Source organism: Desulfovibrio sp. (assembly GCF_019422935.1).
In the GTDB taxonomy this organism is placed as follows: Bacteria; Desulfobacterota; Desulfovibrionia; order Desulfovibrionales; family Desulfovibrionaceae; genus Desulfovibrio.
In genome coordinates, this window is record NZ_JAHZCJ010000002.1 from 170848 (window position 1) to 228518 (window position 57671).

The window sequence follows — 57671 nt, forward strand, 5'->3', positions numbered from 1 at the left end:
GACGCCACGGCCTTTGCCCTTGTGCGCGACAACAACGTGCCCATCATCGTGTGCCGTATGTTTGGCGGCGACATCTGCCGCGCCGTCACCGGCGAGTCCGTAGGCACCATCGTTCAGAACTGAGCCCCCCCAAGGAGAATACTGATGGATATAGACAGCATCCTTCTGGACGCCGAAGACCGTATGGAAAAGGCCATTGCAGCGCAGGAACGCGATTTTTCCAAGCTGCGCACGGGCCGCGCCTCCACCGCGCTGGTGGACGGCATCAAGGGCGACTACTACGGCACCCCAACGCCCATCAGCCAGATGGCCTCCGTTGCCGTGCCCGACAGCCGCACCGTGACTATCCAGCCATGGGACAAGGGCGGCATTTCGGTGATTGAAAAGGCCATTCTGAAGTCAGACCTGGGCCTTACGCCCATCAATGACGGCAAGGTCATCCGCATCATGATACCGCCGTTGACCGAAGACCGCCGCAAGGATCTGGTCAAGGTAGCCCGCAAATACACCGAAGACGCCAAGGTGGCGGTGCGCAACGTGCGCCGCGACGCCAATGACAGCCTGAAAAAGCTGGAAAAAGACAAGGCCATCAGCGAAGACGAACAGAAGAAGGCTTCTGAAGACGTGCAAAAGCTGACGGACAAGTTTGTGGCTGATGCCGACAAAAAGTGCGCGGCCAAAGAAAAGGAAATCATGGAAATCTAGCCCGTGGCGGATTTTTCGCCCGGGTTGCGCGCGCCCCGCAAGCACTTTGCGGGGCGCGGCTTTGCCGCCGCAGACAAGGCCGCAGACCATTCCGCAGACCCGCAGGACTTTTCACCACAGGCTTTTGCATGACGGACCATCCAGACAAACTGCCCACACACCTCGCCATCATCATGGACGGCAATGGCCGATGGGCTCAGGCGCGCGGGTTGCCCCGCGAAGCAGGCCACCGCGCTGGCGCGGAAACCGTGCGCAACATAGTGACCGAATGCCGGTCGATGGGCATACGCCACCTCACGCTCTACACCTTTTCCAGCGAAAACTGGAACCGCCCCAAGACAGAAATCAGCGCTCTTTTCAGCCTGCTGATGGAATTTCTGAGCCGCGAGGTGCCTCGCATGGTCGAACAGGGTATTTCCATGCGCGTTCTGGGCGACCTTGAATCCATGCCCCTTGCCCAGCGCACGGCCCTGCGCCACGCAATAAAACGCACCGAGGGCGGTAAGGACATGGTTCTGAACCTCGCCCTCAACTACGGCGGCAGGGGCGAGATTGTACGCGCCGTGCAAACCATGCTGCGCGAAGGTCTGCGCCCTGAAGACGTGACCGAACAGGCCGTTGCCGATCATCTTTACACTGTCGGGCAACCGGACCCTGACCTGCTCATCCGCACCAGCGGAGAGCAAAGACTGAGCAATTATCTGCTCTACCAATGCGCCTACAGCGAGCTGTATTTCACGCCCGTGCCATGGCCGGACTTCGACGCCGCGCAGCTCCGCATGGCACTTGACGCCTATGCCGCCCGTTCGCGCCGCTTCGGCAAAACACAGGAGCAAATTGATGCCCATTGATCCTTCAACGCAATCCATCGATATTCGCCGTATTTTCACAGGCCTTGCCCTTGCCGCGGTCTTGCTGCTGGCGCTCTGGTTCAGGGGCCTGCCTTTGCTGTTCGTTATTTTGCTGGTATGCGCCCTTGGCCTGTGGGAATTCTACTCCCTGTTCTGGGGTTCCAGCCGCGTACCCAGCCGCATCTGCGCTATCGTGCTTGGCTGGTGCATGATCTGCCTTACCTGGATGCACAGGCCGCAAGACGCTCTGGTCTGCCTTGGCGCAGGCTTTGTGCTGGCCTCCATGAGTTTTCTTTTCCGGTGGGATGTTGTTGAAGACGACAATGCCTTTGCCTCCAGCGGCATCTTTATGGCGGGGCTGGCCTATGTGCCCCTGCTGCTGCTCCCGGCGACCTATCTTTCCACCACCAAGCTCATCTTTGTTATTGCAGCGGTGGCTATTTCCGACACCACCGCCTACTTTGTGGGCACACGCTTTGGGCACCACAAGCTGTGGCCCCGCGTCAGCCCCAAGAAAAGCTCGGAAGGCGCGGTGGGCAGCCTTGTTGGTTGCGTGATCTTTTGCGCCATTTACGGCGAAATTTACGGCAAGACCGGCTGGTTCTCCTTTGCTCTGCTGGGCATTGCGATCAATGCCTTCGCCCAGCTGGGCGACCTCTTTGAATCCGCCCTCAAGCGCTCGGTAAACATCAAGGATTCCGGCAACCTGCTGCCAGGGCACGGCGGTATCCTCGACAGGGCCGACAGCCTGCTGTTTGCCATGCCCATGGTGGCCGTTGTTGACCAGTGGTTTTTCTTCTTTTAGGGCCTGTTGGCGCCATGGGAATTTTTGCCCCGGTCAGGGAACAAAACTTCCCATGGCGCTAACGACCCGTAGAGCACTTTTATTTTGAAATCCTCGGTTATCCCCACCGGGGAACTTGAATTTTTTTGCAGCAGTACCAATCTTATGCGCACACGCGCCGCGAACACCTGCGCGCGCCCATTAAAGGACAACGTCACCATGGCGCAACTCTGGCCCGGCCTGGGCGGCCCTTCCATCAATTACATTTCTGGCGCCCCCAGTGAAAGCTGGCAGCAAACGTGGCCGCGTAGTCTGGTACTGCTGGGTTCCACAGGCTCCATAGGCCGCAGCACGCTGGAAGTTGCCGCAGCGCAACCGCAGGCCTTCCGCATGGTGGGTTTTGCCTGCGCCCGCAATGTGCAGCGCCTTGCGGAACAGGCCCTCACATGGCGGCCGCCGCATCTGGCGGTGCTGGACGAGGAGTCCGCAGCCAAACTGCGCACACTGCTGCCTGCGGACTACCGCCCCCGCATTCTTGTGGGGAGCGAGGGCTACGCGGAGCTGGCCTCCCTGCCCGAGGCCACCACCGTGCTTTCCGCACAGGTGGGCGCTGCGGGCCTTGCCGGAACGCTGGCGGCGGCTCTGGCAGGCAAGGTCATCTGCCTTGCCAACAAGGAATCCCTGGTGCTGGCTGGCGACCTTGTGCGCCGCGTGTGCGCCCGTACAGGAGCCGTGGTGCTGCCTGTGGATTCCGAGCACAATGCCATTTTTCAGTGCCTGGCCGGGCGCGGGCAGGAAGTGGAACGGCTTATTCTCACAGCCTCCGGCGGGCCGTTTCGCGGCTGGACGCGCGAAGCCCTGAGCGCCGTCACGCCCGAGCAGGCGCTCAAGCATCCCAACTGGAGCATGGGAGCCAAAATCACCATTGATTCAGCCACGCTCATGAACAAGGGGCTGGAGGTCATTGAGGCTTTTCACCTCTACGGCGTACCCGTTGAGCGCATCAAGGTTCTGGTGCATCCGCAGTCCGTGGTGCACTCGCTTGTGGAATTTCACGATGGCAGCCAGCTTGCCCAGCTCGGCACGCCAGACATGCGCATGGCCATTGCGGCCTGCCTGCTCTGGCCGCGCTGCGTGCCGGTCAACGTACCGCCGCTTGACCTTACGGCAAAGCCGCTTACCTTTCATGAACCAGACGAAAGCGCTTTTCCCTGTCTTGGACTGGCCAAGCAGGTGCTGGAAAACCGTGGTGGACGTTGCGTAGTGCTCAACGCCGCCAACGAAGCCGCAGTGGATCTTTTCCTTACAGGCCGTTGCGCGTTTATGGACATCCCCCGGCTGATAGCCGCCGCACTGGAGGCGCACGGCGCTTCCAACCCCGGCAATCAGCCTTTATGCGCGCCTCTTGAAAGTGCCGCTTCTGCAACTGACTGCGAAGCCGCACTGACAATCGAGGCGCATACACTGGCGGAGCGCATGCAGCGTCTTGACTGCCAGAGCCGCGAGCTGGTCTACGGGCTGGCCCGTGACGGAGGTTCCTTGTGCTGACAACAATTATTGCAGTCGTGGTCGTTCTTGGCGGCCTGATCTTTTTCCACGAGCTGGGCCATTTTGCCGTGGCGCGTGGCCTTGGTATGGGCGTTTCCACGTTCTCTCTGGGGTTTGGCCCCAAGATTCTCAAATACCGCAGGGGCAAGACGGAATACGCCCTGTCGCTGGTACCGCTTGGCGGCTATGTGGCCCTGGTGGGCGAAAGCGACCCCAAGGACATTCCCGAAGGCTTTACTGAAAAAGAAAGCTTTGCCCTGCGCCCCGCATGGCAGCGTTTGCTTGTGGTTGCCGCCGGCCCTGCCGCCAACATCATTCTGGCGTGGCTGCTCTGCTGGACTCTGGCCCTTGGCTGGGGCACCCCCGTGCTGCTGCCGCAGGTCGGCGGCGTTGTGCAGAACGGCCCTGCGGACAAGGCGGGCATTCAGCCCGGCGATACCATCGTGAGCATCAACGGCGCTACCGTTGCCAACTGGCAGGCCATGGCCGATGCCATTACACAGAGCAACGGCAAAACCCTTGCCGTCACGCTTTCGCGCCCGGACATGGCCCCCCAGGCTGACGATCAAACACGCACTGATGAAGCCGCTCAGCCTGAGCAAGGCATGATCATCAGCGTGGAACTCACGCCTGAACGGTCCATCCGTAAGACCATCTTTGGCGAAGAAGAAAGCGCATGGCTTATCGGCATCCGCAATTCCGGCGCTGTGCGGCTTGTGCAGCACGGTTTTGCCGATGCGGCCATTGCCGGAGCGGGCCAGACCGCAGACATGGTTTCGCTCACGTGGCAGAGCTTTGTAAAACTGGCCGAGCGCGTGGTGCCTCTGGATCAGGTGGGCGGCCCCATCATGATCATGCAGATGGTTGGCAAGCAAGCCCACGAAGGCCTTGCCGGGCTGCTGGCGCTGGCGGCGCTCATCAGCATCAACCTTGGCATCCTGAACCTGCTGCCTATCCCCGTGCTGGATGGCGGGCAGATTGTATTTTGCCTGTGGGAAATAATTTTTCGCCGTCCGCTCAACGCCCGGTTGCAGGATTACGCCATGCGCGCGGGCATTGCCCTGCTGGTGGCCCTCATGCTGCTTGCCACCTATAACGACTTGTGGCGCATCCTCAAGAATACCGGCTGGTTCGGGAGCGGCTCATAATGCAGAACGGCACCGGGCTTGAGCTTGTCCTCAATGCCGCAGAAGGCGCGCTCCAGATCATTGTCACCGAAGACGAGCGGCTGATCTGCGTGCAGGAATGGCACAAGGCCGACAGAGCCACGGAAATTCTGGCTCCGGCCCTGGCAGAAATTTGCAGCAGCCTTGGCATCAAGCCCGCCGACTTTCGGCGCATTGCCTGCGTGCGCGGGCCGGGTTCCTTTACGGGCATACGGCTGGTGCTGACCACCGCCGCAGCCCTGCGCCGCGTGGGGCAGGCCCGTTTAGCGGGGTTGGACTACATGCAGGCTCTGGCCACCAGCGCCGTGCTCCAGCACAATCTGTTTTACGGCACCCCCGTATGGGTGCTCACCCACGCCCGCCGCAATCTTGTGCACTGCCAGCCCTTCATGTCGTATGGGCCGCAGATTCCGGCCCAGCCAACGCAGGCTGTTGACCTCTGCGCGCCGCAGGAGGCCCTGCGCCGTATTGAGACCGCACAGGGAGCGCCCCTGCCGGATGGCACCGACAAACACCGTCGCACGCACATCTGCGGCAGCGGCCTTGCCCGCAATGCAGATGTTTTTGCGGCTCTGGAAGGCATGCGCATGGTTCCCGTAGAAGAGGAAACCAACTCTCCATTCGCCATGCCCCGGCTGGTCTGCCCGGATACGGCCTCGCTGTGTTTGCTGGCCCGGCACGGCGATTATTTTGACGCAGATGTGGAGCCGCTTTATGTGCGGCCCTGCGATGCCGTTGAAAATCTCCCCCAACTGGCCCCGCGCATGGGCATGACTGGCGAATACGCGGTTGCCGCGTTGGACACCATGCTGGAGCGCTCCCCAACAAGCGAAATCTGAACATTCTTCTGCTAAAGCGTGCTTGACCGGGCACGTTTGCGAAACTGGAATCTTGCCAGTAATTCATAGCGAACCGCTACTGGTACAAACCCAACCACCACACGGAGAACCCCATGATCCGTACCGTCAGACACTCACTTTCCCTATTGCTTTCATTGGCGGCTCTTGCCCTTATCCCCACCGCGCCCACCACTGTGAACGCTGCGGACAGCACCGCCCGCATGGAGCTGCCCGCTCCCGATAAAACCGGCGGCATGCCCCTGATGCAGGCTCTGGCCCAGCGGCGCTCCGTCAAAACGGGCTTCAGCGGGGCGGCCCTTTCGCCCCAACGGTTGAGCGACCTCTTGTGGGCCACCTGGGGCGTCAACCGCGACGGCGGCCGCAGAACCGCCCCCACGGCCATGAACCGGCAGGATGTGCGTCTGTACGTGGCCCTTGAAAGCGGCGTGTGGCTCTATGAACCCGCCCACGCGCTCGTCAAGGTGCTGGATGGCGACTGGCGCGCCCAGATGGGCGGCGGCTCGCTCACCCTGCTCTACGCCATACCGCAGGGCAACGAATGGGGCGGGGCGCATGTGGGCTCCCTGTATCAGAATGCCGGGCTGTTCTGTGCCTCCGCAGGGCTGGGCAACTTCGTACATGTTTCAGGCCTGCACGCGCTGGACGGCAAGCTTCCCCTGCCTGAAGGCTGGAAGGTCTTTATCATCCAGACGGTGGGCCTGCTGAAGTAAGGCTTTATCATACGCAAAAGCGAATCCCCGTTCTTCAGTGAAGAACGGGGATTCTTTATATCTTGCGCACGTGGAGATGTGAGCAAAAGAAGGCCACTAGAGCTAGAACGGCAGTTCCCTGCTCTCCCGGCCCACGCAGATGCGGCAGCGCGTAAAACCAAAGGATGCGGCATAGGCCGCCAGTTCCTTAAAATGCGAGCCAGTATCTTCCACATTGTGCGCGTCAGAACCAAAGCTGATGCGCAGGCCCATATCCGCCGCCAAGCGCATGATGGCCGGGCCGGGGTAGGGTTCTTGGAAGGGCTTGCGCAAGCCAGCCGAAGAAACTTCCATGGCAGTATCAGTGGTGCGCATGGCCTCAAGCACGGCGGCTATGCGATCTGTGCTGTCCGGCAAAGCCAGCCATGCCTGAAAATCATCAAAGCAGCACACCTTGATGAAATCCGGGTGGGCCACCACATCCACCATGCCGCTGGCAGCCAGCCCCCGCATGGCCTCATAATAGGCATCGTAGCGCGCAAAACGCTCTTGGCGCTCCACTTCCGGCCCCCAACTGCGGGGAGAGCCTACAGGCACATCGTCCACAAAATGCAGCCCGCCGATGATGTAGTCAAAGGCATAGCGGCTGACCATATCGCACATCCAGGGGGTGTTGACCGGCAGCCAGTCAAGCTCCATGCCCAGCAGTACGCGCGGTTGGGCCTGCGCGCCAGATTTTTTACTGGATGTCTGCTCTCGCAAAGCCAGCACTTCGTCGGCATAGGCAGGGAAGGTCACGGCGAGGTCGCCCTTGTACAAGGGGCAGGAATAACCGGGCGGCAGGGGGGAATGCTCTGAAAAACCATACCAGACCAGCTTGCGCGCCTGTGCGGCAGCAAACATTTCGCCCACTGTGGCTAGGCCGTGCGAAGCAACGGTATGGTTATGAATGTCGGCGCAGATCATGGTTTCTCCAGCCGCCCCTGGCCCTCCTAAAAAGCAGCCTGTGCAAGCAGGGAGTGGGCGTCCTTCACATCCTGGGCAATGCGCTGTTTGAGCGCGTCCACCGAGGCAAAGCGTTCTTCACCACGCACACGGCCCACAAACTCCAGGCGCATCATCTGACCATAAAGATTTTTGCCGTCTTCCAGCAAAAAAGTTTCAACACCAAGCTCGTTGTCGCCAAAGGTGGGTTTGCGGCCCACACAGGTCACTGCGGGCCATGCGTGACCCTCCAGGGTGGCGCGGGTGGCGTACACGCCTTCCACAGGAAGCACCACTTCGGGCTTGCGCTGGTTGGCGGTGGGAAAGCCCAGGCCAGCCCCGCGCCCATCGCCGTGCACAACTTCGCCGCTGAAACCGTGGAATCGCCCAAGCAGACGCGCGGCCCTCGCCACATCCCCCTGGCCTATGAGCCCGCGCAGAGACGTGGAGCTGACAACCGTACCTTCTACCAGCACGGGTTCAAGCTGCTCCACGGTAAAGCCGGTCAGTGCGCCAAGCTCGCGCAGCACGGTGACCTGCCCACCACGGTTGCGGCCCAGCGTAAAATCGTAGCCCACCACAAGTCGGCGCAGATGCATGGGTTCAAGAATGGTCTGCACGAATGTTCCGGCATCCAGCGAGGCCAGTTCACGCGTAAAGGGCAGCTCAAGCACAAAGGGAACGCCCAGGGCTTCAAGCAGGGCGAACCTGTCTTCACGCGTGGTGAGGGGCATGTGCCCGCGCTCGGGAAAGAGCACCTGGCGGGGATGCGGCCAGAAGGTCATGACCACCGGGGTCAGGCCTTCCTGCGCAGCAACCTCAAGTGTGCGGCGGATAAGAGCCTGATGCCCAAGGTGGACGCCGTCGAAATTACCGATGGTGACGGCCGCACCCGCGAGGGTGCCCAGCGCGTCAACTGAATGGACGATTTTCATTAGATATGCCGATTCCCAAACAGATAGCGCACGCCCGGCGGCTAGATGAGCCGGTCGAAAACGAGTTTGTAGATCTTGCGGATATGCAGCACCAGTTTGAGGTTGATGCTCTTGGCCTGGCCGGGATCCAGCGTGGAAAAGGAGCACAGGTGCCGGGCAACTTCGCTGAAGTCGCCGTCGCCCCGTGGCTCAAGCATGGCCCAGTATTCATTGGCCCGCTGCACAATATGGCTGCTGTGCTTGTCCTTGTGCGCCCGCACGTATTCCTGCTGAAAAAGCTCAAACATGCGCTGAGCATCAACAGGAAAAGACCGCGCCAGTGCCAGTCGCCACAGGGCCATGTAAAGCCCCATGAGTTCCGACTGCATCTGGCGGCGACGCATGAACTGCATGCGCTTGATGCCCAGCAGTTCAAGCTCAAGGGTAAAGTCGGCATCGGCCAGCAATGCCTTGAAATTCTCCAAAGCCGCTCGCGCGGCTTCAGACGGGGCACCGTCTGTCGATGCCTCCTGCGTGGTGAGATCGTCACTGTTCTGCATGGCTGTCACACTTAACTGTTTGCTCGTAAAATCCCCAAATGCCTAGTCTCCGCCCTCGCGGGACGAACCCTGGCCCTGCCCGTCGGCAGATTGCCCTGCAGTACCCTCGGTTGCATTGCCGCCACGACGTCGCGAGGAACGGCGACGGCGTTTGCCGGAATGCGAAGAATTGCCCTCGCCAGCGCCGGAATCAGAACCGGAATCCGGGGCTGATCCGCCCTGCCCTTCAGAGGCAGCGGGGCTGGCTTCCTCTGCGTCCGCGCTGCGACCACCGGATGGCTTTGGCCGACCACCGCGTGAACGGCCCGGCTTTGCCTGACGCGACTGACGCTGCTGCCCCTCGGCGGCGCGAGGCCGCCCATCGGGAAAGCGTGTTTCGCGCAGGCTTTCCTGATGGCAGGCATCCAGCAGCATGGCCAGAAGCAGCACGTTGTCTTCTTCATCGCTCTGCGTGGCCAGATCGCGCGCAAGCTGGGCATAACGCCCAACGCGCATGCGTTCAAGCCCAGTCAGATTGCGGAACCGCCCTTCAAGAATGGCGGTCAGTCTGGCCCCGGCCACCCGCGCCACGTCTTCGTCAGAAGGCAGAGGCAGGGGCATTATGCCTATCTTGTAGTGCTTGGCGATACGGTCAAGCTCCATGCGCTGCATCACGTCCACCAGCGAAATGACCGTACCGGCGGCACCCGCACGGCCTGTGCGACCTGCGCGATGGATGTAGCTCTCGTGATCTTCCGGCGGTTCATAAAGAAAAACGTGCGAGAGCTGCGCAATGTCAATGCCCCGGGCCGCAACATCTGTAGCCACAAGATATTGCAGCTTGCCCTCGCGGATCTTTTCAAGCACGGCCTCGCGACGCGACTGTGAAAGATCCGCAGAAAGCTCGTCGGCGCTGTAGCCAAACCCCTGCAAAACGCCCGTCACATAATGAACGTTGGACTTGGTATTGCAAAAAATAATGGCGGAGGCGGGATTTTCCGTTTCCAGCAGGCGCACGAGCGCGCGGTCTTTATCCATGGGCTTCACCTCGCAAAAGAGGTGCTGCACTTCGGCCACGTGCACTTCTTTTTGCGAGAGGGAAAGCATGGCCGGTTCCGCCATGAATTCGCGCGCCAGCTTGAGCACATGGGGCGGATACGTGGCGGAGAACAGGCATGTATGGATGCGCTTTTGCGGCAGATAGCTCTGGATTTCCTTCATGTCGGGATAAAACCCGATGGAAAGCATGCGGTCGGCCTCGTCAAAAACCAGAACGCGCAGATCGCGCAGCTCCATGGTGCGGCGCAGCAAATGGTCAAGCACGCGACCGGGCGTGCCCACAATAACCTGCGCGCCATCGCGCAGGGCATCCATCTGCTTTTTATAGCCCACGCCGCCATAAACAGCGGCAGTGCGGATGCCTGTTTCTGCAAAAATTACAGCGGCCTCGCGCTCAACCTGAACGGCGAGCTCGCGCGTTGGGGCCAACACCAGTGCCTGCGGGGCCTTGAGGTCGGCAGAAATATGGGGAAGCATGGGCAAGAGGTAGCAGCCAGTCTTGCCGCTGCCAGTGCGGGACTGCACCATGATGTCGCGCCCGGCCAGCAGATAGGGCAGGGCCAGCGACTGCACGGGCATAAGGCTTTGCCAGCCGGCCCGGCGGCAGGCCGCACTCACGGTTTCGGGCAATTCGTCAAGAGTCACCCTGGGCAGGGCGTCATCGGGTTCGCTGACGGAAATGCCTTGCAGCGCGGCGTCAGAAGCGGAATCCGCACAATCATTCACAGTGGAATCGTAATCGGCCATGTATTTTCCCGGCGGCACACCCGCCATAACTAAGAGTTTTGCTAACGTGCCAGCATGCCACACCCGGCATAGATTCGCAAGTTGCGCCTTTTGCGGTGGACCATGCTGCCTCAGGAACGCCGCGCTTGCGTCCTGCGGCTCTTGCAGGTAGATTTAACTGTTTGCGCGGAACAAACCGCACTATTAGACACCGCATTTTGTCGGCACAACGCAAGCGCGCACAGCCCTGCCAACCGACACAACAAAGGAGGCCCCATGTCCGCTACCCCTGACGGCAGCGCGGCTCTGGAAGGCAACCCCGGGTTTCAGCCCGACTTCAGCAAGGGGCTTTTGCCCGCCATCGCCCAGGATTGCGACAGCGGCGAGGTGCTCATGCTGGCCTATATGAATGAAGACGCATGGCGCAAAACCCTTGAAACCGGCGAGGCCCATTACTGGAGCCGCAGCCGCAAGGAGCTTTGGCACAAGGGCGGCACCTCGGGCAATGTACAAAAAGTGCGTTCCCTGCGGCTTGATTGTGACAATGACACCATACTGCTGCTTATTGAGCAGATCGGCGGGGCCGCCTGTCATACAGGACGGCGCTCCTGCTTTTACAGGGAATTGAAGCAAGGTTCGGTGCGGGAATGCTCCCCGCAGATTTTTGACCCCAAAAAAGTCTACGGTCGATAGAAGGAAACTGTCATGAGCGCGGATACCATGCCCATCATCAAGCTTGGCGTGCCCAAGGGCTCGCTGGAAGAAGCCACCATCAACCTTTTTGAACGCGCGGGCTGGAAAATCCGCAAACATACGCGCAACTATTTTCCCGACATCAACGACCCGCAGATCACCGCATCGCTCTGCCGCGTGCAGGAAATCGGCGAATACATTGAAGCTGGCGTGCTGGACGTGGGCATCACCGGCCTCGACTGGCTGACCGAGCGCAACCACGAAGACAAAGTGGTACGCGTGTCCGACCTTGTATATTCCAAGACATCCAACCGCCCCTGCCGCTGGGTGCTGGCCGTGGCGGGCGATTCGCCCTACCAGAAGGCCGCCGACCTCGCGGGCAAGCGCATCGCCACCGAACTGCAAGGCCTGACGCAGCGCTATTTTGACCGCGAAGGCGTCAAGGTTGACGTATTCTACTCTTGGGGCGCCACCGAAGCCAAGGTAGTGGAAGGTCTGGCTGACGGCATTGTGGAAGTGACCGAAACCGGCACCACCATCCGCGCTCACGGCCTGCGCATTATTGACGAGGTCATGGTTTCCTACCCTGTGCTCATTGCCAATAAAAAAGCCTGGGAAGACCCCGCCAAGCGCGCCAAAATCGAACAGCTCGATCTACTGCTCCAGGGCGCGCTCAAGGCGGAAAATCTGGTGGCCCTCAAGATGAACGCCCCTGCTGATAATCTGGCCGCCATCCTTGAAATGCTGCCCTCGCTCAATTCGCCCACGGTTTCGCCCCTGCGCGACACCCACTGGCTCTCAGTGGAATCCGTGGTGCAGATTGATGTGGTGCGTGATCTGATTCCCCGCCTGCGCCTTGCTGGTGCGGAGGGCATCATTGAATACGCCCTGAACAAGGTCATTTAGCATTAGCCGTTCGCAAGGGCGGCAACACAAATAACGGCAAGGCGGCCTGCGCAAGCGGGCCGCTTTCTGCCCGCGCGGCGGGCATTAATTGTTTCCCCGCCCCGCGCCGCCGCGCCACGGGCACGCAACCAGGAGCGCCCATGTCCTCTGATGCCAGCCGTGAACTTCTCGACAGCCTGCCCGAACTGAAACCTGACGAAACATTCTGTTTTGACTGCAACCCCGATGTTCCCTGTTTCAACCGTTGCTGCGCTGAGCTGACCCTGCCCCTCACCCCGTATGACGTGCTGCGCCTGCGCCGCAATCTGGGCATTGGCAGCGAAGAATTTCTTGGCACCTTCACCACCATGCGTTCCTTTCCCGACACGGGCTTTCCCCTGCCCATGCTGCGCATGCTCGACGGGCCGGACGAACCGTGCCCCTTTGTGACCCCTGCGGGCTGCTCCGTGTACGAAGACAGGCCCGGGGCGTGCCGCTACTACCCCCTGGGGCGCGGCACAAAAATGGCGGCGGATGGCGTTTCAGAACGCTTTTTTGTGGTGCGCGAGCCGCACTGCCTTGGCTTTGACAAAGGCACCGTGCGCACCCCCCATCAGTGGCTGGAAAATGAAGAGCTGAAGCCCTTCAACACTTCCAACGACCGCTATATGCGCCTCATGGCCATGGTACGGGCAACGGGTCAACCACTTGAACCCCGACTGGTAACTATGATAGTGTTGTGTCTGTTTCAGATCGACAAGTTCCGTGAGCTTATCACAAATATGCGTATATTCTCGCATGTGGACATAAGCGACCAGCGCAAGGCCGCCATCATGGAAGACAGCCAGCAGGGCGATGAAGCCGCGCTTGATTTCGGGCTGGACTGGATGGAACTTGTCATCTTTGGCCAGAGCCAGGGCCTGACCAGAAAATAGATTGTTTTGAATTTCACAATCATGGCGAAAAAGCGCCCCCCACAGCAATGCGAGGGAGCGCTTTTTCATATCTTGCCGAGGTTATTGAGCATTCCAGCATAGCGAAAAACTGGCGAATACCGGGACTATTTCTAGGAAGATTGCAGACCGAGCAGCCTTGCTCGTGATAAATTTCTTTTACAAATTCCGGCTAATATGTCAGAGTGACTGGGTACAGGATATTTTGAGCTGGAGATTGATAAAAAACCAAAGAATTCAAGCATATCTACTGACAGAACCCAGCTGTGTGTGACGCGACGCACGGCATTGCCTTAGACGGTTTGTTTGTATTGGGGCCACGACCTCGGCCATTGGCCGGAACAATCGTATTGGAGGAGAGTATGAGTTTTGGCAGACAGGTGTATGAGTTTCTGCTGAGCAGCTCCCAGGCTTACGCCAAATGGGATTTGGAAGTCTCCACTTCCATTCTCAAAAGCAGGAAAAAGCTGCTCATCTTGTTGGCACTTGCAGTTCCCATTCTGGCGGGCTGCCTGGCCGAAGCCTATGAGTATCACGAAATGCTGGGCGGCAAAACCGCCTATGCCCCGGCTTTTTACACCAACACCATCTTTTTGGCTTCCATCGCCGTGGGCCTTGCAGCCGGTCTGATCACCGGGTGTATCGGTGCTGGCGGCGGCTTCATCATTACCCCCGCCCTTATGGCGGCGGGCGTGAAAGGTATTTTGGCGGTGGGCACTGACCTGTTCCACATTTTCGCCAAAGCCATCATGGGCACCACGGTGCACAAAAAACTGGGCAACGTTTCCACCAAGCTGGCCATCGCCTTTCTTGTAGGCTCCGGCGCGGGAACAGTCATTGGCGGCGCGATCAACAAAGGGTTGTACAACGCTGACCCGCTGCTTTCCGAACTGTTCATCAGCACCATTTACGCCGTGCTGCTGGGCTTTCTTGGTTTCTATGCCCTGTTTGACTTTTTGAAAAGCTCCCGCGGCGGCGCCGCGGCGAATCAGGACGCGCACGGCGGCAGCGCCGGTATGACAGGCGTGGCCCTGAAGCTTCAGGCTCTGGCCGTGCCGCCCATGATCACCTTTGACGAAGACCTCATTCCTGGCGGCCGCCGGATCTCCGGCTGGATCGTTGCCGCGGGCGGCGTTATCGTGGGCATGCTGGCCGCCATCATGGGCGTGGGCGGCGGTTTCGTCACCTTCCCCATGTTCGTGTACATCTTCGGCGTGTCGTCCATGACCACCGTTGGCACCGACATTCTGCAGATCATCTTTACCGCTGGTTTTGCCTCCATCGGCCAGTACGCCATTTACGGCTACGTGTTCTACACGCTGGCTGTGGGCATGCTGCTTGGTTCGCTGCTGGGCATCCAGGTGGGCGCTCTGACCACCAAGGTGGTCAAGGGCATCCACATTCGCGGTTTTTACGCCATCTCCATCATTGCCGGTTTCATCAACCGTGCGGCCACCCTGCCCAAGAAGCTCGTTGAGCTTGAAGTGCTGAACTGGTCGCCCAGCGTGGTTGGCATCATTGAAGATGTGGGCAACGTGGTTTTCTGGGTTGTTGTTGCCTTCTTCGGCATCTGGGTGTTCAGCAAGTTCTTCTTCAACCTCGGCAAGCTTAGAGGGGAGGCCTGATCATGCTTATTCATGCCAAAGCCCCTTTCTTCCGGGGCAGCTTGATGCTCATTTCGTTTCTGGTTCTGTTTGCCGCCCTGCTCATGCCCATCTTGCGTGACGAAAACGGCAAGCACGTTACCGGCCTTGAATACGCCGATAACGTTTTCAACGAGCTCTCCAAGGGTTCGTCCTACTTTATCCCCGGCGTTCGCGAAAACCTGAAAAAGGTTGACGGAAAGGTAGTGACCGTTACCGTCAAGCTCAAGAAGGCCGCCCTTGCCCCCGTTGCCGCCATGGCCCTGCAAACTGCAGGCGCCACGGACGTGAGCGCAACTGACGGCAAAGTTACCTTTACCGGCGACCTTGGCAAGATCCTCGCCTCCGCCACTGACGATTCCGATGCCCTGTATCACAACGATGCAGACAAGGTTTCGCAGAAATACGGTGGGGAGAATGCCCTTAAAGTGGCCTCCGCATGGTGGTATCTGCTTTCGCCCAGCATCAAGGAACTGCAGAAGCAGCGCCTGATTGCCGAGTCGCAGGTGGTGGATCATGTGCTGCGCCGTGCCATTGAACCGGGCAACAACTTCTACAGCGTGACCGCCGCCAAGGTGTCCGAGCACGTTATGTTGATGGTTGGCATGCTGGTTTTCTACGTGCTTTACACCCTGTGGTACGGCTTTGCCATCTTCGAACTGTTCGAAGGCATTGGCCTTGCCATGACCAAGTCAAAAGTCAAAAAAGAAGGCTAAGGCATAAATCCGGAGACGCACACATCCCCATAGCTCGCGTCTGCTAAAAAATGGGGATATGCCGGCTTTGCCTGGTTGGATATTGAAGAAGGCCGTCTTCCAATGGAAGACGGCCTTCTGAGCGTTGATAGCATCAACGCGACCAGCAATCTGGAGCAGGTCGCGGCTTGACCGCGCTCCCACCAAACACAACATATACAATCTGATACCTTTCACAAAAAGTCTGTTACAAGTAACAGCTTAGGCACAATCGGACTGTATATTATACAAGTAAATACCACTAACACATTGACATAATAACAATATTGATATATTTACACAGCTTTACCAACTCCTTCAAGGCTGTCCCATGAATTCAGACGCTTCATTCTGCCTCTGGAACTCAAGCTGCCATGAGGCACTGGCCGATGCACAAAACACCGGGGCCAATGTACACCTTGAATGCTGCCTTATCTGGTGCGGCGAAACTGCCTGCATATCTGTGGAGGGTTTAGTACGCGAGGTCAACGGCCGGGAGGCCCAGCTTGTTGTGCGTTCCATGACCATGCAGGCCCAGAACCACAAGGCGGTGGTAAACCAGGGCAAATTTTACTTCAGCGTCAAGCGGCATATTGCGCAGGATACAACGGCGCGTCTTGGCGTTTACGGTACCGCGCAAATTCTCGAAACAGCTGTCGGGCCCAGCGGCGAAATGCTGTATTTGAGCCTGCGCTTTTCACGCAATGTGACTGTACGGCAGTTGCGCAGCAGCAAACGGATACCCTGGCGCACTGAATACAGCCGCATGTCGAGCGTGCTGCTCGCGCCGGAGCGCCCCGATACCACCAACGACTTGCGCATCATGCTTGGGGCGTATAGCCAGGTGGCCCCGCCAGCCACCCGCATTCTGGATGTTTCAGAAGGCGGAGCATGCGTCTGCATGCCGGAAGAACTGGCGATGCCTTCCTTCACCTCCGACGCAACCTATCTGTTTTTTCTCCAGCCCAGCGTAATGCCTGTTACTGTGCCTCCCTACGTTTTTCTTGCCAAGCGGGCTGGTTTTGGCAAGGCCCCTGACGCACAGGGCGTTGCCGTGCGCCTGCGCTTTCAGGAAGAACTGGACTGGAGCGCCCACCGTGCCCGGCTGCGCTGGCTCAACGTCAAGGGCGGCTCCCCCCGTTTGCGTCAGTGCCTCACCCAATATGCCGATGCGTCAAAGGATCAGCAAGACTCCGCCTAGACGCAAGTACTCGTATCGTCCCTGCTTTTACCACGGCCCCCCCTGCGGTTCCTCCCAATCCTGGGTTTATGGCCCCAAAATTGCATCCTTTATGGCAGTAGTGCCTCCATGCGGAAAATTTGACCCATGCAGGTCATCAACATAAAGGATACCGCCATGAAAATTTCCGGACTCAACCCCACTCCGGCCTTTGCCTTCCCTGCCATGGAAAAAGATGAGAGCACCGCTGCCAGCATGCCTTCTCACGACGTTGTCAGCCTGAGCTCCACCAATTTGCTGGCGGATGACGAGGTGGACGGCGTGCTTGACGACACCATGAGCATGATCTCGCAAAACCCCATGGACGCGCTTTCCGTTCACAGCGGTCTGAGCGCCAGTCGCGTTGCCTCGCTGCTGAGCCTGTAGGCTGGCTGATTCTCTGCGGCATGGTTTGACACTATCGCCGCCTTGGGGGTATCACTTTCCGTCTACGTCGGCGCATATTCCTTTTTAGTCCGGCGTTTTTTACCGAAGCCAGCACAGAGGTAAGGGTGATGACGGATATTGACCGCCAAATGGCCACCATCAAGCGCGGCATGGCCGAGCTGATTGACGAAAATGAACTGCGCAAAAAGATTGCGCGCGGCAAGCCGCTGCGCATCAAGGTGGGCTTTGACCCCACCGCTCCTGACCTGCACCTCGGGCATACGGTCGTTATGCACAAGATGCGCCATTTTCAGGAACTGGGGCACCATGTCATCTTTCTTATTGGCGACTTTACGGGCCGTATAGGCGACCCTTCCGGTCGCTCGGAAACCCGCCCCCCCCTCACAGAGGAACAGGTTCTTGCCAACGCGGAAACCTACAAAAAACAGGTTTTCAAGATTCTCGATCCGCAGAAAACTGAAGTTGCCTTCAACTCGGCATGGCTTGGCAAGATGGACGCCACGGGCTTTATCAAGCTGGCTTCCAGCTACACCGTTGCCCGCATGATGGAACGCGATGATTTTGAAAAACGTTTCCGCGAGCAGCGCCCCATATCCATCCACGAATTTCTGTATCCGTTGTGTCAGGGTTATGACTCTGTCGCCCTCAAGAGCGATGTGGAAATGGGCGGCACTGATCAGAAGTTCAACCTGCTGGTAGGCCGCACCCTCCAGGCGCACTACGGCATAGAAAGCCAGTGCATCCTGACCCTGCCCCTGCTCGAAGGCACCGATGGCGTGCGCAAGATGTCAAAATCTTACGGTAACTACATTGGTATTGACGAAGCCCCTTCCCAGATTTTCGGCAAGGTCATGGCCATCTCTGATGAGCTTATGTGGCGTTACTATGAGCTGCTCTCGGCCAAAAGCCTTGAAGACATTGCAGCCCTCAAGGCTTCCGTGGCCAACGGCGAGCTGCACCCCAAGGCCGCCAAGGAAAATCTTGCCCACGAGATGGTGGCCCGCTACCACAGTGAAAAAGATGCCGATGAAGCAAAGCAGGGCTTTAATGCTGTTTTTGCTGGCGGCGGCGTGCCGGACGACATGCCCGAGCACCAGTGCGCCTGCGGCGAAGACAGCACGCCCCCCGTGTTTCTTGAGGCCTCGGGCCTTGTTAAGAGCCGGGGCGAAGCCAAACGCCTGATGAAAGAAGGCGCACTCTCCATTGACGGAGAACGCTGCGAAGACGCCATCACCCCGCTTGCAGCCGGGGAATATGTGGTCAAGCTCGGCAAAAAACGCTTTCTCAAGCTGAAGGTGCGCTAAGGCGCAATCAGCCTGAACACTTGAAGAAATGCCCTTGTGCAGCAGGTGCAGACCTGCCGCGCAAGGGCATTCTTTTTATACGCCAAAACCCTGCCCCTCAGAATTCTCCGCGCCGGGCGGCAACAAATTTTCCGCAAGGCATACGCGATTACGCCCGCCGTTCTTGGCCCGGTAGAGGGCAAGGTCTGCCCGCTTCATCATGTTTTCCAGGGGATTTTCCACGTTTGTCTGCAAATCCGCCAGACCAATGCTAACTGTAAAGCGGATTTCCTTTTCGCTGTGCCACACGACCATTTCTTCCACGCGCCTGCGCAAGCGCTCCGCAATGACTTCTGCCTGCGGGGGGACAACACTGGCCAGCAAGATGCCAAATTCCTCGCCGCCAAGGCGTCCCACATGGTCAGAGGTACGCATGGTGTCGTGCAGCAACGCGCCAAGCCCTTTCAGCACGGCATCGCCCGTGTCATGCCCGTACGTGTCGTTAATCTTTTTGAAATGGTCAATATCAAGCATAAAGAAGACCATGCTCAGGCCGTAGCGTTTGGCCCTTTCAATCTCGAACTGAATTTTTTCCAGCAGATTCCTGCGGTTGTTCAAGCCCGTAAGCGCGTCTGTGGTCGCCAGCGAATACAGGTCTTCAATGCGTTTTTCCAGGTTTTGCTGCGTCTGCTTGAGTTCTGTAATGTCAGAGGCAATAACAAAAAAGCCTCGCACCTCCCGCCCATCCATATCCGGTATGTAGCGGGACAGCACATAGCCTGTTGAGCCGTCGGCCCTGGCTCTTTCCTGCTCAAAATCCTGCGGTTCGCCGCGCAGGGTCGCATCAATGAGGGGGGCGCATCTGGCAAGCAGTTCCTCGCCCAGCAAGGATTGCACGTCAATGCCGATGATCTCCTCTTCACTTTTGCCAAACCATGCCCTGTACATCCTGTTGGCGTAATGGCACCGCCTCTCCGCATCCCAATAAGACACCATGATGGGCGCGTGGTCCATCAGGATACTGATGAACTTGTCCCGGGAGCGCATGGCGCTTTGCAGTTTTTCCGTGGAGAGTTCAGAAAGGCGGCGGCGGCCCGCTTCCACCAGCAGGAGAGAGGTAGAAAGCACTGCCGCCGCCAGCCATATCAGCACCTGTGTGAGCAGGTCGCTATGCCAGTGGGCATAACTGTTTTCGCTGCTGATGATTGTTCCCACCACCAGGGGGCCACCCACCAGAAAAGGCGCGGCCGCCTGCTGCAAGGTAAGCATGGCCCGCGCCCCATCAGCCCGTAGGGGCTGGGTGTGCAACGCTGCCGCATCGGGTGCCATGTTTGCAATACTCTCCGCCAAAAGAGCATTTTCAGCGTTGTCCAGGTTGGCAAAGGGCAGCAAAGGGCGGCCAGAGGCTGTATAGACGGCAACTTTAGCATCTGCGCGGTTGAACGCATACGCCAGTTTGTATCCCCAGAATTCTGGTTTCAAGGCAATGCTTACAGATACGGAAGGGATTCCATCCCTTGCGGTGGAACGGGAAAAAACGGCTGTGGACGCAGAAGGGATTGCGCCAGTGGAGGCACGGGGAACACCGTTGAGTTCAACAGCAAGGGCTGCGACAAAGGGATTATCCTGCATCAGACCTTGCAGCTGGTCGGCAAGCTGGTCATCGTTCCAGGTGGCAATGACCGTGCTTTCCACAGTGTCCAGAAGATGCGTGATGCCGCCTAGTTCCATTTTGACAATATTGACGGCAATGCTGCTTTCAGAGAGCAGCAAGCGCAGATCATTTTTCTGAAGTAAAAAATAATCGTCCACCACATTGGCGCAGAGCACGACAGCAAGCACGACCAGCCAGACACTGTGGATGGCCCAGTGTGGCCGGGAAGCCAGCGTTCTGAAAAAGGCCGTGATGCTCATGTCAAAACTCGGCAGGTAAATATGTTTATTGCATGATACTACCGCTATCGCGGGCAGGCAAGGAGCGACCCGCCCCATCCCGCAGAGTTCTTTTATTTTTTTCTCTTTTCTCCTACCATGCGGCAACGGAGGTCGTATGCAGAAACTTTATGTCGCCATGGTCGGTCTGCCCGCGAGGGGAAAATCCACTCTGGCAAAGCGCATCCGCGATGGGCTTGTGACCGAGGGCATTGCCGCAAAGCTGTTCAACAACGGCGACATGCGCCGCGCGCTCATTGGCGCGGAATCCACCGACCCCAACTTTTACGATCCCAACAACAAGCTGGGCCGCGATGCGCGCGAAATGATCTGCATGCGCAACATGGAGATTGCCCGCGAATGGCTTGCCAAGGACGGCGAGGTGGCCATCCTTGACGCCACCAATGTCAGCCGCGCGCGCAGGCACCTCATAGAAACCACACTCACCGACTACCCGGTGCTCTTTGTGGAATGCGTCAATGAAGACCAGCTGTTGCTCAATGCCTGCATACGCCGCAAGACCACTTTGCCGGAATACGCCTCGTATACTGAAGAAGAAGCTCTTGCCAGCTTTATGAAGCGCATCAGCTACTATGAAACCATTTACGAGCCATTGCAGGACGAAAAATACTGGCTGCGCGTTGATTCCACCGCCAACCGCATTCTGGACGAGCGCCCCTGCGAAAGTTCACCCTACTATCCCGCTATCCGCGAAATGGTTGTCAGCGTGTGGATTCAGTGCCTGTATCTGGCGCGCCACGGGCAGACGGAATTCAACCTGCGGGGGCGCATCGGCGGCGACCCGCCGCTCACAGCCACGGGCCGCGCCCAGGCGCTTGCCCTGGCCGCCCACCTGCGTAACAAGCCCATTGAGTGGGTGTTTACCTCCACGCGCATTCGCTCGCACGAGACGGCAACCCCGCTGCTGACCGAGCGCCCCGAGGCTCATGCCATGGCCTTTAAGGAATTTGACGAAATCTGGGCGGGCGACTGCGAAGGCATGCTCTACAGCGAAATCCGCGAACGCATGCCCGAGGTTACCCAAGGCCGCAACGCCAGCAAATACACTTACACCTACCCCAATGGCGAAAGCTACGCCCTGCTGCGTGAACGGGTGCAACGCGGTTTGCGGCGGGCGCTTTTTCTGGCCGGGGATGCCCCCCTGCTCATTGTGGGGCATCAGGCCATCAACCGGGTGCTGCTTTCGCTCTTTCTACGGCAGCGCAACGAAGACGTACCCTTTATCTATATTCCGCAAAACCAGTATTACCACATCAGCCTGACGCCGCGCCGCAAGGTCTTTGAACGCGTGCCCTATGACGGCGGGCCGGGGGCCAGCCTGCTGACTGAATAAAAAAAGGCTGCACTCCGACCTGCCCGCGCGTCCATCAAACGCAGGCAAACCGGGGCACAGCCCGTGGACAGACTGTTAAGCAGGGCGCGGTGTTACGTTGTTACGCACCGCGCCCTGTTTTTACTCAGCATTCAAGGCAACCGGCCAGGCGGTTGAAAACCGTCGGTTCCGCATGCCCCACCTGCACATCCAGCACATCGTGCAGCTTGCGCACCTGCTTGACTATCTGCTCCATGCGCCCGTCGTCCTTGACCACCAGCCACATGCGGCAGGTATCGCCGTCTGCTTCCGGCGTGACAAGCACGCCCTCAAGGTTGTAGGCGCGGCCAGCAAAGAGGCCGCACACGTGTGAAAGCACACCAGGATGATTGTTGACGCTCAAGTGCAAAGTTGTAAGCGCGCTCGTCACGGAACCGTTCATGCGTTAACCCCCTCTATCATCTGACTGTTGGCCGCTCCTGGCGGCACCATTGGAAAAACTTTTTCTTCTGCGCTCATGCGCACTTCAAGCAGGCATGGGCCGGGCGTACCCAGTGCCTTTTCCAGCACGGCCCGGGGGTCGCGCTCGTTGTTAAGACAGATGGCAGGCATGCCAAAGCCCTGGGCAATGCGCACAAAATCCGTGCCTGCCGTGAAGGTCGAGCCGAACAGCCGCCCTCCGAAGAACAGATCCTGCTGTTGCTGTACCAGCCCCAATCCACTGTTGTTGCACAGGATAATCTTGACGTTGGCCTGATTTTCAACAGCCGTGGCCATTTCCTGGATATTCATGAGCAGGCTGCCATCGCCGGAAAAACAGACCACGGTTTCCTCCGGTTTTGCCAGCGCAGCGCCAATGGCGGCAGGCAGACCAAAGCCCATTGTTCCCAACCCGCCGGAGGTGAGCCACTGCCGGGGCTGCATCATGGGGTAAGCCTGAGCCACGCGCATCTGGTGCTGGCCCACGTCTGTGCTCACGATGCCCTTGCCGTGCAGGGCGTCCGCCACGTGCCTGATGATGCCGTAGGGCGAGCAGACCTCATCCGTGCGGTCAAAACGCAGGCCGTGCTCCGCCTTGCATGCTGCCACGCGCTCAAGCCACGGCTCGTGGTCGGTCTTGCGCAACAGGGGCAGCAGGGCCGTGAGAGCCTCTGCCGCGTCCGCCGTAATGCCCACCTGCGGAACGCGCAGCTTGCCCACCTCGCAGGCATCAATATCAATGTGGATAAGGCCCGTCTTGGGGCAAAACCCATCCAGTCTGCCCGTGGCGCGGTCGCCAAGACGAGCGCCCACAACCATGAGCAGATCGCATTCGTCCACCAGCATATTGGAGGCGCGCGCTCCGTGCATGCCAAGCATGCCCACGGCCAGCTCGTGCCCGTGCGGCACGGTGCCCAGCCCGCGCAGGGACATGACGGCAGGGATACGCCGGGCCTCCATAAAGGAAACCACCGCCGTCGAAGCCTCGGGAGAAGACGTGCCGCCGCCCAGCAACAACAGGGGACGCTTAGCGGCGTTCATCATTTCCGCCGCGCGGGCAAGAGCCTGCGGGTCTGGCTGCGGCATGGGCGCGGGGGTTCCGGCGGCGGGCAGCTCCTGCAATTCAGCAACAGCCACCTGCACGTCGCGCGGGATATCCACCAGCACGGGGCCGGGGCGGTCGCCTGCGGCAATGGCAAAGGCCTCGGGAATCACGCGCAGCAGTTCGTCAATGGAGCGCACAATGAAGTTGTGCTTGGTGGCGGGAATGGACATGCCGTAGATGTCCACTTCCTGAAAGGCATCGGTGCCAATCATGCTCAGGGGCACCTGCCCAGTAATGCAGACAAGGGGCACGGAGTCCATGCGCGCATCGGCGAGCGCCGTAAGCGTATTTGTGGCGCCGGGGCCGGAAGTGGCAAAGATAACGCCGGGACGCCCCGTAACCCTCGCCATGCCCTGCGCTATGAAGCCTGCGCCCTGCTCGTGGCGAGCGAGGATATGCCGGATGGTTCCACTGCGCCCGAGGGCATCGTAGAGAGGAAGATTGAAACCGCCCGGAATGCCCGTAATGTGAGTGACACCCTGGTTTTCCAGCAGGCGGATGGTGAGTTCTGCTCCCGAAAGACGTAACATCGCCGCAAGACTCCTTTTCGATGGTGAGGCTTGTCGGCGGCGGTGCGGACTAAAAAAACCCCGCCGACTCGCGCCGGCGGGGTTTGCAATACTACCTTAGATCTTCCCTGCTCAGAACGCGCGCAAAGTGTGACACCGTACTACTACGGCGCACATAATGGATAGCAGCGCTACGTGGCGGAAAGAAGATTGTGTGTTCATGCTCATGTTTGAGACCCTACGCCCGCACCCGGCAAGATGTCAACATGTCAGACCAGTTCAGCCCGACAATTTATTTTTTACGTTTTTTGCCCTCGGTATGAGGCAGCAGCAACTTGACCGCGCGCACTTCGTCAATACGGCGGCGATCCATGCGGGTTATCTCCAGATCCCAGCCTTGATAGCGCAAGCGCGCGCCTTTTTCCGGTATGCGGCCAAGGCGCTCCATGATGAGCCCCCCGAGGGTGGCGCTGCACAGACGGCGCGGCAGGCTCACCCCAAGCCAGCTTGCAAATAGGTCAACAGCCAGACGCCCCGGCAGAACCCAACTGCCGTCAGGCCTGCGGCAAACCTCCGGCCCGGCGGGCATGTCGCCCATCTGGCCCGCAAGCACGCTCAACAGTTCCGCAGGGGTGATGATGCCCACAACACTGCCGTATTCATCCCGCACAAAGGCCAGGGGCGCGGGATTGGTACGAAAATCCTCCAGCAGGGTCGTCAGCGGCGTGTGCTCGAATATGGTGGGCGCGGGCCGCACGTAGGTTTTCAGATTCCACTCGCGGTTGCCTATACCCTGTTGCTCCTGTTGCAGGATTTCACCAGGGTGCACCACTCCCAGCACTTCGTCCGTATCGCGCCGCTGCACAGGCAGCCAGGCAAGGCGCGAGGCCGCCGCAAAACGCGTGACCGTGGCGCGGTCGGCATTGCTGTCCAGCCAGTCCACGCGCTGACGCGGGATCATGATAAAACGTGCAGTGCGCCCGCCAAGGCGGATCACGCGGGCTACCATGTCCCGCTCCATGGGAGCAAAGAGCTGCCCCCCGGCGTCACCGGCCAGCGCCGCTGCCTCCAGCTGCGCCTCGCCGCCGCCGGGCACGCCCCCGCCGAGCAGGTTCAGGATGACCCGTGCCGTGGATTCGCGCATATCGCGCATGCTGTAGCGCCTGCGGCGGCTACGCAAGGCCCACTGGTTGCAGGCCTCCACCAGTACAGAGAACCCAATGGCCGCGTACATATAGCCCTTGGGAATGTGGTAGCCGAGGCCATCGGCCAGCAGGCTCAGACCGATCATCAGCAGAAAACCCAGGCACAGCACAATGACCGTGGGGTGGCGCTCCACAAATTCCAGCAGGGGGGCTGCGGCAAGCACCATGATGACCATGGCCGCCAGCACCGCCAGCATCATAATGAACACGTGGTCCACCATGCCCACGGATGTAATGATGGAATCCAGCGAGAACACGGCATCCAGAATGATGATCTGAAAAATTACCTGCCAATAGCCTGCCTGCGGCCCGCTGGTATCGAACCTGCCCGCGTGGCCTTCAAGCCTGTCGTGCAGTTCCATTGTGCCCTTGAGCAGCAAGAACACGCCCCCAGCCATAAGGATAAGATCGCGGGCAGAATAGCCGTGCCCCCCCAGGGTAAACAGGGGGTCGGTAAGGGCAACCAGCCGCGCCATGAAGGCCAGCAGCACCATACGCATGAGCAGGGCAAGCCCAAGGCCGGTCATGAAGGCCTGACGCTTCTTTTCCTGCGGCAGCTTGTTCACAAGTATGGAAATAAAAACCAGGTTGTCTACGCCCAGCACCACTTCCAGCAGCACCAGCGTACCCAGGCCAGCCCAGGCTGCGGGGTCAGTTACCCATGCCAGATCCCACATATTTTCTCCGGCGGCCATGCCGCGTTTCCGTAATAAAAAAGGGGCCAGAGGCCCCAGCAGACAGCAATTCCCGCCTGGCGGGATTTGAAAACCATGCGCGCCCGACGACACCGCGAGGCGCTGTCAGTGCATGATTTCTGGTTGCGTTGACTTTGTCAAACGCAATGGGGGGCCAAAGGCCCCCCATAAAACCGTGCATGGCCAGAAGGCGTACACTTATGTGCCGTAATCCGGCGCAGTGCTGTGCCTATTCGGCAGCAAGCTGGATGCGCTCGAAACCGGTGACGGAGATTTCGTCGCCGATGGTCTTGCCCGTTTCGCGCACGATGTCGGAAATGGTCTTCTTGTCGTCGCGGATGTAGGGCTGTTCCATGAGGCAGACTTCCTTCTGGAACTTCTTCACCGCGCCGTCGGCAATCTTGTCCACGATCTGGGCGGGCTTGCCTTCTTCAATGGCCTTCTGGCGGTAAACTTCGCGTTCACGCTCCACAGCGGCCTGATCAAGGCTGGCGGCGTCAAGGGCCAGGGGGCTGGCGGCGGCAACCTGCATGGCGAGGTTTTTGGCCAGTTCCAGCACTTCGGGCTTGGCGGCGCTTTCGGCCTTGCCGCAGGTCAGGTACACAAGTACGCCGATCTTGCTGTTGGCGTGGACATACTGACCCACCACGTCGTTGGCGCTCTTTTTGCTGAAGCGGGCAAACTTGCCAAGCTGCATGTTTTCGCCCACGGAGGCGATGAGCTGGGTCACTTCTTCGCCCAGAAGGGCTTCAAGAGCGGCGGCGTCGGCAGGAGCCTTTTCAAGGATAACCTGGGTCACGCGGGTGGCCATGGTCTGGAACTGTTCGCCGCGAGCCACAAAGTCGGTTTCGCAAAGCAGCGAACCCATGGCGATGTGCATGTTGTCGGCAGTGGCGGCCACGGTCACGAGGCCTTCGCTGGTGGCGCGGCCAGACTTTTTGGCAGCCTTGGCCATGCCCTTCTGACGCAGCCAGTCAACGGCCTTTTCCAGGTCGCCTTCCACTTCCACCAGGGCTTTCTTGCAGTCCATCATGCCTGCGGCGGTCATGTCGCGCAGTTCTTTAACCAATTGTGCAGTGATAGCCATAGTATACTCCACACGCTGTCCGGCCCCAAGCCGGAGTTTTGTAAATGCCTGATCGGTTGCGCGGCCTCCGCGAAGCGCGGCGCGCAATCTTTCATCCAGACGGGGGCAGCGCAGCCTTTACAGGTTGCGCCGCCCCCAGGATACGGAATATGGAAAGGCCTGCTATTCGGCGGGAGCGGCTTCCGGAGCGGAGGCGACGGCTTCGGCCTTCTGCATGGCTTCTTCGGCGTTGACGACTTCGCCCTTGTGATCCTTGTTCATGGCTTCGCCTTCCATGCAGGCTTCGGCGAAAGCAGCCACAAACAGCTTGATGGCGCGGATGGCGTCGTCGTTGCCGGGGATGATGTAGTCAATGACATCGGGATCGCAGTTGGTGTCGGTCACGGCCACGATCGGGATACCGAGCTTGCGGCATTCCTTCACGGCGATGTCTTCACGGTGCGGGTCGATGATAAAGGCTAGCTGGGGAATGCGGTCCATGTTCTTGATACCGCCAAGGGTTTCCTCGAGCTTTTTCATTTCGCGTTCCAGAAGCAGAATTTCCTTCTTCTGGTAGCGATTGATGGTGCCGTCGCCAAACATGGCTTCCAGCTTCTTCAGACGGTCCACGCTCTTCTGGATGGTGACAAAGTTGGTGAGCGTGCCGCCCATCCAACGGTTGGTCACGTGGAACTGACCGGCGCGGCCAGCCTCAGCGGCCACGGCTTCCTGAGCCTGACGCTTGGTACCGATGAACAGCACCTTGCCGCCCTTGGCAACAGTGTCGACCACTTTGTCGTAGGCGACGCGGAACAGCTTGACGGTCTGCTGCAGGTCGATGATATGGATGCCGTTGCGGGCGCCAAAGATGTAAGGACGCATCTTGGGATTCCAGCGGCGGGTCTGGTGACCGAAATGCACGCCGGTTTCCAGCATTTGCTTCATGCTGACATAAGCCATTGGGATTCCTCCAAAGGGTTAACTTCTTCCACCCATGCCCTGACCCTGCAACCCGATGTCCACACCCAGGAGGGACAAGCCGTCCTTGGGCGCAAAAAATGGACGACGCCACACGCGCCGTCCCACCGGGCACCCCGGGCCGCTGCCTTTGGGTGTGCTTGATGGAAAGGGAGTCAATACACTATCACCTTGCGAATAGCAAGCATTGATGCGGAAATTTCCGCGCAAACCGCAGATCGGCCTAACGGTTCAGCCCCTGCACAAGCTCGGGCCGGGTTTCGCTCAGCCCCTTTCCTGCATAAATTACCAGAACATCACTATTTTTTACGCGAACAAGATCGGGATGCGCGTCAAAAAACGCTGCCGCCCGCTCAAATTCCTCACGCGACACCCCGCCCCCGCCGCCGGCAAGGTAGGCCGTGCCCGCATAGGGTGAAATCATCACCACGCTGTCGTCCAGCGGGCCGTCCATGTGCGATATGTCGGCGGTATAGCGCTGGTAGGGATAAAATACGTGCGGCCCAAGGCCTGACTGCGCCCACACACGCACAGTCGGGGGGAAATCCGGCAACTGCCCCAGAGCTTCGCGAAGGCGCGCATGGGCCTGAGCATCGGGGTGTTGCAGCAGCCGGGCCACTGTCACAGCCGGATTGTACCAACCCGTCTGCGTAGCCAGCATGATGACGGCCATCGCCGCCCCGGCGACGGGCAGAAACTTTTTCCACACGGCGGGGCGAAGTTTGCCCTGCACCCACATGCAGGCGTGGCAGATGGCCAGCATCAGGAACACACCGGGCAAATCCTCATACTGCCCGGCCATAGCCCACATCTGGCTGTAGCCGGAAACAGCCACCATGGCGAGATAGGGCAACGTGCACAGCAGGCAGAGCAAGGCCTTGCGCCCAAGCAGGGGCAAAAACCACGAGTACGCCAACAACTGGATATAGTATCGCAGTTTGAGATCCCACTGCCCGCGCACATCTACAAAATGGCTGAAGGCATAGCCCGTGCCCGCGCCCGCAAGCTGGCGCATGTAGGGCAGCCATACTTTTGTTGCGGTGACAAACCACAGGCCGGAACACAGGCATAAAACCGCGCCGACACGCCGCTGCCCCAACAGCAAAAAGGCATACATGCCCAGGCAGAAAATACTGGGCGCGGCGCGCTCCTGCGCCAGAAAGACCACAAGGCAGCATCCGGCCAGCGCCCACCAGCGGCGCTTGTGCAGCATGAGCACGGCCAGCATGAGCATGGGTGTGACGAGTGTTGTATAGTGAACCTGCCGCGACCACGGCGTGAGCACCGGACGGGAAAAAAAGAAAAGAAGCAGCGCAAAACCTGCCGTCCACACCCAGTTGCCGGAAGGCGTATCGCCTTCCGCTTCTTCATGCAGGGTACGCACCAGCCGGGGCAGAATGAAGGCCATTGACCCCACCGCCACGCCTTGCAGAACGCTGAGAGGGTACGGGCTCTTCCACGGCCCCACAAGGGGGGCCAGCAGGGCCGTCAGGGGGGTGCAATGGTGGGCGTAAAAGGGCTTGCCCTCATAGACGTTGGAAAAAGGAGCCTGCCAGTCCCAGCCGTTCCAGACCCGCCAGATCTGCGTAATAAAGTAGCCAAAATCCGCATCATTGATGACAAAGCTGCGCATCTGCAACACGCTGCCCCATATGAACAAGGCGGCAAAAGCCAGAGGAATGTACCAGAGCACCAGCTTTTCCGCCAGTGCAGACCCGCCTGTACAGGACTTGCAGTTCATGTTCATATCATCTCGCTCAATCAAAAATTTGCGGCCCCGCGCAAGGGCACGGGCTGATTTCAGTATCACGCCGGGAGCCGGGTCACAAGCCGGGCATGACGCGCCCGCTGGCAGCGCCCCTTTTCAAACGGTGCATCTATACTTATAGTTAGAGTTCACGCTGCGCCTCAAGCGGCGCTGCACATCAACACTTCAGGATTCATCATGAACAAGCACGGATTCACTCTTCTTACAGAACAGCATCTGCACGAAGTGGACGGCACCGCCCGTTTGTGGCGGCACGAGGCCACCGGCGCGCAACTGCTTTCCATTAATAACTCTGACGAAAACAAGTGCTTTGGTGTCAACTTTCGCACGCCGCCAGCCGACTCCACAGGCGTTGCCCACATTCTGGAGCACTCCGTTCTTTGCGGCTCGGACAAATATCCCGTCAAGGAACCCTTTGTGGAGCTGATGAAGGGATCGCTGCAAACCTTCCTTAACGCCTTCACCTTTCCCGACAAGACCTGCTACCCCATCGCAAGCTGCAATCTGCGCGATTTTTACAATCTCATTGACGTCTACATAGACGCAGTGTTTCACCCGCGCATCGATGAAGATATCTTCCGGCAGGAAGGCTGGCACGTGGAGGCCGAAACGCCCGATGGCCCGTGGTCATACAAGGGCGTGGTCTACAACGAGATGAAGGGGGTTTACTCCTCGCCCGATTCCGTCCTCGCGGAGCAGAGCCAGCAGGCGCTCTTCCCCGATACGCTCTACAGCCTTGATTCCGGCGGCAATCCGGAAAACATCCCCGACCTCACCTACGAGGCCTTTTACGATTTTCACAGCCGCTACTACCACCCCAGCAACGCCCGCTTTTTCTTCTGGGGCGACGACCCGGAAGACGAGCGCCTGCGCCTGACGGCAGCAGCGCTTGAGGGCTACACGGCCCGACCGGTCAATTCCGACGTGCCTTTGCAGCCGCGTCTGGAAACCCCACGGCAGATCGAAGTAGCCTATGCCGCCTCCAAGGGCGAAAAGCGCGCGCTGTTCACGGTCAACTGGCTTTTGGGCGAGCGTGGGGACGTGCATCAGGCCCTGCTGATGGAAATGCTCGAGCATATCCTTGAAGGCCTGCCCGGCTCCCCCCTGCGCAAGGCGCTCATCGCCTCCGGCCTTGGTGAAGACACCACCGGCTGCGGGTTGGAGACTGACCTGCGCCAGATGTACTACTCTACCGGTCTCAAGGGCGTGGCCCCGCGCGATGTGCAGCAGGCCGAACTGCTTATTTTTGACACCCTGGCCCAACTGGCGGAAGAAGGCATCCCCCGCTCGGCAGTGGAAGCCGCCGTCAACAGCGTGGAATTCGCCTACCGTGAAAACAATTCCGGGCGCTTCCCCCGTGGGCTTTCGGCCATGGTGCAGTCGCTGACCACATGGCTGTATGATGGAGACCCCCTGGCCCCTCTGGCCTGGGAGGCTCCGCTCAACGCCCTCAAGGCCCGCATTGAGGCTGGCGAACCCGTATTTGAACAGGCCATCAAGGACTGGTTCCTTAACAACGAGCACCGTGCCACCGTGGTGCTGCTGCCCGACACCAAGCTGGGCAAAACCCGCGAAGAGGCGGAAAAGGCCCGCGTGGACGCCGTGCAGGCCGCCGCCGATGCCGAGGCCCGCGCCAAAATGGTGGAAGAAACCGCCCGCCTCATGGAAGCCCAGAGCGCGCCCGACAGCCCGGATGCCCTTGCGACCATCCCGGCCCTGGGGATTGAAGACCTGCCGCGTGAAAACGCCTTGCTCCCCCGCGCCGTGGCGGAACTGCCCGAAACATTCCTGACGCACGAATTGCCAACACAGGGTATTGCCTACGCAACCCTGCTGCTGCCCCTTGCCAATGTGCCGGACAGACTCGTGCCCCTGCTGCCGCTCTTTGCCCGTTCCCTCACCGAAACGGGCACCGCAAAGCGCGACTTTACGGAGCTTGGCGCGCTCATGGCCGCCAAGACGGGCGGCCTTGGCGCTGAAACGCTGGTGGGCCTTGTGCGCGGCAGCCGCAAGACTTTTGGCTACCTGGGCGTGTCGGGCAAGGCCGTGTACGACAAGCTGCCCGACCTCTTTGCCCTGACCCGCGAGATTCTGCTGGAACCCCTGACGGACGCCGACGTGTTGCGCGAACGCCTGGGCCAGATGCTGCTGGAAGGCAAGGCCCGGCTGGAGCACGGTTTGCAGTCCGCCGGGCATGCGGCGGTCAGCGCCCGCCTGCGGGCGCGCTTCAACGGCGCAAGCGCCGTTGCCGAACGCACCTCGGGTCTGAGCTATCTTGAGAGCGTGCGCGCCCTGCTGGAACGCATGGACACCGAACCGCAGTCAGTTTTGAGCGATCTTGAAGAACTGCGCGCGCGCATCATTGCCCGCCCCGGCGCGATCGTGGACTGCACCGCAGAGGCGCAGGGTCTCGCCCTGGTAGAAACGGAAGCCCGCCAGTTGTTGCGCTCGCTTTCGCCCGCGCGGGCAGGGGCGTCAACGGACTTTGGCAGCGCCCCCCTGGAACTGCCCAAGGGCGAAGCCTTCATTGCCCCGGCCCAGATCAACTATGTGGGCAAGGCCGCCAACATCTATGATCAGGGCTATGTATACCACGGCTCGGCCAGCGTTATCCTGCGCAGCCTGCGCATGGGCTACCTGTGGGAGCGCGTGCGCGTGCGCGGCGGCGCGTACGGCGCGTTCTGCAATCTTGACCGCCTTGGCGGCACCCTTGTGTGCGCCTCATACCGCGACCCCAACGTTGACGACACGTTGGCGGCCTTTGACGGCATGGCCGAATACCTGCGCACCTTCAGCCCGGACAAGGCCCAGCTCACCCAGGCCATAGTGGGCGCGGTGGGCGATCTGGACAGCTACCTGTTGCCCGACGCCAAGGGTGCGCAGTCCCTCTCGCGCTGGCTTACGGACGACACCGATGCCGCCCGCGCACTCATGCGCGAAGAAATCCTTTCCACCACCGGAAAGCACTTCCGCGAATTTGCCGAGGTGCTGGCCGAGGTTGCGCGCAACGGATCCACCTGCGTTCTGGGCGGGCCCAAGACCGAAGCCGCAGCCAAGGAACACGGCTGGAGCAGCACCAAGCTGGTGTAGCATCCCGCAATTACAGAATGATAAAGGGGGAGATTTTCCAGAAATCTCCCCCTTTGTGCATGGTGGCTGCATGGCCGACGTCACATGCCGCGCACAAGGAACACCCCATGTCCCAAGATTCAGGCGACCAGACGCTCCAGCCAGACACAACGCATCTGCGGCCCGCACGCTTTGCAGGCCGCCTGGCCGCGCCCTCTTTTGTGTTGCCCGCCGGAGTGGCGGAAAACGCGCGCTTTCTGGCTGGCAAGGTGGACGAGGTGGGCCTGTGCTTTTTTGAAGCGCAGTCCTGTCTGGACTACGGCCCGCAGGATTTGCCGCCCGACCTGGCAACCCTGCCCCTGCGCTGGCATGTGCATCTGCCCGTTGACCTGCCCTGGCCCGCCAGCAAGAGCGCCGCGCATCCTGCCCGTAGGGCCGCGCAATTGGCAATGTCCGTACTTGGCAAGGCGGCCTTTCTTCAGCCGCGTTACGCCGTGCTGCACCCGCCCCAAGGTTCGCCCATGGTGCAACGCCGCCTGCTGGCAGGTTTTACGCACCACTGGAAAAACATCTGCAATGTCCCGCTGTTGCTGGAAAACGTTGCCCACAGTGATATTGCCTGTCTTGGAAATGGATTTCTTCAGGATCACGGACTGGGCCTGTGTCTGGACGTAGGGCACCTCCTGGGCTATGGTCAAAAAAACCTGTTGGTTTCGACCCTGCCAGAGCAGGCGACCATGACGCACTGGAGCGCCCCCGGCGACGGCGACCGGCATCTGTCCCTCACGGCTTTTACGCCTGGGCAGGCGCAGACCGCAGCCGCCCTCATGCAGCGTATCCCCGATTCAGCAGTGCATCTGGTCGAGATATTCAACTGGGATCGCCTGGTCGCATCCCTGCCGGTGCTGGAGGCGCTTGCGCAACCGCATTCCGGCGCATGAACACTGGTAAACGCACTTTCGCAAGCGGGCTTTCGCAGAAGAACTTTCAAGGAGAATCATGGCTGGCGCCACAGACCACATCGCCCTGCTGCAAAAATGGCGGGCAGGTCTCAGCAAGGACGACCGCTGGTGCATCCTCATCAATGCCGACCCCGATGCCCTGGCATCGGCGCTGGCGCTCAAGCGTATTATGATCCACAAGGTGCACAATGTGGACATTGCGCGTATCAATGAGGTGACCCGGCCCGACAATCTGGCCATGATCCGCTACCTGAACATCCCCGTGCGCCCCTGGCAGCCTGAAAATGCCGACCAGTACACCCACTTTGCCATGGTGGATTCCCAGCCCCACCACAGCAAGGCCTTTCAGGGCCTGCACTTTGACTGCATCATTGACCACCATCCCCTGCCCCGCGCCGCCAGCAACATTACGGCATGCTCACTGGCTGGCCCGGCTTTGTTGCGCGATATTCGCCCCAACATGGGCGCCACCAGCACCATGATGGCCCGCTATCTCAAGGCCCTGCGCATGCGCCCCGGCCCAAGGCTGGCCACTGCCCTGCTGTACGGCATACGCACAGACACGGCGGCTTTTGAGCGCTCCGGCGGCGAGGACGATTTTCGCGCCTATCAGTGGCTTTCGCGCCATGCGGACAACGGCCTGCTGCGCCGTATTCTGCGCAGCGAATATCTGCGGGAATGGCTGCCGCTATTTTCGCGCGCATTCCGTTCCCTTGCCGACTGCCGCGGCGGTGGGGCCTTTGCCTCGCTCAACGAGGTCAACAGCGCAGACCTCTTGGTGGCAGTGGCGGACTTTTTCACGCGGGTACACGGCCTGCGATGGATAGCCGTAAGCGGCGTGGTGGACAAGACCGTTATTGTGATCTTTCGCGGCGATGGCGGGCGGGATATTGGCCGCCTTGCGGACGCCTGCTTTCACGATGTGGGCGAGGCTGGCGGGCACCGCAATCTGGCTCGGGCCGAGTTTCCCCTGTCGGCAGTGCCGGAAGGAGTCAAGCCCGGCGATTTTGTGCTCAAACGGCTTGAAACGCGCAAGCTGCGGCGCAAAGCAACAGCTCCGGACGCCCCCTCTGACCCCGCAGAACGGGGCGCAGCCTGACTTTGCGAACAAATCGCATGTAAAATTCAATTTTCTATTGACAGACTTTTGCTTGCCGCGTAGCTTTTTACCTAGAAATTTTTAAGGATACTTTCATGCAGCGCATTTCTTCCAACCACACCTCCTCCTACGCCGCCGGCATCTTTAGCTGGTATTATTTTGCGTACTTTACCGGAGCCTGTGGTCGGGAGCTTTGCTGACGCGTAAAAGTTAGAAAGTTCAACGGGCCGCAGGCAACAAGCCAGCGGCCCTTTTTTTGTATGGGCCGCCGGAAAAGATGCGGCAAACCCCGCCCACGCGGGTCACCTTAAAGCAGCAGACTGAAAGGAGCGAGCCCATGTACCTTGGAAAAAAAATCCGCCTGGAACGCATTATCAACCGCACAAATGGCCGTACCATCATTGTTCCCATGGACCATGGCGTGACCATAGGCGCTGTTGAAGGCCTAGTGGACATGCGCGACACCGTCAACGACATGGCAACTGGCGGCGCGGACGCAGTGCTCATGCACAAGGGCCTTGTACGTTGCGGGCACCGCAACGCGGGCAGCGACATCGGCCTTATCATCCACCTCTCCGCCTCCACCGCTCTTTCCCCCCTCGGCAACACCAAAACCCTCGTAGCCACAGTTGAAGAAGCCATCAAGCATGGCGCGGACTGCGTTTCGGTTCACGTCAATCTGGGTGACCCCAATGAACGCCTCATGCTGGCCGATCTGGGCCGCGTAGCTGAATCCTGCGACAACTGGGGCATTCCGCTGCTGGCCATGATGTACGCCCGCGGCCCGCAGATTCAGAACGGCTACGCCAAGGATGTGGTTGCCCATTGCGCCCGCGTGGGCGTTGAGCTGGGCGCGGACATCGTCAAGGTGCCCTATACCGGCGATGCGGAAAGCTTCTCTGAAGTAGTGGCCGCCTGCTGCGTGCCCGTGGTTATCGCCGGTGGCGAACGCATGGATTCCACCCGTCAGATCCTCCAGATGGTTCAGGATTCTTTGAGCGCTGGCGGAGCGGGTATTTCCGTGGGCCGCAATGTCTTCCAGCATCCCAACCGCGTTGCTCTGGTCAAGGCCCTGCGCGCCATTGTACACGACAACGTTTCCGTGGATCAGGCCATGGAAATTGTAGGAGAATAAGCCGCATGTCCCGCATCTATTTCAACTGCGTTCCCTTTGACAAGGGCGATGTGACCCTGGCGCTGGAGTCCGGCGTGGACGGCGTTATTGTGCCGCGCAAGCATGTGGAAGAGGTTTCCGGTCTTTCGCGCTGCCCTGTGTGGGCTGCCGAAGATACCGCCATGATGGCGCTCAACGTCAAGGCTGACGAAGAAGCCGTGCTCGAACGGCTGCATAAGGGCGAGCGTGTGGTTCTGGCTCGCGGCTGGGAGGTAATACCTGTGGAAAACCTTCTGGCCCAGAGCGACAGCGTTCTGGCTGAGGCCGCTACGCTGGACGAGGCCCGCCTTGCCGCAGGAATTTTGGAACGCGGTGTGGCGGGCATTGTTGTATCCAGAGAGGCCGTGGCCGATCTCAAGACCATTGTCAGCCAGTGCAAGCTTTCGCAGGGGCATGAAGAACTGCTGCCCGCCGTGATCACCCGCGTGGAATCCGTGGGCCTCGGGCATCGCGTCTGCGCCGACACTCTCTCCATCCTGCGTAAGGGCCAGGGTATGCTGGTGGGCAATTCCAGCGCCTTTACCTTCCTTGTGCACGCGGAAACCGAGCGCAACGAATATGTTGCAGCCCGTCCCTTCAGGGTCAATGCGGGGGCCGTGCATGCCTACGTGCGTCTGCCCGGCGACAAAACCACCTACCTTGGCGAGTTCAAGGCGGGGCAGGAAGTGCTGATCGTGGACGCCAACGGCGAAACAAGCCTTGCCACCCTTGGCAGGGTCAAGATTGAAGTGCGCCCCATGCTGCTGGTTGAAGCCCAGGTCACCACCGAAGACGGCGTTAAAACCGGCGCGGTATTTTTGCAGAATGCCGAAACCATCCGCCTGACCACCCCCGGCGGCGAACCGGTGAGCGTGGTGAGCCTGAAACCCGGCGATACCGTACTGTGCCGCCTGGACGAAGCCGGTCGCCATTTTGGCATGCGCATCCGCGAAGACATCCGGGAGATATAAGCATGGACGACAGCAACAGCCACTGGCCCAAGGGCCACCCCGTAGCCGCAGCAGGCCGTCAGGCAGCCTCTCCTGATGAGGCGGGCGCGCGCCTTGCCGCCATCCGGCACGAGATTGACGCCGTGGACCAGGATCTGCTCACGCTCTTTAACCAGCGGGCGGCCCTGAGCCTTGAAGTGGGACGCATCAAGGCCGATGTGCCGGGCATTATCTTCAAGCCTCTGCGGGAAAAGGAAGTGCTGGACAGTCTGGCAACGCGCAACCCCGGCCCCCTGCCGGAGGATCATCTGCGGGCAATCTGGCGCGAAATATTTTCTTCTTCCCGCTCCTTGCAGCGGCCCCAGAATGTGGCCTATCTCGGCCCGGAAGGCACGTTTTCCTACTTTGCGGGCGTGGAGTACCTAGGGCATGCCGCCCAGTTCCGCCCCTGCAACGATATTACGCAGGTCTTTCAGGAAGTGGCTTCCGGTCAGTGCGAGCTCGGCGTGGTGCCGCTGGAAAATTCCCTTCAGGGAACCGTGGGCGTGAGCTTTGACCTGTTCCTCAAGTACGATGTGCATATTCAGGCCGAACTGTTCTCGCGCATTTCGCACTGCCTGCTGAGCAACGCGCCTTCGCTGGCAGCCGTGCGCACCGTGTATTCCCATCCACAGCCCCTGGCCCAGTGCGGAGCGTGGCTTCGCGCCCATCTGCCCGGTGCTGGCCTTGTGCCGGTGGAGTCCACCGCTGCCGCCGCCCAGTACGCCGCTGGCAAGGAAGACGCGGCCGCCATTGGTCACGGCAAGCTGGCCGACCTCATGGGTATTGCCGTTCTGGCCCGCCGCATTGAGGACGAGCCCGGCAACTGGACGCGCTTTGTGATCATCGGCCCCGGCGATGCGCGCTCGGGCAGCCGCACGGGCGGCCCCCAGCCCGGCCATACCGGCGCGGACAAAACTTCGCTGCTGTTCACCACGGCAGACAAGGCGGGCGCGCTCTCAAGCGTGCTTGACCTGCTGGCAAGCAACGGTATCAACATGCGCAAGCTGGAATCGCGCCCCCTGCGCGGTCAGCGCTGGAAATACGTTTTCTTTGCCGATGTGGAAAGCGATCTCGAAGATCCCCGCTACGCCCCCCTGCTGGAAAAACTGCACGAAGTCTGTACCAGCTTCCGCATACTGGGCAGCTACCCCACAGGGCCGCAACTGGACCGTCTTGACCTCCACTCGGAAACACCGGAGCAGCCAGCCTCATGAGCCAGAGCACCACTACCATCACCGAGGCCGAAAAGCAGGCCACGGTAAGCGTTACCGCCCCCGCTTCCAAATCTGTTTCGCACCGCTATCTTATTGGCGCAGCGCTGGCGCAGGGTGTTTCCACCGTGCGGCATACCCTTGAAAGCCGCGACCTCGAACGCACCCGCGCCATCCTGTGCGGGGCCGGGGCGAGCATGGAAACCCTGCCCGAAAGCACTCAGGCCTCCGGCGCGTGGCGCGTGACTGGTATGGGTGGCAAGCCGCTCGGCGGCGCGGAGGGTGCGCCCCTTTCCTGTGATGTGGAAGAATCCGGCACCACATGTCGGCTGCTTACCGCAGTGCTGGCCGCTGGCGAGGGCGAATTCCGCATTCACGGCGCGCCGCGCATGCACGAAAGGCCCATTGCCGAACTGACGGACGCCCTCAAAAAACTGGGCCTTGCCGCCACATTTGAAGGCAAGCCCGACTGCCCGCCTCTGGTGCTGCACACCAAGGGCCTTGACCCCGCCCTGTGCGGGGGCGAGGTGACCCTGGGCATGGATATTTCTAGCCAGTATTTCTCGGGTCTGCTGCTGGCGGCCCCCATGGGGCCTGCGCCCCTGTCCGTAACGCTTGGCGGGCAAAAAGCCGTCTCCTGGCCCTATGTGGGGCTGACCCTGCAATGCCTGACCGACTACGGCATCCGCTTTGACGTGGAAACCCGCGCCGAGGCCGATGCCCCGTGGGAAATGCTGCCTCCTGGCACATGGCGCGAGCTCAAGGCCGCGCATCCCGGCTGCCTGCGCGTGACAGTCCATCCCGGCGCGTACCTCGCGGGCAACTACACAGTTGAAGGCGACTGGTCTGGCGCGTCCTATCTGCTAGCCGCTGGCGCACTGGGCCTCAAGCCCGTGAGGGTTGAAGGTCTGCGCACTGATTCCCTGCAGGGCGACCGCGCCATGCTGGGCATTTTGCAACGCATGGGCGCGCGCATAACCATGACGGAGGATTCCGTCACTGTGTATCCCTCCGCCCTTCACGGTGTGGAGCTGGACATGGGCGACTGCCCCGACCTCGTTCCCACCGTGGCCGTGTTGGCGGCCTTTGCGCAGGGCTCCACGCGCATCAGCAATGTGGCCCATCTGCGTTATAAAGAATCGGACCGCATCAGCGCCCCGGCGCAAGAGCTTGCCAAGGCTGGCGTGGTCATTGACCAGCTTTCCGACGGCATGCTCATTCACGGCCTGGCCGGACGCGGCAACGGCAAACCGGACTGTCCGCGTCTGCCCGAGGGAATTTCCCTCTCGGCCCACAACGACCACCGCATCGCCATGTCCCTGGCCCTGCTGGGGCTGCGCCAGCCTGAAACAAACGTACGCGACCTGCTGGACGACCCGCTGGTGGTGCGCAAATCCTTTCCGCAATTCTGGAATATCTGGGAGCAACTGGCATGAACGGCAATCAAGGCAGTAACGGCAATCCTGCCGTCCAGAACGGCGGGGAATCCGCCGCGGAGGATGGATTTGACGGCTTTACCGGCTTCTGCCCACGCAATCCCGTAAAAACAGTCATAGTTGGCTCCACTGGCCGCATGGGCGCCATGCTGTTGGCCCGCGCCAAGGCGGCAGGGCTGAACGTGGCAGGCGTGGACGTGCCCCTGACGCCTGAAGTTCTGGCTCCCGCCTGCTCGGGGGCCGATCTGGCCATCATTTGCGTTCCTGCCGCTGTATTCAGCGAGGTTATCGCCACGGTCTGCCCGCATCTGTTCCCTGGGGCTGTGCTGGCGGACATAACGTCGGTAAAGGAAATCCCCCTGCAACAGATGGAAAAGGCCTGGGCCGGGTCAGTGGTGGGCACGCATCCCCTCTTTGGCCCCAAGCCTGACCCGCAGGCAGACCAGCCCGTGGCCATTGTACCCGGGGGACAGGCACAGCAAAGCCATGTGGAACTGACCTCGGGCTTTTTTACAGCTCTTGGCTGCCGTGTATTCTGCACCACGGCTGAAAAGCACGACAAAGCCATGGCCAGCATCCAGAACATGAACTTCATCACCAGCCTGGCGTACTTTGCCCTGCTGGCGGAGCATGAGGATCTGCTGCCCTTTCTTACGCCTTCGTTCCGCCGCCGCCAGAACGCGGCCCGCAAAATGCTGACGGAAGACGCCCGCATGTTCGCCGGGCTGTTTGAGGCCAATCCCTACAGCTACGAAGCTGTGCGCCAATACCGCCAGATGCTCAACCTCGCCGCCGCTGGCGATATTGACCTGCTCTGCCAGCGCGCCCGCTGGTGGTGGCAGGAGGATGCGGACCACGAAAAAACATAGTATACGCATGGCAAGACACGGTTCGGGAGCGCAAGGCTTGTTGCCTGGCGTGGCCTGATGCCGTAATCCGCTGGAGTTGCCCGTGGTTACACAGCCAATCAAGCCTATCGCCTTTTACCTGCCGCAGTTCCACCCGATCCCCGAAAATGATTGCTGGTGGGGTAAAGGTTTTACAGAATGGACCAACGTGCGCGCAGCGCGGCCCCAATTTACTGGCCACTACCAGCCGCATGAGCCACACCCGTCAATAGGCTGGTACGACCTGCGCGACAGGTATTTTTTGCGCCGTCAGCATGCCATGGCCGCCCAATATGGTATTTATGGCTTCTGCTACTATTACTACTGGTTTAACGACCACTCTCTGCTTGAAACCCCGTTGCTGCGCATTCGCGATGATGCCAGTATTACTCTTCCTTTTTGCCTGTGCTGGGCAAACGAGGCATGGACGCGGGCATGGTACGGGCAAAACAAGCAGGTACTGCTGAACAATGACTATTCTGAATCTACCATGCGCGGCTTCATGGGCAGCATTTTGCCCTATCTGCGCCACGAGCGTTATATTCTGGCAGGCAATCGCCCACTGCTGCTTGTTTACCGCCCAGAGGACATTCCCAATTGTTCGCATTGGGCTGAGGTATGGCGCGACATGGCGCAGCAGGCGGGGCTTGCGGGACTGTACATGGTGGGGGTGGAAGCCCTGACAATGGGGGTACCGCCACAGGAATACGGCTTTGATGCCACAGTGCGCTTTGCGCCTGACTGGAGCTGCGTCCAGCGCACCCAAATTGCCGGGAACCCGCAAAAATGCTGCGACTACCCCGGCACTGCCGCCGCCATGCTGCACAGGCCCGCTGTAAGCTACACTCGCTACACAACGGTCTTTCCCTCATGGGACAACTCCCCCCGTTATCACGCTAATTCCATTGCCTTTCTCAATGCCAATCCCGGCGCTTTTCGCCGAGTGACGGAAGTAGCCATAGAGGAAGTACGCCGCGCCCAAAGGCCAGAACCTTTTTTGTTCATCAACGCCTGGAATGAGTGGGGCGAGGGCTGCCATCTTGAACCCGACAAAAAATATGGCTTTGCATGGCTCGAAGCCATGCAGGCCGCCCTGAACACTGCGTAACCATGTGAATATCAGCTTACCTGCCCGCCAGTTCTCTGACGGGCATATTTTTTGCTACCACCTGAGCAAAGCGCTTCGCGGCGCCAATCAAACCAGGGCGGTAAGAGCATGTTCGGTTCACAGCAAGATCCAAGCAGAACAGAAGAAGCCACTCCAAAACGCGTCAGCAAACAGCGTGAGGAGGGCAATGTTCCCAAAGCGCAGGAGCTTGGCAAGGCCGTGAGCCTGCTGGGGGGCATGTGTATTCTTTATGCCTGGATCGGCCCCATGGCCGACAACATCAAACGCCTTTTCCGCCACTTTCTCAGCCACTCGTGGGAGTTCGATCCCAATCCCGAAAACGTATACAGCCTCAGCATTGACGTCACGCTTGAAATTGCCCGCATGATCATGCCAATCATGCTGACTCTGGGCTTTCTGGCCTTTCTGGCGCAGCGCCTGCAGGTGGGCAAACTCTGGACAACCAAGGTGATGCGCCCCAAGTTGCAGCGCTTTAACATAGTTCAGGGCCTCAAGCAGATGCTGGCATCGCCGCAAACAGCCCTGCGCACCATCAAGAGCCTGCTGTTTTCTCTTGTTCTCGGCATCATCCCCGGCTGGATCATCTTCAAGGAACATCAAAATTTTCTGCCCATGTACTACGCCAGCACCGAGGGCGTGGCGACCTACATGCTGCAAATGGCCTTCAAACTGACCAGCTATGCGCTTTTGCCCATCATTGCCATCGCCATTTTTGACGTATGGCAATCGCGCTTTGCCTACAACGAAGGCATGAAGATGACCAAGTCAGAAGTGAAGGACGAGCAGAAGCAGGCCGAAGGCGACCCCGTGGTCAAGGGACAACAGCGCAAAAAAATGATGGAAATGATGAGCAAGCGCATGCTGGCCGATGTGCCCAAGGCCGATGTGGTGGTCACAAACCCCACGCACATAGCCGTGGCACTGTGCTATGACACCTCAAAGGCTCCCGCGCCCGTAGTGCTTGCCAAGGGCGCAGACAAACTGGCCGAAAAAATCAAGGAAGTTGCCCGCGAAAACCGGATTCCCATTCGTGAAAACGTGCCTCTGGCACGAGCTTTGTATAAGTCCACAGAGGTGGGCGACATGATTCCTGAAGCGCTTTACAAAGCAGTGGCTGCCGTGCTGGCCAGCATCTGGAAGATCAAGCCCAAAGTGGTAACACACTAAAAACATGAAATTTTTTTACCTTGTCCATACGTACCAGGGTAAGCGCGCTTTCAGGAACCAACGCAGAGAGGTGTCATAAAAATGGCTGCCGCAGTAATCCCCCAGCTTGACTACGCTCGATTTTCAAAAAACGGCGAAATATTTCTTGCAGCCGGTGTGGTCATCATCCTGTTTGTCATGCTGGTGCCCCTGCCCACATTTTTTCTCGATTTCATGCTCTGCGTCAGCATTTCAATTTCGCTGCTGGTGCTTATAACCACCATGTTCATGACCTCGCCGCTGGAATTTACCATTTTTCCATCGCTGCTGCTGGTCACGACCCTTCTGCGGCTGGCGCTTAACGTGGCGTCCACGCGTCTTATTCTGCTCAACGGCAACATGGGGGCTAACGCCGCAGGCGAAGTCATCCGCGCATTCGGCCAGTTTGTTGTGGGCGGCAGTTACGTTGTGGGCGCAGTCATCTTCATGATCCTGTTCATCCTGAACAAGACCGTTATCACCGCTGGTACCACGCGTATTGCAGAAGTTGCAGCCCGCTTCACCTTGGACGCCATGCCCGGCAAACAAATGGCCATTGAAGCCGACCTCAACGCCGGGCTGCTGGACGAGGAGCAGGCCAATGCCCGCCGCGCGGGACTGCGCAAGGAAGCAGACTTTTACGGCGCCATGGACGGTGCCTGCAAATTTGTTTCGGGCGACGTGAACGCAGGCATGTTCATCACCATGGTGAACCTTGTGGGCGGCATCATCATTGGCATGGTCCAGAAGGATATGGACTGGAACACAGCCCTTACCACCTATTCTCTGCTGACCATCGGTGACGGTCTGGTTTCGACCATACCTTCCATCATTGTTTCCACCGGCACTGGTCTGCTGGTTTCGCGCGCCGCTTCCGAAGCCAAGATGGGCGAGGAATTTCTGGCCCAGCTTACCTTCAACAGCCGTGCGCTCAAGATGGTCTCGGCCGTGTTGCTGCTGTTTGCGCTGGTCCCCGGCCTGCCGACCATTCCCTTCCTCTGCATATCCATCCTTATCTTTGTGGTGAGCCGCCTGACGGAAAACAAGGATCAGGAGGCCGCCGACAAGGCCAAGGCAGACAAGAAAAAGAAAAGCGGTTCCGGCACCGCAGACACGCCGGAAGAAGTACAGGCCCTGCTGCCGCTCGATACTCTTGAGCTTGAAGTGGGCTACGGCCTCATCCCTCTGGTGGACGAAGAACAGAGCGGCAACCTGCTGGCCCGCATCCGCTCCATACGTCGGCAGTTCGCTCTGGACATGGGCGTGGTCATTCCCTCGCTGCACCTGCGCGATAATCTTCAGCTCAAGCCCGGTCAGTATGCCCTGCTTATCAAGGGTAATCAGGTGGCTTCGGCAGAAATTCTGGTTGACCACTTTCTGGCCATGGATCCCGGCAACGTGACCACCAAGATCAGCGGTATTGAAACGCGCGAGCCTGCCTTTAACCTGCCTGCCCTGTGGATTCCCGACAGTCAGCGCGAGGAAGCCATGCTTGCTGGCTACACGGTGGTTGACCCGGCAACGGTTATCGCCACGCATCTGACGGAAGTGTTCAAGCGTCAGCTGGCCGACTTTCTTGACCGCCAGGGTGTGCAGGGCTTGCTGGACACGGTCGCCAAGCATTCGCCCAAGGCAGTGGAAGACCTGGTACCCAACGTGCTGCCCCTTGGCGTGGTGCAGAAAGTGCTGCAACTGCTGGTGCGCGAAAGCGTCAGCATACGCGACATGCTCACCATTGTGGAAACTCTGGGCGACTTTGGCTCAAACGTCAAAAATCCCGAAACGCTGGCAGAATATGTGCGCGAAAAACTCTCCCGCGCCATTGTGCGTCCCTATCTGGACAGCCAGGGAACGCTTTCCGTGCTGACCCTTGCGCCCAATGCCGAACGCCTGGTGCAGGAAGGCATTCGCCATGCCGATAACGGCGTGACCTTCCTCTCCATGAATCCGGCTGTGGCCCAGCGGCTGGTGAACAACATCAGCACGGCTGCCGACAATGCGGTGAATACCGATGCCCAGCCCGTGCTGCTGGTGACGCCGCTCATCCGCCCGCATCTGGCCCAGATTGTCACGCGCTTTCTGCCCACGGTGCCGGTCATCTCGCAGGCGGAGATTCCGCCCGACATCCGGCTGCAGTCGGTGGGCATGGTAAGCGCCGAATAATCCGGCCATCTCAGATGCTACGCGGCGCTCCAACCTTTGTGTCGGAGCGCCGCTTTATTTTTTATATTCCTCCCCAGCTATCAGGATTCGTTGCCTTTTACTTCCCCACCAGCTAGTATTGTTCATGACAAAAACTGTGTTTTCGTGATGGCACCCGCATGGGCCAATACTGCCCAAAAAGTTGGCCCCGAATTTGCAGATACTGGTCTGTCGTCAAACAAACGGCACTGATGCGCCGCTGGGCGATATTGAACCGTTAGGCAAAGGAATGGGCCATGCAGGTAAAGACGTTCACAGGGGCCACATCACAGGAAATTCTGGCCAGAATCAAGGCCGAGATGGGGCCTGACGCCGTTATCCTGGGCAACCGCACCTATCGCAAGAATGGTGCAGTCTGCCATGAAATAACTGCCGGGATCGAGCGCCCCAAGACCGAAGCAGCGCAAGCCGCAGGCGCGCCTGCTGGCTGGGGTGAATGGCACAAGGAATGGATGCATCTCAAGGATCAGATTTTTGCCTTGATGAAGCCGGCCATTCAGCTTGAACGCCTCACGCCCCGCCAGCGTGTTGCTCTGGAATATTTGCAACGCGAAGGTGTTTCTGACTCTGTGGCGGTTGACCTTTATCAGCGTTTGCTGGCGGAACCCGGAGCCTCAGTGCTTGAATGCCTCTGCGGCATGGTGCCGGTCAAGGCCTGGGGCGCGGAGCAGTGGCGACAGCGCATTCACCTGATGGCCGGGCCTTTCGGTTTTGGCAAAGCCACAACAGCCCTGCGCTTTGCACTGCATTTGCGCAAACACGAACCAGAAGCGCGCATTGCCTTTATCAACGCCGACTGCCTGCGCGGCAACGGCAGGCTGATTTTGCGCCACTGGGCGGAACTTTCCAATTTTACGTATATGGAAGCGCCCGACAAGGCCGCCATGGAGCTTGCCCTGGCCGCCACTCGCGAGGCCCGCGCCGTATTCATTGATGTTCCCGGCCTTGACCGCAACGGCAATCTTGCCCACTGGCGGGCCGACATGGGCCTGGACACAGTGGAAGCCGCCACGCACCTTACGCTTTCGCCATTTTTTGACGCACTGCAAACACAGGCGTTTTTGCAAAGATACAAATTTGAAGGGCCTGGCTCCCTTGTATGGACCAAGCTGGACGAAGCCGTGAGCTTCGGCAATATTGTGAATGTGGCCTGCGCTGCCGGATTGCCGGTTTCAGCACTGTCTTTCGGCGCGGAACTCAAGGAAAGCCTTGCCCCGGCCACCGAGCCGCTGGTCTGGCGTCTTATTTTCAAAAGGCAACTTCCCGGCCAGGCCGCCTAGCGCGGCATGAGCCATAACATGTGGAGCAGACAGATGAGCGGCACTTTCCCTCTGGTTTTTTCCGTCACCTCAGGCAAGGGCGGCGTAGGCAAGACCAATATCTCGGTCAATCTCGCCATTTGCCTTGCGCAGCTGGGCAAGCAGGTGGTGCTTATTGACGCCGACCTCGGCTTGGCCAACGTAGACGTGGTGCTTGGTCTGACCCCGCAGAAGAATATTTTTCATCTGTTCCACGAAGGGGCCACCATTTCGGACATCCTCTTTCCCACGCCTTACGGCTTTTCCATCTTGCCCGCTTCGTCCGGCATGAGCGAAATGCTCACGCTTTCCACCGGCCAGAAGCTTGAGCTGCTTGAAGCCGTTGATGAAATGGAAGACGGGCTTGACTACCTCATCGTGGATACGGGTGCGGGCATCAGCGACAACGTGCTCTATTTCAACATGGCCGCGCAGGAACGCCTGGTAGTGCTTACACCGGAACCGACCTCGCTCACTGACGCCTATGCCCTTATCAAGGTGCTGAAAAACAATCACGGCGTTGAACGCTTCAAGGTCTGCGTCAACATGGCCCCGGATCTCAAGACGGCCAAGGACATGTTTGTACGCCTGCATCAGGCCTGCGATCATTTTCTCAGCGGCGTCTCCCTGGAACTCGTGGGCGTTATCCCGCGCGATACGGGCGTGCGCAAGGCCGTGGTGCAGCAGTTGCCCTATTGCATAAGCGAACCACAAAGCCCGGCGGCAAAGGCCACCATGTCGCTGGCCAAGAATATCAGCGCATGGGAAGCCCCCGAAAACCTTGACGGCAACATCAAGTTTTTCTGGAAAAAACTGCTGTTCCGCTAGAATTGCGGGTGGGATCCCTGGCCTGACAGGCCTTTGGCGACAGAAACAACGCTCCATAACCTCAACGTGTCAAAAACGCAGCGCAACCAGCCTTGGCGGGCAGGTGGAGCGAGGCATAACAGGCATCCAGATGCCACGGGGTAGAAGAGGCAAATCCGAAGGAAACCAACATGAAGACCGGCACAGCGCAAGCGCAAACTCCCTGCCCCTGGGAAGCGCTCGAAACCGGGGCAACCCCTTGGGAGAGCTTTTCACCGGCAGAGCAGGAATCTGTGGTGCGTCACTATGCGCCCAAGATACGCTTTCTCGCTTTGCGGCTCAAAGCCAAGTTGCCACGCAGCATAGAACTTGGGGAGCTGATCAGCTCCGGCACCCTTGGCCTCATGGAAGCCTTGGGCAAGTTCAGGCCGCAGCTCGGCATTCGCTTTGAGACCTATGCCGAAAGCCGCATCAAGGGAGCCATGCTCGATGAATTGCGTCGGCTTGACTGGTTTCCCCGGTCGTTGCGTCAGCGTGTACGGGTGCTTGATGAAGCCATGCGCAAGGTTGAACACGAGCAAGGTCGGCAGGCCACCGAGGACGAACTGCAAAAAATCACCGGCCTCGACATGCGCGATGTGCGGCAGGGTCTTGAAGCCCTGCAAAACCAGCTCTGGATTTCACTGGACGCCATTCAGGACACGCTCTCGGGCGAAGGCCCCGAAGGCGGAGAACCCTTCCGCAGCACCGCCCTGCAAGAGCTTGTGGAGCGCGTTGCGCCGCTGATCGACCGCTTGACGCCAAGAGAAAAGTTGGTACTCTCGCTGTATTATACTGATGAGTTGAATATGCGTGAAACTGCCGAAGTCATGGGCATCACAGAAGGCAGGGTTTCACAATTGCATTCACAGGCCCTGAGCCGCCTTCGCAGGGAATTTCATAATCTCTACGGCGAAGGCACTGAAATATAAGCTTACAACAGACAGTGGCGCACGGCTGCAACGTCTGTTGCAAACCGATATTGACGGCGCTTCAAGGAGTTCTTCTCATGCCTTACAATCCGAATATGCGTGTTCTTGTGGTTGACGATTTTTCCACCATGCGCCGTATTGTGCGCAACATTCTGCGCCAGCTTGGTTTTCAGAACGTGGTGGAAGCCGATGACGGCACCTCGGCATGGGAAGTTCTGAACCGTGAAAAGATCGACTTTATCGTTTCGGACTGGAACATGCCCCAGATGACAGGCATTGATCTGCTCCGCAAGGTTCGCTCAAGCGAACAGTTTGCCAACATCCCCTTTCTGATGGTTACTGCTGAAGCCCAGCAGGAAAACATCATTGAAGCGGTGCAGGCCAAGGTTTCCAACTACATCGTCAAGCCTTTCACCGCAGACACGATGAAGCAGAAAATCGACAAGATTTTCCCCTAGAGCTTCCCGTGTTGAAATACTTGCCCGTGGCGATGTGCATTCGCCCGGCAAGCATGCGTGGCGCGGATATCTACAAATATCCACGCAGGGCAGCCAACCTTTTGCAGGCGACCTGCCCTTGGCCACAACGCCAAGATTTCCCTGGCTTTGACGGCCCGCTCCTGGCCGGGGTCAGCGCTGCATGCGCTCACCTGGTTCGGGGCGGGTTTTTGTTCTCAGTGGTTGCGGTAGTGTAGTGCTGGTCACGGCATGGAACAGATGAAGAGGCCGTGACTGTCAGGAGAGGCGCGTGGCTGAAAAGCAGGATTTGAAAGACGCCCCCGTCAAGGATGAACTTCAGGTTGCGGTCAGCCAGGATTCAAGCCTGCGCAAGGTCGAACTTGATCTTGACGATGCTCCGTTCCTTGTGGAACAGGCACCTCCTCCCCCGGCCAAAACCGAGGAAGCCCCACTTCAGGTAACCGAAGAAGGGGCCGAACCTCCCAAGAAGAAAAAAAAGCTGCTGATCATTGCCGCCGCTGCTGGCCTGCTGGTACTGCTAGTGGCAGGCGCTGCAATCTGGTGGTTTGTACTGCGCACTCCACCACCGCCGCCTTCGGAGCCAATCAAGCCAGAGGTCATCGTGGTGCCTTCTGCAAAAACGCCCACTGCCCAGCCTGACAGCGTCAAGGAACTGGCACCCTTTGTCATACCCCGGCAAACACCCACTGGCGCGCGCTTTTTGATCTGCAAATTTTCAACAGTCAGTCAAAGCCCCAGGGTGGGCATGGAGATTGACCACAAGCTCATTCCTCTGCGCGACGCCCTGTATTATTACCTGAGCAGCAAGTCGGACGAATTTTTGCTGAATCCGGCCAATACGGCCACCATAAAAAAAGACCTCAGCGGGGTGCTGAACGATTACCTGACGCAGGGACGCATTGATGACATTTTGTTTGAGAGTTATCTGAACGAATAGCCACAGCAGCATCTGCCGGGCAGTGATGCCCGCAGACCCCAGCGCCCGTGGCGCTGAGCGAGATATATTTGCTGCATACGCGACCCTCTGAATGGTCGTACAGGCCCCCGGAACTGGCAACAGGAGGCCTCCATGAGCGTTGACGCCACCATGGCCGTGCTGTATGCCCAGACCAGCCTGGCCACATCCGTAAGCAATGCCGCTGCTGTCGGCCCGCAGGCATCGGCTGCCATGTCGCGCGTTCTTGCCGCCGCCATGGCAAAGCAGGAGCAGCAACAGGTAGCGCGCACAGAACCTGGAAGCCAGACGGCGCTGACCCCGGATGCAGATCATCAGGGTTCACCCCATTTTGGCAGCCGCAGAAGGCGGCGGCCCCCCCCTGAACCGGAAACCCCATCGGGTGAAACGTCATCCCCGCTTGTGGGCAACCTTTTGAACATAAAAGTATGAACGACACCCTGCTTTACGCTCTCATCATGCTCTTTTCTCTCTTCGAGCTGGCCATACTTGGTGGCGTGCTGGTGTTCTATCTGCGTCTGCGCCGTTCAGAAACCCTGCTCAACGCTTTGCAGGGCAATCAGGACAGCCTGCTGGCGCGCATAGAAATGAACGCTCGGCTGGAAAAAGAAATCGTCGCTACGTTTGCCCAACGACAGGCGGAATTGCGGAATCTGGATGAGAAGCTCGAAGCGCGCACGCATGAACTGCGCCGTTTACTGGAACAGGCCGAGGGCATCAGTCGCTCGCCCCAGTTTTTGCGGGAACTGATTTTGAATGGACACCGCAAAGGCCTGACCAGTCGGCAGATCGCCAAAAACGCTGGCCTCAGCGTGGACGAAGTGGATCTTATCCTGGCGCAGAACGTTCAGTAACGCTCCCACAGCGTTGCACCTGATGGGCAGCTATTTCTGACGCAAGCCTGCAGTCCCAGACAACCAGGCGCTCACTCTGGCGAACGGACTAGAAGTCAAGCTTGAACTGCATGCCCAGTCCCAGGGCAGATTCCGGCTGCTTGTTGGCATTGGTTCGTTCGCGTTGCTCATCCTTGAGGATCAGCTCAGGCCCGACCCTGATGCTCAGGTCATCGCCCGCGTCTACATCCGCATAGGCCCGCACCACATGGCGGCTTTGCATGGGGACATTTTCGTCCGCCTCTAGTTCATGCTCTCCCTTCTTACGCCACGCGGAGTCTTCCTGCCCAACGCTCACTGCCATGCCGCTTTTGTGTTCTTCTTTTGTCGGCGGCCCCTTAAGTGCAGAATTTATGCTGGCTGTCGTGTTAACTGATTTTTCCTTGGGGGCATCATCCCCCACAGCCCGCTTTTGCAGATCGTTGGAGCTTGTGCCTTCTCGCCAGGCATCGCGGCTCTGCCCCCCGCCGCTAAATGCCCACGCCGGCGCGTGAATACCCTTGGAGTTCTTTTCCTTCTGTTTGCCCTCGCGCCGGTTTGCCTTGGCGGAGTTCCCCTTTTTTTCGCCAGAGCGCAGGGCACTGGATTTTTTGGGGACACTCTGAGGGGCGCTTTTGTCGGTCTGCTCTGGCGAAGCCGGATTATCTTCAGCGCATGCCAGATCCGGCGCAGAGCAGCACAGGCCCAACGCAACGCAAAGAGAAAGGAAAAATAGGGGCAACTTTTTATCCATGATTTTCCCTTTACGACAGGCCTGCCCCTTCTGTAAAGCCCCCGCGAGCGGGCAGGGCTGGCTTCAGTTCCCAGATACGGGCCGCATACACTCGCAAACGCACAGTGGGGGAAGCGCCGTCAGACGCCTCCCCCACTGTTGATCAGTCTGCGGCAGCATGCCGCTTCAGTTCGTGTATTATTCGGATTTAGCCGCAGGCGCGCTTGCCCGTCCGCCGGCCTGCTCCTGCAACAGCTTTTCTGTGTTCACCACAGGGAAGCTGGGGCTTGTGCCGGGGTCTTGCCAGCCGCCGCCAAGGGCCATGCACACGCTGACGACGCTATCAAGCCTGTCGCGTAGCGCCGTCGCCAGCCGCAGTTCGGCTGCAAAAAGCTGACGCTCGGCGTCCAGCACTGTCAGGTAGTCCGTGTAGCCGTTGTCGTATTGCAGGCCAGCAATCTGCGCGGCGCGCCGCAGGCTTTCAACCTGCACCTGCATACTGCGCACGATGTGGTCGGCCTCACGTTGCGAGGTAAGCGATGTGCGGATGTCTTCAAAGGCAGACTGCACGGTTTTACGATACACGGCTATGGCTGCCTTTTTCTGGGCTTCGGCATCCTTGAGGTTATACCAGTTGCGGCCAAAATCCAGCAAAGGCACTGTGCCGCTTGCGCCATAGCTCCATGTACCAGCGGGGCCGGTAAAGAGGTTGCCCACTGAAGCGCTCAGGGAACCCAGCATACCTGTAAGGGAAATGGAGGGGAAGAACTGTGCGCGGGCAACACCGATATTGGCATTGTAGGCCATGATGCTGAATTCTGCGGCGCGTACGTCAGGCCGACGCTCCAGAAGATCAGAGGGCAGGCCAGCAGGCAGCACAGGCGGCGCGGGCAACATATGGATGCCCTGTCCGCGCTTCATTGCCCGGTCCATTATGTCGCGGGGTGAACGACCAAGCAGCACGGCCAGTCCGGCCTCTGCCTTGTCCACATCCACAGTGCTGGTGTGCACCTGGGCGCGGGCGGTTTCCACCTCTGCACGGGCGCGCTGCCAGTCAAGCTCGGTTATATCACCCTGCTTGTAGCGGGCGGTATAAATCTGGAACGATTGCTCACGCGATTTCAGGGTACGGCGAGCTGTATCAAGCTGCATGTCCTGCGCCAGCAGGGCAAAGTAGCCCTGGGCCGTCTGCCCGGCCACAGAGAGGCGGAGAGCTTCGTAGCCAATGACCGTGTTCATCAGGATATCGCTGAGCATGGTGTACTGGTTACGGATCTTGCCCCAGAAATCCAGTTCCCAGGAGGCGCTCAACGCACCCTGGTAAGCTGTGGTAGAACGTGACAACTTACTCTGGTCAAAAGGCACCGTGTTGGCGGCTTTTTCTGACGCGCCCTGAGCGGCGGCGGAACCGGTACCGTTGATGACGGGCATCAACGCGGCAGTGCCTACACCCACCTGTGCGGCGGCAGATTCAATCTTGGCCATGGATTCGGCCAGATCCTGATTGTTCTTCAGGGCTTCTTCAACCAGCTCTGACAACACAGGGTCGTTGAACCGGTTCCACCAATCGGTATTCAGGGGCACAGACCCCATATCAACTGCCCGCCACTGCTTGGGCATTTCCTGCTCCGGCCTGTCATAGTGCGGAGCAAGAGAGCATGCCGAAAGCAGCATGACCAGCATCAGCACCAATGCAGGTGTCTTGAGCATTATGCCCGGGGCCTTGCCGGAAGCGCTCATATGTCGTCCTCCTGGTCTTCCGCAAGGTGGTCCCTGCCCGCATTGGGATCAGTTTTGCCCTGCAGTTTCAGTGAGAGTTGCATGATGGCCTTGAAGAAGAACGGCACAAACAGTGTAGCTATGCACGTTGCCGCCAGCATGCCGCCGATGACCGCAGTACCGATGGCGTGGCGGCTGTTTGCGCCCGCGCCCGTACTGATGGCCAACGGCACGCAGCCGAGGATAAAGGCAAGTGAGGTCATCACGATAGGCCGGAAACGCAGCTTGGATGCGTGGATGGCCGCCGCATCAAGGCTGCGCCCGGCGCGCCAGGCCTCAACAGCGAATTCCACGATAAGAATGGCGTTTTTGGCCGCCAGACCAACCAGGGTCACAAGTGCCACCTGGAAGTAGATGTCGTTGGAAAGCCCGCGACCCCAGGTCGCCAACAAGGCTCCGAACACCCCAAAAGGCACGGCTGTGAGCACTGAAAGCGGCAAGGACCATGATTCGTACTGCGCGGCAAGAATCAGGAAGACCATGACCAGCGCCAGCACAAAAATGATTGTGGTGTCGGCACTTGCCATTTTTTCCTGAAGGGCGGTACCTACCCAGCCCAGCTGATAATCAGAGGACAAAACCACAGAAGCGGCTTTTTCCATTTCGCTGAGAGCCTGGCCCGAAGAATACCCAGGAGTGGGCGCACCCATGATGTGGGCCGCCGGGAACACGTTGTAGCGTTCCACAACCTGGGGCGCCGTGCGGCGTTCAAGGGTCATTACCGCAGTCAGGGGCACCATCTCGCCATTTTTATTGGGCACGTATATGTCGTTGAGGCTTTCAGGCAGCACGCGTGTATCCGCCTCAGCCTGCAAGCGTACCTGGAAGGTGCGGCCCATGAGGTTGAAGTCGTTGACGTATGAACTGCCGAAGGTGGCGCTCATGGCCGAATACACATCGGCGATGCTGATGCCCATATCCTTGCAGCGTTCGCGGTCAAGGTTGGCGTAGAGCTGGGGCGAACCAGTAGTGAAGAGGTTGCGCACCATGCCCACTGCCGGGTACTTGGGCGTGCCGTCGGCATTTTTGGAGGTCACTTCAAGCACCAACTGGTTGGCTGCGCCCTCCATATCCTTGAGGCTGCCGCTGCCGCGCATCTGCACATAGCCTTCAAAACCACCGGTATTACTCATGCCGCTGATGGGCGGCGGCGTAAAGCCCAGGATAAAGGCCTCGGGCTGCATCACAGTTACAGCGCCCACGGTGTTCACGATGGCGCTGGCTGCCTCCTTGGGATCCTTGCGTTCCCCCCAGGGTTTAAGCAGGGCAAAGAAGGTGCCGTAGTTGCTCTTGGCGGCCATGGAGGTGATGTCCAGACCGGAGAGCGTACCCACGCTCAAAACCGCAGGGTTCTTGAGCATGAAGTCGGTAAGCACCTTGTTGACCGCACGGGTGCGGGGCTGGGCCGCGCCGTCGTCCAGAATGGCCAGACCAAGCAAATAGCCCTGGTCTTCATCCGGCACAAGGCCGCCGGGCACCACGCGGAACAGCCCCACGATGCACAGAACCATGACTACGCAGAGCGCCAGCGCACGCCAGGCAGAGGCTTTGACAAAACGCACGGCGTTTACATAGCGGCGGGTAATGCGACCAAACACATAGTTGAACCACACAAAGCCCTTGGCAGGCGTGTGGTCATGGGCATGCGGCTTGAGCAGCAGGGCGCAGAGCGCCGGAGTGAGCGTCAGCGCCACAATGCCCGAAAGCACCACCGACACCGAGATCGTTATGGCAAACTGCTTGTACATCTGCCCCGCAAGGCCGCCCATGAACGAAACAGGAATAAACACGGCGCACAGCACAAGCACAATGGCGATAACCGGGGCCGTAACTTCGTTCATGGCCTTTGCTGTCGCCTCTCTGGGCGGCAGATGCTCCGAACTCATGATACGTTCAACGTTTTCAAGCACAACGATGGCGTCGTCCACCACGATACCGATGGCAAGCACCAGAGCGAACAGCGTAAGCGTGTTGATGGTGTAGCCAAAGGCGTACAGACCCGCGAACGTGCCGATAATGGACACCGGCACGGCAATGCAGGGAATGAGCGTGGCGCGCCAGTTTTGCAGAAAGACGTAAACAACGATGAACACCAGGATCATGGCTTCGACCAGGGTGCTCACCACTTCCTTGATGGATTCGATAACGAAGTCGTTGTTGTCCACCAGCAGGGTGTAAGCCAGACCATCGGGCATGCGCGAGGCAATGTCCTCCAGCTTGGCCTTTACCAGATCGCCCGTGGCGATGGCGTTGGCGCCCGGCAGCAGATATACGGCGCCCATGCGTGCGCCCATGCCGTTGTAGCTGGAAAGAACACTGTAATCCTTGCCGCCCAGTTCTATGCGCGCCACATCCTTGAGCCGCAGCATGGCGCTGTCGTCTCCGGTGCGGATGATGATTTCGCCAAATTCTTCAGGCGTTACAAGGCGGCCCTGAGTGTCGATCTGCCAGGTAAGCTCGGTGGAGTCGGCCGTGGGCATGTCGCCCAGACGTCCAGGGGCGTACTGCGAGTTCTGCTCCTGAATGGCCGAGGTTACCTGCTTTGTGGTAATGCCGTACTTGGCGAGCTTGTCCGGCTGCAGCCAGATGCGCATGGAGTAGTCCATGCTGCCAAAAAGCGAGCAGTCGCCCACGCCGTTGAGGCGTTTGAGTTCGTCAACAACGTTGACCTGGGCCCAGTTGTGGATGAACACGTCGCTATAGCGCCCGTCGGGCGAATAGAAACAGAACACCTGCAACATGGCGGGCGAACGCTTGACGACCGTGACGCCCTGCCTGCGCACATCTTCCGGCAGGGTGGCCTGGGCCAGGTTAACCTTGTTGTTAACGTTGACCAGGGCCATGTTGGCATCACTGCCCAGCTTGAAGTACACGTTGATGTTGCCCGAGCCGGAACCCGAAGCGGCAATGGAAGTCATGTAGAGCATGTTTTCCACACCGTTGATATTCACTTCAAGGGGAGCCAGAACCGTGGAGGCAATGGTTTCCGCAGAAGCGCCGGGGTATGACACGCTCACGTTGACCGTGGGCGGCACAAGGTCGGGGTATTGTGCGATGGGCAGGGCCTTCATGGCCAGCGCGCCCACCAGGGTTATGACAATGGAGATAACGGCCGACAGAACCGGCCTGCGCAAAAAGAAATTCGGCTTTGTAGAAACAGCCATATGCTACCTACTTCTTCGGCGCGGCATCCTGGGGCTGCTGCCCACCGGCTTGCTGCACGCGCACTTGAGTCCCGGGGCGGGCTTTGATGATACCTTCACTGATGATGCGTTCCCCGCCCTTGAGGCCGGAACCCACCAGATATTTATCTCCCACAGCCACAGTCACAGTGATGGGAATGGCGTAGACCTTGTCGTCCTTGTCCAGCCCCATGACCACTGTACCCTTCTGGGTCACGATAACGCACTTTTGCGGAATAAGAATGGCGTTCTTGAGAATATCGCCTTCCACAAACAGGCGCACATACTGCCCGGGCATGATCTGCCCGTCGGCATTAGGAAACACCGCGCGGGCCTTGATAACGCCCGTGGTGGGTTGCACCTGGCTGTCTATAAAGGTCACGTCGCCTTCCGTGCCGTACATGGTGCCGTCCAACAGACGCAGCTTGGCCTTGTAGCGGTTGTCCTTAGGGAACACCAGAACGCCCGAGGCTGCAAGCTGCTGGCGCAGCATGCGGTCAGGCGCGGCAATGGAAAAGTCTATGTACATGGGGTCGGTCTGGTTCACATAGGTAAGCAGCGAATTGTTGCTCACCAGGTTGCCGGGGGTGTAGTTTTCCTTGCTGCTGTAGCCGGAAACAGGCGCCACCACCTGGCAGTAATCCAGATTGATCTTGGCCTGACGCAGGGAGGCCTTGGCGCTGTCGTAGGCGGCCAGGGCAGAATCGCGGTCTTTCTGCGAAACGGCGTTCTTTTCATACAGGGGGCGAATACGCTTCCATTCACGTTCCGCGTTCACGTATTGGGCCTGCGCCTGCTGCACCTGGGCTTCGTACTGATCGCGTTCAAGCTGGAACATCTGCTGCCCGGCCTTAACGAAATCACCTTCGTTATACAGGCGCTTTTCAATAATCCCCTGAACGCGGGCGCGCACTTCAACTGCGCGTGAACCTGAGGCCTGCGCCTGGAACTGGCTGGGCCAGGAGGCATCGGCGACGGTTACTTCAACAGCCGACACCGGCAAGCGCATGTCGGGCTGTCCTTTTTTGTCGCTCTGGCAAGCGACCAGGGCAAGACAAAGCCCCAATACAACTGAAATTTTTGCAATAGGTCTGATACTCATGAATAACTCCATATGGCGTGGCGCACGGCGCTAAAAACACGCACGGCGTAACGGCGGCGGCTTAATTTTCCACCGAGACGGGTCATCGCTAAACGTCGTTCCTGGGGGGGGATCAGTATGAAAGATTTGGCGCGAACAAGCGCCTCATGACGCGTTGGGGGCGTCATACGGCCCCAGCCTGATAAACTCACCGACAATTGCAGTAAACCACCCCTTTAAAAAGCACAGTTCACGCCAAAAAGCAATGTATCGGGCGGTTGGGCAACTAAATGTTAAAGGCAATTATTCTGTGTAATTTCAGATAGTTACAATATCGTGGTATTTTTTTATAACATACTGAAATTACTAGATATTTTTTTAGAAAAATTCTCCATCAGAATCAGGGAGTTCACTCTTCTCAAAGTACTCCTTGATATTTCTGGCATTGGCGCTTGCGCTGTCCAGAAAGACCACC

Annotated in this window: 52 protein-coding genes (2 of these 52 only partly in view); 36 read left to right on the forward strand and 16 right to left on the reverse strand. The window is 59.2% G+C overall.

The genetic code is table 11. The annotated features are described in order from the left end of the window. The 9 genes from pyrH to QZ383_RS03910 all read left to right on the forward strand — a co-directional run. A protein-coding gene (gene pyrH / locus QZ383_RS03870; RefSeq protein ID WP_022657672.1) for a UMP kinase crosses the window boundary here: on the forward strand, nucleotides 1-123 show its end. Its footprint begins 591 nt before the window's first position; the window shows 123 of its 714 coding nt (coding positions 592-714); the start codon falls outside the window, past its left edge; it ends in the stop codon at nucleotides 121-123. A gap of 21 nt (nucleotides 124-144) precedes the next feature. Next, a complete protein-coding gene (gene frr, locus QZ383_RS03875) occupies nucleotides 145-705 on the forward strand; it encodes a ribosome recycling factor (RefSeq protein ID WP_192112231.1) in 561 nt (186 codons plus the stop codon). A gap of 3 nt (nucleotides 706-708) precedes the next feature. Then, entirely contained in the window at nucleotides 709-837 is a 129-nt protein-coding gene (locus QZ383_RS03880) for a hypothetical protein (protein WP_291443197.1), read from the forward strand. Next, nucleotides 834-1556: an isoprenyl transferase gene (locus QZ383_RS03885; protein WP_291443199.1), complete on the forward strand. Its 723-nt coding sequence runs from the start codon at nucleotides 834-836 to the stop codon at nucleotides 1554-1556. Before QZ383_RS03880 ends, QZ383_RS03885 begins: the two co-directional genes overlap by 4 nt. Continuing rightward, complete coding sequence (locus QZ383_RS03890) at nucleotides 1546-2361, forward strand: phosphatidate cytidylyltransferase (RefSeq protein WP_291443201.1); 816 nt, start codon at nucleotides 1546-1548, stop codon at nucleotides 2359-2361. The genes QZ383_RS03885 and QZ383_RS03890 overlap by 11 nt, the downstream gene beginning before the upstream one ends. Before the next feature lie 198 nt (nucleotides 2362-2559). Further along, nucleotides 2560-3888, forward strand: coding sequence for a 1-deoxy-D-xylulose-5-phosphate reductoisomerase (gene dxr / locus QZ383_RS03895; protein WP_291443203.1), 1329 nt, complete (start codon nucleotides 2560-2562; stop codon nucleotides 3886-3888). After that, the gene (gene rseP, locus QZ383_RS03900) at nucleotides 3882-5036 is read left to right on the forward strand and encodes an RIP metalloprotease RseP (RefSeq protein WP_291443204.1); all 1155 of its coding nucleotides are present in this window, start codon (nucleotides 3882-3884) and stop codon (nucleotides 5034-5036) included. The genes dxr and rseP overlap by 7 nt, the downstream gene beginning before the upstream one ends. Beyond that, nucleotides 5036-5893, forward strand: coding sequence for a tRNA (adenosine(37)-N6)-threonylcarbamoyltransferase complex dimerization subunit type 1 TsaB (gene tsaB / locus QZ383_RS03905; protein WP_291443205.1), 858 nt, complete (start codon nucleotides 5036-5038; stop codon nucleotides 5891-5893). The genes rseP and tsaB overlap by 1 nt, the downstream gene beginning before the upstream one ends. 113 nt (nucleotides 5894-6006) lie before the next feature. Beyond that, nucleotides 6007-6624, forward strand: a complete 618-nt coding sequence (locus QZ383_RS03910) for a nitroreductase family protein (RefSeq protein WP_291443207.1) — start codon at nucleotides 6007-6009, stop codon at nucleotides 6622-6624. Between the two features lie 102 nt (nucleotides 6625-6726). Here the strand turns inward: QZ383_RS03910 and QZ383_RS03915 are convergent, their stop codons facing one another. From QZ383_RS03915 to QZ383_RS03930, 4 genes are read right to left on the reverse strand one after another with little or no spacing between them, the layout of a single operon-like run. Beyond that, nucleotides 6727-7569 carry a histidinol-phosphatase gene (locus tag QZ383_RS03915; RefSeq protein ID WP_291443209.1) on the reverse strand — a complete coding sequence of 281 codons (843 nt, stop codon included), beginning with the start codon at nucleotides 7567-7569 and terminating at the stop codon, nucleotides 6727-6729. A gap of 26 nt (nucleotides 7570-7595) precedes the next feature. Then, nucleotides 7596-8522 carry a bifunctional riboflavin kinase/FAD synthetase gene (locus tag QZ383_RS03920; protein ID WP_291443211.1) on the reverse strand — a complete coding sequence of 309 codons (927 nt, stop codon included), beginning with the start codon at nucleotides 8520-8522 and terminating at the stop codon, nucleotides 7596-7598. A gap of 41 nt (nucleotides 8523-8563) precedes the next feature. Further along, nucleotides 8564-9061, reverse strand: coding sequence for a hypothetical protein (locus QZ383_RS03925; protein WP_291443213.1), 498 nt, complete (start codon nucleotides 9059-9061; stop codon nucleotides 8564-8566). Between the two features lie 42 nt (nucleotides 9062-9103). Next, nucleotides 9104-10846 carry a DEAD/DEAH box helicase gene (locus tag QZ383_RS03930; RefSeq protein ID WP_291443215.1) on the reverse strand — a complete coding sequence of 581 codons (1743 nt, stop codon included), beginning with the start codon at nucleotides 10844-10846 and terminating at the stop codon, nucleotides 9104-9106. A gap of 255 nt (nucleotides 10847-11101) precedes the next feature. On the opposite strand from QZ383_RS03930, the gene hisI reads away from it, so the two are divergent. The 8 genes from hisI to tyrS all read left to right on the forward strand — a co-directional run bounded on the left by hisI (nucleotide 11102) and on the right by tyrS (nucleotide 18664). Continuing rightward, a complete protein-coding gene (gene hisI, locus QZ383_RS03935; RefSeq protein WP_291443217.1) occupies nucleotides 11102-11518 on the forward strand; it encodes a phosphoribosyl-AMP cyclohydrolase in 417 nt (138 codons plus the stop codon). A 12-nt stretch (nucleotides 11519-11530) separates the two neighbouring features. Continuing rightward, nucleotides 11531-12424: an ATP phosphoribosyltransferase gene (gene hisG, locus QZ383_RS03940; protein WP_192112222.1), complete on the forward strand. Its 894-nt coding sequence runs from the start codon at nucleotides 11531-11533 to the stop codon at nucleotides 12422-12424. 140 nt (nucleotides 12425-12564) lie between these two features. Then, nucleotides 12565-13338: a YkgJ family cysteine cluster protein gene (locus tag QZ383_RS03945; RefSeq protein ID WP_291443220.1), complete on the forward strand. Its 774-nt coding sequence runs from the start codon at nucleotides 12565-12567 to the stop codon at nucleotides 13336-13338. A gap of 380 nt (nucleotides 13339-13718) precedes the next feature. Continuing rightward, complete coding sequence (locus QZ383_RS03950; protein ID WP_291443222.1) at nucleotides 13719-14981, forward strand: sulfite exporter TauE/SafE family protein; 1263 nt, start codon at nucleotides 13719-13721, stop codon at nucleotides 14979-14981. Between the two features lie 2 nt (nucleotides 14982-14983). Beyond that, nucleotides 14984-15715 (forward strand): hypothetical protein, encoded by a 732-nt coding sequence (locus QZ383_RS03955; protein WP_215646690.1) that lies wholly within the window; start codon nucleotides 14984-14986, stop codon nucleotides 15713-15715. Nucleotides 15716-16064: 349 nt separating this feature from the next. Beyond that, on the forward strand, nucleotides 16065-16934 hold the full coding sequence (locus QZ383_RS03960; protein WP_291443225.1) for a hypothetical protein: 870 nt from the start codon (nucleotides 16065-16067) through the stop codon (nucleotides 16932-16934). Nucleotides 16935-17090: 156 nt separating this feature from the next. After that, a complete protein-coding gene (locus QZ383_RS03965; protein ID WP_291443227.1) occupies nucleotides 17091-17339 on the forward strand; it encodes a hypothetical protein in 249 nt (82 codons plus the stop codon). 128 nt (nucleotides 17340-17467) lie between these two features. Further along, nucleotides 17468-18664 carry a tyrosine--tRNA ligase gene (tyrS, locus tag QZ383_RS03970; RefSeq protein ID WP_291443229.1) on the forward strand — a complete coding sequence of 399 codons (1197 nt, stop codon included), beginning with the start codon at nucleotides 17468-17470 and terminating at the stop codon, nucleotides 18662-18664. 75 nt (nucleotides 18665-18739) lie between these two features. Here the strand turns inward: tyrS and QZ383_RS03975 are convergent, their stop codons facing one another. Further along, entirely contained in the window at nucleotides 18740-20557 is a 1818-nt protein-coding gene (locus QZ383_RS03975; protein ID WP_291443231.1) for a GGDEF domain-containing protein, read from the reverse strand. A gap of 136 nt (nucleotides 20558-20693) precedes the next feature. On the opposite strand from QZ383_RS03975, the gene QZ383_RS03980 reads away from it, so the two are divergent. Continuing rightward, nucleotides 20694-21929 carry a 6-phosphofructo-2-kinase/fructose-2,6-bisphosphatase gene (locus tag QZ383_RS03980; RefSeq protein WP_291443233.1) on the forward strand — a complete coding sequence of 412 codons (1236 nt, stop codon included), beginning with the start codon at nucleotides 20694-20696 and terminating at the stop codon, nucleotides 21927-21929. Between the two features lie 124 nt (nucleotides 21930-22053). Here QZ383_RS03980 and ilvN read toward each other — a convergent pair whose 3' ends face one another. The 6 genes from ilvN to QZ383_RS04010 form a co-directional block, all read right to left on the reverse strand. Continuing rightward, complete coding sequence (gene ilvN, locus QZ383_RS03985) at nucleotides 22054-22350, reverse strand: acetolactate synthase small subunit (protein WP_022657648.1); 297 nt, start codon at nucleotides 22348-22350, stop codon at nucleotides 22054-22056. Continuing rightward, nucleotides 22347-24023: an acetolactate synthase large subunit gene (ilvB, locus tag QZ383_RS03990; protein WP_291443235.1), complete on the reverse strand. Its 1677-nt coding sequence runs from the start codon at nucleotides 24021-24023 to the stop codon at nucleotides 22347-22349. The genes ilvN and ilvB overlap by 4 nt, the downstream gene beginning before the upstream one ends. Nucleotides 24024-24294: 271 nt before the next feature. Next, entirely contained in the window at nucleotides 24295-25884 is a 1590-nt protein-coding gene (locus tag QZ383_RS03995; protein ID WP_291443237.1) for a transporter associated domain-containing protein, read from the reverse strand. A gap of 247 nt (nucleotides 25885-26131) precedes the next feature. Further along, complete coding sequence (gene tsf / locus QZ383_RS04000; RefSeq protein ID WP_291443239.1) at nucleotides 26132-26989, reverse strand: translation elongation factor Ts; 858 nt, start codon at nucleotides 26987-26989, stop codon at nucleotides 26132-26134. A 162-nt stretch (nucleotides 26990-27151) separates the two neighbouring features. After that, entirely contained in the window at nucleotides 27152-27928 is a 777-nt protein-coding gene (gene rpsB, locus QZ383_RS04005) for a 30S ribosomal protein S2 (RefSeq protein ID WP_291443241.1), read from the reverse strand. A 241-nt stretch (nucleotides 27929-28169) separates the two neighbouring features. Continuing rightward, nucleotides 28170-29687: a DUF2079 domain-containing protein gene (locus tag QZ383_RS04010; protein ID WP_291443243.1), complete on the reverse strand. Its 1518-nt coding sequence runs from the start codon at nucleotides 29685-29687 to the stop codon at nucleotides 28170-28172. Between the two features lie 204 nt (nucleotides 29688-29891). On the opposite strand from QZ383_RS04010, the gene QZ383_RS04015 reads away from it, so the two are divergent. From QZ383_RS04015 to QZ383_RS04100, 18 genes are all read left to right on the forward strand, one after another. Then, a complete protein-coding gene (locus QZ383_RS04015; protein ID WP_291443245.1) occupies nucleotides 29892-32804 on the forward strand; it encodes an insulinase family protein in 2913 nt (970 codons plus the stop codon). A 107-nt stretch (nucleotides 32805-32911) separates the two neighbouring features. Then, the gene (gene cbiR, locus QZ383_RS04020; RefSeq protein ID WP_291443247.1) at nucleotides 32912-33724 is read left to right on the forward strand and encodes a cobamide remodeling phosphodiesterase CbiR; all 813 of its coding nucleotides are present in this window, start codon (nucleotides 32912-32914) and stop codon (nucleotides 33722-33724) included. Between the two features lie 58 nt (nucleotides 33725-33782). Further along, a complete protein-coding gene (locus tag QZ383_RS04025) occupies nucleotides 33783-34844 on the forward strand; it encodes a DHH family phosphoesterase (protein WP_291443249.1) in 1062 nt (353 codons plus the stop codon). Between the two features lie 337 nt (nucleotides 34845-35181). After that, nucleotides 35182-35979 carry a 2-amino-3,7-dideoxy-D-threo-hept-6-ulosonate synthase gene (locus tag QZ383_RS04030; RefSeq protein ID WP_291443250.1) on the forward strand — a complete coding sequence of 266 codons (798 nt, stop codon included), beginning with the start codon at nucleotides 35182-35184 and terminating at the stop codon, nucleotides 35977-35979. Nucleotides 35980-35984: 5 nt separating this feature from the next. Continuing rightward, on the forward strand, nucleotides 35985-36968 hold the full coding sequence (locus QZ383_RS04035; RefSeq protein ID WP_291443252.1) for a 3-dehydroquinate synthase II family protein: 984 nt from the start codon (nucleotides 35985-35987) through the stop codon (nucleotides 36966-36968). A 2-nt stretch (nucleotides 36969-36970) separates the two neighbouring features. After that, nucleotides 36971-38203, forward strand: a complete 1233-nt coding sequence (gene pheA / locus QZ383_RS04040) for a prephenate dehydratase (RefSeq protein ID WP_291443254.1) — start codon at nucleotides 36971-36973, stop codon at nucleotides 38201-38203. After that, on the forward strand, nucleotides 38200-39636 hold the full coding sequence (locus QZ383_RS04045) for a 3-phosphoshikimate 1-carboxyvinyltransferase (RefSeq protein ID WP_291443255.1): 1437 nt from the start codon (nucleotides 38200-38202) through the stop codon (nucleotides 39634-39636). The genes pheA and QZ383_RS04045 overlap by 4 nt, the downstream gene beginning before the upstream one ends. Before the next feature lie 137 nt (nucleotides 39637-39773). Beyond that, complete coding sequence (locus QZ383_RS04050) at nucleotides 39774-40505, forward strand: prephenate dehydrogenase (protein ID WP_291443678.1); 732 nt, start codon at nucleotides 39774-39776, stop codon at nucleotides 40503-40505. Between the two features lie 82 nt (nucleotides 40506-40587). Beyond that, entirely contained in the window at nucleotides 40588-41631 is a 1044-nt protein-coding gene (locus tag QZ383_RS04055) for a glycoside hydrolase family 99-like domain-containing protein (protein ID WP_291443257.1), read from the forward strand. A gap of 108 nt (nucleotides 41632-41739) precedes the next feature. Beyond that, on the forward strand, nucleotides 41740-42819 hold the full coding sequence (gene flhB, locus QZ383_RS04060) for a flagellar biosynthesis protein FlhB (RefSeq protein ID WP_291443258.1): 1080 nt from the start codon (nucleotides 41740-41742) through the stop codon (nucleotides 42817-42819). An 81-nt stretch (nucleotides 42820-42900) separates the two neighbouring features. After that, nucleotides 42901-45000, forward strand: a complete 2100-nt coding sequence (gene flhA, locus QZ383_RS04065; protein ID WP_291443259.1) for a flagellar biosynthesis protein FlhA — start codon at nucleotides 42901-42903, stop codon at nucleotides 44998-45000. Nucleotides 45001-45275: 275 nt separating this feature from the next. After that, a complete protein-coding gene (locus QZ383_RS04070) occupies nucleotides 45276-46319 on the forward strand; it encodes a flagellar biosynthesis protein FlhF (protein ID WP_291443261.1) in 1044 nt (347 codons plus the stop codon). A gap of 33 nt (nucleotides 46320-46352) precedes the next feature. Next, nucleotides 46353-47165, forward strand: coding sequence for a MinD/ParA family protein (locus tag QZ383_RS04075; protein WP_022657631.1), 813 nt, complete (start codon nucleotides 46353-46355; stop codon nucleotides 47163-47165). 170 nt (nucleotides 47166-47335) lie between these two features. Then, nucleotides 47336-48115 (forward strand): FliA/WhiG family RNA polymerase sigma factor, encoded by a 780-nt coding sequence (locus QZ383_RS04080; RefSeq protein WP_291443264.1) that lies wholly within the window; start codon nucleotides 47336-47338, stop codon nucleotides 48113-48115. Between the two features lie 77 nt (nucleotides 48116-48192). Then, nucleotides 48193-48573, forward strand: coding sequence for a chemotaxis response regulator CheY (locus tag QZ383_RS04085; protein WP_192112196.1), 381 nt, complete (start codon nucleotides 48193-48195; stop codon nucleotides 48571-48573). Between the two features lie 289 nt (nucleotides 48574-48862). Beyond that, a complete protein-coding gene (locus QZ383_RS04090) occupies nucleotides 48863-49531 on the forward strand; it encodes a flagellar basal body-associated FliL family protein (RefSeq protein WP_291443266.1) in 669 nt (222 codons plus the stop codon). Between the two features lie 132 nt (nucleotides 49532-49663). Beyond that, entirely contained in the window at nucleotides 49664-49981 is a 318-nt protein-coding gene (locus QZ383_RS04095) for a hypothetical protein (RefSeq protein ID WP_291443268.1), read from the forward strand. Then, nucleotides 49978-50403 (forward strand): hypothetical protein, encoded by a 426-nt coding sequence (locus tag QZ383_RS04100; protein WP_291443270.1) that lies wholly within the window; start codon nucleotides 49978-49980, stop codon nucleotides 50401-50403. The genes QZ383_RS04095 and QZ383_RS04100 overlap by 4 nt, the downstream gene beginning before the upstream one ends. A gap of 88 nt (nucleotides 50404-50491) precedes the next feature. Here QZ383_RS04100 and QZ383_RS04105 read toward each other — a convergent pair whose 3' ends face one another. The 5 genes from QZ383_RS04105 to QZ383_RS04125 form a co-directional block, all read right to left on the reverse strand. Further along, nucleotides 50492-51175, reverse strand: a complete 684-nt coding sequence (locus tag QZ383_RS04105) for a hypothetical protein (protein ID WP_291443272.1) — start codon at nucleotides 51173-51175, stop codon at nucleotides 50492-50494. A 177-nt stretch (nucleotides 51176-51352) separates the two neighbouring features. Next, nucleotides 51353-52894, reverse strand: a complete 1542-nt coding sequence (locus QZ383_RS04110; RefSeq protein ID WP_291443274.1) for an efflux transporter outer membrane subunit — start codon at nucleotides 52892-52894, stop codon at nucleotides 51353-51355. Further along, nucleotides 52891-56097, reverse strand: coding sequence for a multidrug efflux RND transporter permease subunit (locus tag QZ383_RS04115; RefSeq protein ID WP_291443276.1), 3207 nt, complete (start codon nucleotides 56095-56097; stop codon nucleotides 52891-52893). The genes QZ383_RS04110 and QZ383_RS04115 overlap by 4 nt, the downstream gene beginning before the upstream one ends. A gap of 7 nt (nucleotides 56098-56104) precedes the next feature. Then, nucleotides 56105-57217, reverse strand: coding sequence for an efflux RND transporter periplasmic adaptor subunit (locus tag QZ383_RS04120; protein WP_291443278.1), 1113 nt, complete (start codon nucleotides 57215-57217; stop codon nucleotides 56105-56107). 357 nt (nucleotides 57218-57574) lie between these two features. Next, nucleotides 57575-57671: the 3' portion of a thioredoxin gene (locus QZ383_RS04125; protein ID WP_291443279.1), read on the reverse strand. Its footprint extends 545 nt past the window's final position; 97 of the gene's 642 nt are visible here — the last part of the coding sequence; its start codon lies beyond the right edge, outside the window; it ends in the stop codon at nucleotides 57575-57577.

Bases quoted from the DNA above. Each gene is read 5' to 3' on its own strand.
- frr (WP_192112231.1), top strand. From the start codon at position 145: ATGGATATAGACAGCATCCTTCTGGACGCCGAAGACCGTATGGAAAAG.
- QZ383_RS03885 (WP_291443199.1), top strand. From the start codon at position 834: ATGACGGACCATCCAGACAAACTGCCCACACACCTCGCCATCATCATG.
- QZ383_RS03890 (WP_291443201.1), top strand. From the start codon at position 1,546: ATGCCCATTGATCCTTCAACGCAATCCATCGATATTCGCCGTATTTTC.
- dxr (WP_291443203.1), top strand. From the start codon at position 2,560: ATGGCGCAACTCTGGCCCGGCCTGGGCGGCCCTTCCATCAATTACATT.
- tsaB (WP_291443205.1), top strand. From the start codon at position 5,036: ATGCAGAACGGCACCGGGCTTGAGCTTGTCCTCAATGCCGCAGAAGGC.
- QZ383_RS03910 (WP_291443207.1), top strand. From the start codon at position 6,007: ATGATCCGTACCGTCAGACACTCACTTTCCCTATTGCTTTCATTGGCG.
- QZ383_RS03915 (WP_291443209.1), bottom strand. From the start codon at position 7,569: ATGATCTGCGCCGACATTCATAACCATACCGTTGCTTCGCACGGCCTA.
- QZ383_RS03920 (WP_291443211.1), bottom strand. From the start codon at position 8,522: ATGAAAATCGTCCATTCAGTTGACGCGCTGGGCACCCTCGCGGGTGCG.
- QZ383_RS03925 (WP_291443213.1), bottom strand. From the start codon at position 9,061: ATGCAGAACAGTGACGATCTCACCACGCAGGAGGCATCGACAGACGGT.
- QZ383_RS03930 (WP_291443215.1), bottom strand. From the start codon at position 10,846: ATGGCCGATTACGATTCCACTGTGAATGATTGTGCGGATTCCGCTTCT.
- hisI (WP_291443217.1), top strand. From the start codon at position 11,102: ATGTCCGCTACCCCTGACGGCAGCGCGGCTCTGGAAGGCAACCCCGGG.
- hisG (WP_192112222.1), top strand. From the start codon at position 11,531: ATGAGCGCGGATACCATGCCCATCATCAAGCTTGGCGTGCCCAAGGGC.
- QZ383_RS03945 (WP_291443220.1), top strand. From the start codon at position 12,565: ATGTCCTCTGATGCCAGCCGTGAACTTCTCGACAGCCTGCCCGAACTG.
- QZ383_RS03950 (WP_291443222.1), top strand. From the start codon at position 13,719: ATGAGTTTTGGCAGACAGGTGTATGAGTTTCTGCTGAGCAGCTCCCAG.
- QZ383_RS03955 (WP_215646690.1), top strand. From the start codon at position 14,984: ATGCTTATTCATGCCAAAGCCCCTTTCTTCCGGGGCAGCTTGATGCTC.
- QZ383_RS03960 (WP_291443225.1), top strand. From the start codon at position 16,065: ATGAATTCAGACGCTTCATTCTGCCTCTGGAACTCAAGCTGCCATGAG.
- QZ383_RS03965 (WP_291443227.1), top strand. From the start codon at position 17,091: ATGAAAATTTCCGGACTCAACCCCACTCCGGCCTTTGCCTTCCCTGCC.
- tyrS (WP_291443229.1), top strand. From the start codon at position 17,468: ATGACGGATATTGACCGCCAAATGGCCACCATCAAGCGCGGCATGGCC.
- QZ383_RS03975 (WP_291443231.1), bottom strand. From the start codon at position 20,557: ATGAGCATCACGGCCTTTTTCAGAACGCTGGCTTCCCGGCCACACTGG.
- QZ383_RS03980 (WP_291443233.1), top strand. From the start codon at position 20,694: ATGCAGAAACTTTATGTCGCCATGGTCGGTCTGCCCGCGAGGGGAAAA.
- ilvN (WP_022657648.1), bottom strand. From the start codon at position 22,350: ATGAACGGTTCCGTGACGAGCGCGCTTACAACTTTGCACTTGAGCGTC.
- ilvB (WP_291443235.1), bottom strand. From the start codon at position 24,023: ATGTTACGTCTTTCGGGAGCAGAACTCACCATCCGCCTGCTGGAAAAC.
- QZ383_RS03995 (WP_291443237.1), bottom strand. From the start codon at position 25,884: ATGTGGGATCTGGCATGGGTAACTGACCCCGCAGCCTGGGCTGGCCTG.
- tsf (WP_291443239.1), bottom strand. From the start codon at position 26,989: ATGGCTATCACTGCACAATTGGTTAAAGAACTGCGCGACATGACCGCC.
- rpsB (WP_291443241.1), bottom strand. From the start codon at position 27,928: ATGGCTTATGTCAGCATGAAGCAAATGCTGGAAACCGGCGTGCATTTC.
- QZ383_RS04010 (WP_291443243.1), bottom strand. From the start codon at position 29,687: ATGAACTGCAAGTCCTGTACAGGCGGGTCTGCACTGGCGGAAAAGCTG.
- QZ383_RS04015 (WP_291443245.1), top strand. From the start codon at position 29,892: ATGAACAAGCACGGATTCACTCTTCTTACAGAACAGCATCTGCACGAA.
- cbiR (WP_291443247.1), top strand. From the start codon at position 32,912: ATGTCCCAAGATTCAGGCGACCAGACGCTCCAGCCAGACACAACGCAT.
- QZ383_RS04025 (WP_291443249.1), top strand. From the start codon at position 33,783: ATGGCTGGCGCCACAGACCACATCGCCCTGCTGCAAAAATGGCGGGCA.
- QZ383_RS04030 (WP_291443250.1), top strand. From the start codon at position 35,182: ATGTACCTTGGAAAAAAAATCCGCCTGGAACGCATTATCAACCGCACA.
- QZ383_RS04035 (WP_291443252.1), top strand. From the start codon at position 35,985: ATGTCCCGCATCTATTTCAACTGCGTTCCCTTTGACAAGGGCGATGTG.
- pheA (WP_291443254.1), top strand. From the start codon at position 36,971: ATGGACGACAGCAACAGCCACTGGCCCAAGGGCCACCCCGTAGCCGCA.
- QZ383_RS04045 (WP_291443255.1), top strand. From the start codon at position 38,200: ATGAGCCAGAGCACCACTACCATCACCGAGGCCGAAAAGCAGGCCACG.
- QZ383_RS04050 (WP_291443678.1), top strand. From the start codon at position 39,774: ATGGGCGCCATGCTGTTGGCCCGCGCCAAGGCGGCAGGGCTGAACGTG.
- flhB (WP_291443258.1), top strand. From the start codon at position 41,740: ATGTTCGGTTCACAGCAAGATCCAAGCAGAACAGAAGAAGCCACTCCA.
- flhA (WP_291443259.1), top strand. From the start codon at position 42,901: ATGGCTGCCGCAGTAATCCCCCAGCTTGACTACGCTCGATTTTCAAAA.
- QZ383_RS04070 (WP_291443261.1), top strand. From the start codon at position 45,276: ATGCAGGTAAAGACGTTCACAGGGGCCACATCACAGGAAATTCTGGCC.
- QZ383_RS04075 (WP_022657631.1), top strand. From the start codon at position 46,353: ATGAGCGGCACTTTCCCTCTGGTTTTTTCCGTCACCTCAGGCAAGGGC.
- QZ383_RS04080 (WP_291443264.1), top strand. From the start codon at position 47,336: ATGAAGACCGGCACAGCGCAAGCGCAAACTCCCTGCCCCTGGGAAGCG.
- QZ383_RS04085 (WP_192112196.1), top strand. From the start codon at position 48,193: ATGCCTTACAATCCGAATATGCGTGTTCTTGTGGTTGACGATTTTTCC.
- QZ383_RS04095 (WP_291443268.1), top strand. From the start codon at position 49,664: ATGAGCGTTGACGCCACCATGGCCGTGCTGTATGCCCAGACCAGCCTG.
- QZ383_RS04100 (WP_291443270.1), top strand. From the start codon at position 49,978: ATGAACGACACCCTGCTTTACGCTCTCATCATGCTCTTTTCTCTCTTC.
- QZ383_RS04105 (WP_291443272.1), bottom strand. From the start codon at position 51,175: ATGGATAAAAAGTTGCCCCTATTTTTCCTTTCTCTTTGCGTTGCGTTG.
- QZ383_RS04110 (WP_291443274.1), bottom strand. From the start codon at position 52,894: ATGAGCGCTTCCGGCAAGGCCCCGGGCATAATGCTCAAGACACCTGCA.
- QZ383_RS04115 (WP_291443276.1), bottom strand. From the start codon at position 56,097: ATGGCTGTTTCTACAAAGCCGAATTTCTTTTTGCGCAGGCCGGTTCTG.
- QZ383_RS04120 (WP_291443278.1), bottom strand. From the start codon at position 57,217: ATGAGTATCAGACCTATTGCAAAAATTTCAGTTGTATTGGGGCTTTGT.